Here is a 57671-nt window from a genome sequence, read left to right on the forward strand (position 1 = left end):
AGGCCGTCCACCTCGTCTGGTTCACCCTCGATGGCTCGTACGAGGTCTTGTCCGCCAACGAATGCCCTGGCCCGGAGGCACCTCTACTTGAGGCGGGCCGTCGTGGCCGCGGCCACGAACTGCCGGGCGCCGCGCAGTGCGGTGCGCAGTTGTCGCTGAGTCGCCTGGCTGTCGAGGCGTACGTCGAGGGCTCCGGGAACTGTGCTGTCGGCGCGCAGGCCGGCAGGCAGACGTGAGGCGTCGAGGCCGTCGCGCCTGGCGATGAGGGTGCCGAGTTCGTGGCGGCTCAGGGCGTCGGTGCCTGCGACGTGGTGGATGCCCGCTGCGTCGCTCGACGCGAGTTCCAGCAGCGCGGACGCAAGGTCCGAGACGTGGACCGGGCACCGGATGTCGTCGGTGAACAGGGCACCGTCCCTGGCACCGGTGACGAGTTGGTGCACCAGGCGCTCGTGTACAGAACGCCCGTGGCCGATGATCAGCGACGTGCGGGCGACCACGGCCTTCGGGTGCACCTCGAGGACCCCCGTTTCCGCGGCGGCCTTGGCCGCGCCGTACGGCGTGATGGGGTCCGGCAGGCAGGACTCGTCGTAGTGGACTCGGCCGGTGCCGGAGAACACCGCGTCGGTGGACACGTGGACCATGCGGGTTCCGCGCTTCGCTGCGACTATGGCGAGCTGGACGGGGCCTTCCGCAGTGGCCGCCCAGTCGGCCCGGCCGCTCGATGCGTTGATGACAACACGCGGGTTCACCTCCGCCAAGACGGCGTCCAGGCTCCCCGTATCCCGCAGATCGAGGGGGCACCACGAGCTTGGGGAGGTGTCGCCCGGCTGGGTCGAGTAGGTCGCGACTGTCGTGTGCCCCGCCGTTCTCGCCTGCCGGATCAGCTCGGACCCCAGAAAGCCGCTGCCGCCGACGATCAGAATTGTCATACGCGTCACCGTAGCCTCGTGGGTCCCACGGCTAAGGCGGCCACCCCCGGAGTTCAGGTGACCGCCTTCGCCGTCGCCGTATGGCCGCGGCAGCTACGTCCGGGGTTGCCAGATGTAGCGGATATCCGGTTCGCGCTCGTCGTTGCGCTGGCCGTCGGTGCGCTCGACTTCAACGAAGCCGTGCCGCTGGTAGAAGCGGCGGGCCGGGCCGTTGATCTGGAACGTCCACAGTGACAGGCCGTCCGGCTTCTGCTGCTTGGCCAGGGACATGAAGCGGTCGCCCAGGCCGCGCCCGCGGCAATCCGGTTTGAGGTAAAGCTGCTTCAGCTCCCCGCCGTTGAGCACGAGGAGCCCCAGCACCTTGTTCTCCGTGACGGCCACCCAGGTCTCGTACTGGGGCACAAGCACCCGGGCGAACCAGTCCCGTACGTCGGCGTCGTCGTGAGCGCAGCGCACGGTGGGCAGCGCGGCTGCGTAGGAGCGCAGCCACACATCGGCTGCGGCATGTGCGTCGGCGGCGCGGGCGCGGCGCAGGAGGACGTCGTCGCTGCTCATGGCGCGCCGGTTCTACTTCCCTGGACGGCCGAGCTGGTGGACGGTCCAGCCGGCCGAGCGCCAGGGCTCGGGGTCGAGGGTGGTGCGGCAGTCGACGAGCAGAGGGTTGGCCGGACGGTCCACGAGAAGCTGAGCGTCGGCCTGCCGGTACTCGGACCATTCGGTGGCCAGGACGACGAGCTCGGCGCCGTCCAGGGAGTCGGCCAGGTCGTCGGTGTAGTCCAGCTCCGGGTTGCGGACCATCGCCGTGGGTACGGCCTGCGGGTCGTGGACGGTGACGATGCCGCCGGCCTGCTGGAGGGTCTGGCAGAGGGCAAGAGCCGGGGACTCGCGTACGTCGTTGGTGCCGGGCTTGAAAGCGGCTCCCCACACGGTGATCCGGGTGCCCTTGATGGGGTGCTCGCCCAGGGCGCGGGTGATGAGGCCGAGGGCGACGTTGATGCGGTTCTCGTTGATCTCCTCGGCGGCGCGCAGGAGGGTGGCGGCCTGGTCGGCGCCGAGCTGCTGGGCGGAGGCGGTGAAGGCGCGGACGTCCTTGGGGAGGCAGCCGCCGCCGTAGCCGATGCCGGGCCTCATGCCGCCTGCGCCGATGCGGGGGTCGATGCCCAGGATGTCCACGATCTGGGAGACGTCGCCGCCCGCGGCCTCGCACATGTCGGCGACGGCGTTGATGTACGAGATCTTCAGGCCGAGGAACGTGTTCGCGGCGCCCTTGGCGAGTTCGGCGGTCTGCGGGTCGGTGACGAAGATCGGCACGCCTGCGTCGATGATCCCGGCGTAGACGGCGCGGATCGCCTTCTCGCCCTCGGCGGTGGTGACACCGGCGATGAGACGGTCGGGGTGCAAGGTGTCCTCGACGGCGTGGCCTTCGCGTAGGAACTCCGGGTTCCATACGACGTCGACCTGTTCGCCAGCGGGCGCCAGGCGCTGGGCGAGGGCGGTGACCTGGGTGGTGGTGCCGACGGTGACGGTGGAGTTGCCGACGATCGTGCACGGCCGGTCGAGGTGGGGAGCGAGCTGACGGATCGCGCCGTAGACCTGTGCGGTGTCGTAGGAGCGGCCGTCGCGGTCGATGGGGGTGCCGACGCCGATGAAGTGCAACTCAGCGAATGCGGCCGCCTCGCGGATGTCGGTGGTGAACCGCAGTCGCCCGCTCCCGGTGTGGCGGGTGAGCAGTTCCGGCAGGCCGGTCTCGTAGATGGGGCATTCGCCGGCGTTGAGTCGATCGACCCGATTCTGGTCGACGTCCACGCCGATGACCTCGTGGCCGAGTTCGGCCATCGCCACAGCGTGCGGGATGCCGAGGTGACCGCAGCCGATCACGGAAACACGCATTTTGCAGGTCTTCCTTGTCTGGTCGGGGGCACACCGGACCCGGTGTGCCCCCGACGCTATCGGTTGGCGAGCAGGCCCCAAGTCGGGTCGCTCAGAGGTTCGTTGACGTGTTCGACCGTGTGCCGGCGGTTCAGCCCACGGCGTCCAGCGCGCCGGACAGGGCCGCGATCAGGAACTCGATGTCGTCGTCCGTCGACGTAAGCGGGGGCGCCACGACCAGCCCCTCGCTCTTGGGCTCTCCGGCTCCGGTGAACGGGTAGAAGAACACCCCGCGTTCCTCCGCGGCCGCCATCACGGGCCAGAGCTGCCCCGGGGTTACCTCCACCCCGTAGAGGAAGCCCAGTCCACGTACGTGCCGCACCGGCCCGACACCGGTCGGAGAGTGCATGCCCGCCCCGAGGTGTTCCCCTCGCTCCGCGAAGGCGGAGTGGTCGATCGCGTCCAGCTCGTCGAGGACGCCCAGGCACGCGGCCGCCATGAGGGGGTGGGTGGCCATGGTGCCCAACGCGGGCAGCGTGTCGGCGTCATCGTGCCGGACCCGGTGACCGGGCTCGCCACCGCCCACGCAGCTCGGACAGCGAGTTCGGCAGGCAGGCGCTATCGACCTGCCGGTCCAGCGCGTAGACGACCCACTCCCGGCCCGCACCCTTGCTTCTCTCCGGCACTCGGCCACAGACACGATCCACCAGACCAATCCCTGACCAGCACAAACCTAGCTACCCGGACCACGCAGCCGTGCAGAAATCCCGCGCCGTTCACTACATCCCGAGACGATCAGCCCAGGGCCTCTTCAGATCCCTGCGTGCAGCGTGGTCGCAGGATCGGGTTCCAGGCGAACCAGTTCAGGTTCTCGGCGCCCAGTTCCCACGGCGACTCCAGCAGCAGTTCCCGGGTTACCTCAAGGTCCGCGGTGACGGCAGCTGGCGCCGGGCCGATCCGGGTCATCCAGTCGCCCTCCGCACGCCAGAACTCCTCGTCCTCGCCACGCAGGCGGCACGCCGCCGCTTCCACGCAGACAGGCCATCTCGGCATCCCGTAGTGGTCGTCGCGGGCCCCGAACCAAGGTGCGCTGGCGAAGACAAGGAAGTCGTCCGGCGACAGCCTCTGCTCGAAGTGCGCGAGCAGTTCGATGCGCTGTTTCGCGTGCTTCTTTATGTCTCCGAGGAATCCCCAGCCGAAGTCCGTCAGGGTTCCCGCACATCCCGGCCAGACCTGGTCCCGGTCCAGGACCAGGTCCTCCAGCTCGTAGGGACGGAACTGGTCGTCGGAGCCCAGAACGTCGAAGGCCTGCCGGGTGAGCCAGGTGTTGCGGGCGAACATCGTCCCGTCGTGCAATGCCTTGCGCCGACTGGTCGACCGTGAGGCATGCGCGTTCTCGATCGGGCCGTTGCGCCACACGGACCGGACCAGCCCGTAAGCGGCTGCCCACCGCAGTCCGTCCTGCGTCTTGAAGAAGCCCAACTCCGTCAGACGCAGCCGTGCCCGCCCCAGCGCGTCCTGGATGTCCCCGTCCGTCGGCTGCTGCTCCCCCACGATGCCCCGCTCCCCCGCGTCGGTGTGCCTTCCCATCTGCGCTGCAGCGCCTGCAGGAAGAGTCAGATCGTACGCGGCGCCACTGACACCTCGCTGCCGTCTTCCACGACGTTCACAGCGTCCACCGGACCGCTCCGAGAGAGGCCGGACCGCTGGAAGTCCGCGCTGAGCGCGTGCAGTTCAGCGCGACGGGCGAGCATGAGTTCCTCCGGCTGCCGCAGGGCGGTGTCCAGGAGCCAGACCCCGCGGCGGAACTGCTGGAAGCCGATGCTCTCCCACAGCGCGGCGATCTTCTTCTTCGCCTGGCGGCGGGACGCCTCGGTGACCTGCTCGCGGTCCTCGGGGTATTCGCCCATGGCCGGGTACGCCGCCACCGCACAACAGCCGCCGGACAGGCGGCGGATCGTCTCGGCCACCAGGATTGGTCCCAGCCCGAAGCCCCTCCATGCCCTGTCGAGATGGACACGGTCGAGGATCAGCAGATCACCGACAGGATGGGTGACGGCCTTCTCGAACGCGGCACTGTAGCCCGCGCGTCCAGACCGACCGAGAACGGCTGCGGCAATGACCTCGAGATCACCAGACTCGGCATCCGCCGCCTCCCACCCACTGTCACCGGTGTCATCACGCAGCCGCCACAGGATCACATGCCCGACCTCGGTGCCCGCAGCTGGAGCACGGCTTCCCTCGTCCTCCCACTCCTCGTCACCCGCCATCCCATAGGTGACCTTGACGTACCAGGACTCCAGAGTGTCCTCGAAGTCGTAGGGCACCACGGGATGCCCGTGACCGTAGTGCAGATGCAACCGGGCGGGATCGCCCGGGAGTTCACCGACCAGGCGCTTGTGCCTCGCTGACGTCATGTCCACAGCCTAGGAGCGGGCACTGAACACCCCACCGGGAAACGGCACGACGGGCACCTCGCCAGGGTCCTCCTCCTGATCATGGATACAGAGATCAACCTCCTCGCACGACGAGGTCGCGGCTGATGCCCAGGTCGTCGAGCAGCAGCTGCAACGGCCCGGTGTCCCGCGCGGGCACGGGACGCGACGCGGCCCACTCGCTCAGCTGACCGGTGTCGATCCCGAAGCCGCCCTGGGCCGCCACAGTCACCCAGGGATCCAGGTCCGCGGAGCGGAACGCGGTCAGCCCGCTGACCAGTGCTTCGCGGAACGTCCGCTGCTGTGCGCCGTCCAGGTTCCGGTAGAGCGAGCCGCACAACTCGCGGAACACCACCGCGTGTCCGCTCTCGTCCCGCCGGTGCAGATCGGTGGTGATCCGGTTCATCGGCTGGATCTCCTGGGCGGTGGCCAGTGCGGAGAGGAACCCGCTGATCGTCGTCTCGGCGGCCAGCGAGAACGCGATGCCGACGATGTCGCGGTCGAACCCGGACAACCCGGCGCGGGCCGCGGCCAGTCCCTGGACGACCGACCAGCCGCCCGGCGCGAACCGCACGTCCGCCAGGTCGCGCCGCCTGCGGGTGACGCCGACGGCGTTGTGGCACATCAGGATGTGATAGTGCTCATCGATGATCGTCTGGTGCAGCGCGTCGACGGCGATGTCGTCGCGGCGGACGGGGATCCGTTCCTGGAGCATCAACCGGCAGGCCGGCAGGATGATCTCGTCCTCGATGGCCGCGGTCTTGGCGTTGTAGGCGATCCACGCCGCGGACAGGATGCGCGAGCGAGCGTCCCGGTCGAGCCGGTCGGCACCCGGCAGGCCCAGCACCGGGACGAGGTGTTCGGGGAAGTCCGGCAGCGCCGCGTCGAAGTGACCGTCGAGGTCGAGCTCGTCCTTCTTGACGGCCACTCGCTTCCCCCAGCGGAGCGTCAGCTGCACCAGCAAGTCACGCTCGTACTCGGGCACTTCACGTGCCGCGACCATCAAGAAACCTCCTTCGTGGGTTCACCACAGGAATCAGGGAGACGCCGGCCGGAACGGCGAGCGCGGCCAGGCGCGACTGCCAGAACCCGGCCACTGCGGCGTCCGTGTCCAGGAACCGGCCCAGCCCCTCGATGACCGGCCGGATGCCGTGCAGGGCGTTCAGCGTCCAGACGGGCACGCCGGCGAGATCCGGCACGGTGGCCTGCTCGGTGACGACCCGGTGCCCTGCCGTACCGGCGAGCTCTCCGAGCAGGGCACGGGTGATCCCGGGGAGCAGACCGGGGCCGGGCGGTGGCCCGCACAGCGTGTCGCCCCGCCACCAGACGATGCTCGTGGACGCCCCCTCGACCACGTGCCCTTGCGGCGAGACCAGCAGCGCCTCGTCGGCTCCCGCCGCAGCCGCGGCAGCCCGCAGGGAAGCAAGGTGGTCCAGGTCGGCGCCCTTGACGGCCGGCAGCCGACGGCGGTCGGATCCCGCCGCGGTCCACAACCGCACGGTCGCCGCGCGCGGTGGCGCGGGGCGCAGCCACATCCGCAGCCGCGTTCCCGACCCGGTCCCCACGAGTTCGACGCGAGGAAACCATCGGCCTCGCGCGGGCAACGCCTCGGCGGCCGAGCGAAGGAACCGGTCCGTCACCTCCGCTCCCGGTCCGCAGAACCGGTCGCAGGCCGAAGTGAAGCGTTCGGCGTGCCGGTCGAGTCCCCGCACCCGCCCCTCCTCCACGAGCCAGGAGTCGATGACCAGCACCGTCCCGGCGGCGTCGGCCGTCGACCAGCCGCCATCGGCGTCCCACCACCGGCGGACGCCCTGGCCGGTCGCTGTGCTCATCGCTGGGTTCATCGTCGGAGGCTTCCCGCGTCCGACACCGTCGGCGCACGCCAGGCGCGGAGCGACGCCGCCGCCTTGAGCAGCATCTCCTCGTACTCTTCATGCGGGTCGGAGCCGAGCACGATCGCCCCGCCGGCACCAATGGTCAACCGGTCACCGACGCGGACCGCGGTGCGGATCACGATGCTCAGGTCCGTGCCGCCGCAGAGACCGAAGTAGCCAAGGGCACCCGAGTACACACCCCGGGCCTCCGTCTCCAGGCGGTCGATGATCTCCATGGTGCGCAGCTTCGGCGCCCCGGTCATCGACCCGCCGGGAAAGCACTGCCGGACGCAGTCCACCGCGCCGACCCCGTCATGGAGCCGCCCCCGAACAGTGGAGACCAGTTGGTGCACGGTCTCGTAGCTCTCGACGGCCAGGTACGGGTCGACCTCGACACTGCCCACCTCACACACCCGGCCCAGGTCGTTGCGCAACAGGTCGACAATCATCAGGTTCTCGGCCTGAGTCTTGGCACTGGAGGCGAGCGTGGCAGCCAGTTCGGCGTCGCGCACCGGGTCGGCGTCGCGCGGGGCTGTCCCCTTGATCGGCTTGCTGGTGACCGTACGGTCCCTCTCGATACGCAGGAACCGCTCCGGCGAGGAACTGAAGACCGTGACATCGCCGAGGCGCAGGAGCGCGGCGTACGGCGCCGGGTTCACCCGGCGCAGCCTCAAGTAGAAGGAAGTGCCGTCGTCACGGAACGGCATGTGCAACGTGTTCGTCAGACAGATCTCGTAACTCTCGCCCCGGTACAACTGCCGTCGGCACTCCGCGATGTCCGCCAAGTACTGGCTCCGGCCGCGGCCCAGGTACTCCTCGGCACTCGGGGGCGGGCCGGCGGCAGGCTCGCGCGGCGGCTCGGCGTCGGCCGGGTTCAGACCCATCAGAAGCGCGGACGTCCGTTCCACCCACTCCTGCGCGTCGCGCCGGGTCTTCTCGTCATGGACGGCCACCAGGTAGGTCAGTCCCTCCTGGTGGTCGACCGCGATGACGCGATCAGCGAACATCCACATGGCGTCCGGCGTCTCGGCGGTGTGGCGTGCCGTGGCCCCGCACTCGGCCTTGAGTTCGTAGCCGAAGTAGCCGACATAGCCGCCGGTCAGGTCGAAGGGCAGGTCCGAGTCGGGGACGCGCCGTTCGCGCAGCCGCTGTTGGAGGACGTCGAACACGCTGCCGGTGACGATATGGACGCCGTTCGCATCGCGCACTTCCACTGTCCCGCTGCCGGTGCGGTAGGTCAGAACCTCGCTGAGCGGACCTGACGTGTCGCCGAGGAACGAGAACCGGGACAGGCCTTCCTCCACCCGGCTGCTGTCCAGCCAGAAGCAGTACGGGATGTTGTCGAAGAGCTCGAGAAAAATGCTCTCGGAATCGGCAGCGGTCGACACGACCGTGCTGATGATTCCCAGTCCCTCGACCGCGCCGGGCGTGTCGTCGGACACTGCGGGGTCGGTATCGGTATCGGTATCGGTGTCGGTGTCGGTGTCGGTGTCGGTGTCGGTGTCGGTGTCGGTGTCGGTGTCGGTGTCGGTGTCGGTGTCGGTGTCGGTGACCGTGACGGACGGCCGTTGTCCGTGCTGCGTCCGGCGGGTCAGCTCGGCGAAATTCTGCAGGATCTCACGCCCGTACTGGGAAGCGATCGACTCGGGGTGGAACTGCACACCCCACTGCGGCAGATCACGGTGACGCAACGCCATGAGCACGCCGTCGTCCGCCCACGCGGTGGCGACGAGTTCCTCGGGCAGGGGCTCCGGCACGCACAGCGAGTGGTAACGAACCGCGACGAATTCACGCGGAATTCCGGCGAACAGGGGATCTCCCTCGTGGGAGACCTTGGCGAGGTGCCCGTGTTTCGGTTCAGGCGCGGCGACCACCGACGCTCCGGCCAGCTGCGCGATCATCTGATGGCCGAAGCAGACGCCCAGCACGGGAAGCGTGGTGCGGCGCAGCAGGTCGCCGAGAAGACCGACGTCGCGAGGGTTCTGCGGCCGTCCAGGGCCGGGTGAGACCACGATGTTGTCGAAGTTCTCCAGCCGCAGGCTGGACAACATCGGATCGTCGTTGACCATGACGACGGGCTCCTGGCCGTTGATGTCGGCGATCAACTGGTACAGGTTGAAGGTGTACGAGTCATAATTGTCCAGCAGCAAGGTACGCATCATGGACCGTCCGATATTTTCCAGAGCGTCTGGACGTCGTCCGGTGCCAAGGTGATCCCGAAGATCTCCTCGGGAGCGGAGAGCATCTCCTCCACATCGAGTTCCCGGACGATCGCCGGCTCTGCGGGACGTATTTCCGTGAGAGTGCTGCCGGCGAGGAGGTGCCTCACTTCGGGCCGTGTGCGCTGGAGGACCATCCGGTGGTTGAACGGCGAACGCGGATGCGTCAGGCAGAAGTGGTTGAGGAGCTCGAAGTCCGACGGATAGCGCGCGTCGGTGGTGAAACCGTAGAGCTCTGCCGGCCCCTCGGGCCGCAGGAACCGCAGTACGTGTTCACCATTCGGTTCCCGCACCAGGTCAAAGGGCCAATCACCCTCAAGCCGGGAGTTCTCGGCGAGGCGGATAGGGGCGTGCGGCCCGTATGCGCCGAAACTCACGTCGAAGAGCCAGCGTTCGCCGTCGAGCTCCACGCACAGGGCCACGTGCAGCGCAGGCCCGAACCTGCTCCCGGTGCGGATCCGCGTCCTGCCGGCGAACGCCGTGAACGTGAACCCGATGCGGTCCAGCACGGCCGCCATCAGCACGACCTGTTCCAGGCACCAGCCGCCGCGCCCCCGCCGCACGATCTTCTCCTGGACGCTGTCCAGGTCCAGCGGCACCGCCGTGCGCCCGAGCAGCGCGTCGAGGTTGTCGAAGGCGATCGCGTCGACGTGGGCGGCGTGCAGGCCCCGCAGCGTGGCGAGGTCCGGAGCGACGTCGCCCAGGTAGCCCACGCGGCTCAGGTAGGCGTCCAGGTCGACGCCGCTCCCCTGCCACATCGAATCCGTCAGCTCGTCGTTCATGCGAACTGCCCGGCGAGCAGTGCCGCGAGAACGATCCAGCCGAAGTAGGTGTTGGCGACGAAGGCGTCCCAGCACGACTTCGGATCATCCAGGTCCACACGTACGAGCAGATAGGACAGAAAGACTCCCGCGAGCACGACGATCAGGTAGAACGCCCACTCCATCGACGTCCGGGAACCGGCCCACAGCACACCGCCGACGCCGGCCACCATGAACACCGCCAGCCACGCCTTGGTGGCCGTGCCGAACAGCAGGGCGGAAGACCTGACACCGATGTTGCGGTCGTACTCCTTGTCCTGATGGGAGTAGATCGCGTCGTGGATCAGGGTCCAGAAGGCCCCGCAGGCGTACAGGCCGTACACCGCGAGCGGGTAGTCGAAGCTCCCGGTCGCCGCCGTCCAGCCGATCAGCACGTAGACGCTCATGACCAGCGCCAGGAACGCGGAGGGCCAGGCGAAGATACGCTTCATATAGGGGTACGCGACGATCAGCGGGTACGAGACCGCCGCGACCAGAGCTGTCTCCACGTTCGCCACCGACAGGACCAGCAGTGCGACCACGGCCTGCGCGGCGGCGAACAGCAGTGCGTTCCCGACGCTGATCGTCCCCGACGCGACAGGACGCGACACGGTGCGGGCGACACGGGCGTCGACGTCCTTGTCGATCACGTCGTTCACCGCGCAGGCCGCACCGCGCACCAGCACCGCGGCGACTGCCAGAACCACGACCGCCAGGAGGCCCGGTCGTCGATCGGATGCCAGGACGGCAGCCCATAACCCTGGAAGCAGATAGAGCACGTACCCCGTGGGCCTGTCCAGACGCATCAGCAGGAGATACGCGCGGACCGAGTTCGGGCTCTTCGAGACGACGCCTGTCGATATCTTGTGCAGCATCAGGATCCGATCACCATGTCACCGGAAGTTGGATCAACCCGCCGATCAGCGTGTTGTGGCGCAACCCCAGCTCCTCCACCCCGACGGCCAGACGCAGGGTCGGCAATCGCGCGACGAGCTGGGTGAGCACCACCTGCAGCTGCATCCGGGCCAGCATCGCGCCGACGCACTCGTACGCGCCGTACCCGAACACGAGACTGCCCGCAGTGTCACGCGTGACATCGACCCGGCCAGGGTCGGCGAAGACCCTCTCATCGTGGTTGGCCGCGATGATATTCAGCAGCAGGCGGTCGCCGGCCCGGATGGTGACCCCGTCGACCTCGAAGTCCGTCAGCGCATAGCGGAGCATGCCACCGTTATGCGGGTTCGGCATCGACATCCGCAGGGTCTCCTCGACAGCACCGGGGACGAGACCCGGGTCGTGCAGCAACGCCTGCCACTGCTCGCGGTCGGCCAGCAGCAGCGACACACAGGTGCCGATCCGGGCCACCGTGGTCTCGAAGCCGCCGAACAGCAGCAACGCCGTCAGCCCGAGGACCTCGTCGTCCTCGATCCCCTCGGTCGCGCAGATCCTGGAGATCACGTCATCGCCCGGATTCCGCCGCTTGTCGGCGACGAGTCGCCTGCAATAGCCGAACAGTTCGCCCAGCCCCTGCTTGGACCTGGCCGGATCCCCGACGCCCGCCGCGTCCTGGGTCCAGCCGCCGAACCGGTCCTTGTCCTCCTGGGGCACGCCCAGCCACTCGCACATCACCTGGATCGGCAGCGGCAGCGCCAACGCCTCGCGCAGGTCAACCGGCGGCTTCTGCCCGGCCAGTGCGTCCAGGAGCTGCCCGGTCAGTTTCTCGACGTAGGGCCGCAGGGCCAGCATCCTCTCGGGTGAGAAGTGCGGCTCCAACAGGGCACGCAACCGGGCGTGGTCGGTGGCGAAGCCGCCCAGCAGGCCGGCGAGAAGCGCCGACCCGCTGTCCTTCTGCGCGGCCTTCGGATCGGGATGGGAGCGGCTGAGCCGGTCGTCGTCGAGCAACTGCCTCACCCAGGCATGACCGGTGACCAGCCACGCCTCGTCGCCCTCGGCAGTACGAACCCGATGGACCGCGCCCTGGGCTTGGAGCGTGCGCAGCCCTGGCGCGAGTCGCAGCACGTTCGTCTGCTCGAACGGCAATTGAGCTGGGGTACTCACTGACGGCCTCCGCCGTGATCGAGGTTCAGACATGCGGTGAGCAGAATGTCGCGCAGCCACAGGTTGATCGGGTCCTGAGTCCTGAGTCCTGAGTCCTGAGTCCTGGGTCCTAAGTCCTGGTCACGCGGTGGGCCTGCGATGGACGATGCGGTCGAACAGCGCGGTCAGGTCGGTGGACGCGGCCGAGGACAACTCGGCTCGTCCGAGGTGCTCCAGCGCCGAGTCCAGATGGCTGCGGGCCAGCTGCTCGGCCGTGCGCCGGCCGCCGGATTCCTCGACGAGGTCGGCCATCTCCTGCAGATGCGCCGCCGTGGTGCCGTCGGCGTGCCACAGCCGGCTCAGTCGTTCGCCGGCCGGGCTGTCGGCGGACAGGGCCGCCAGCACCGGAAAGCTCGGGTTGCGCCGCAGGATGTCGCTCCGGGCGGGCTTGCCGGTCACTACGGGGTCGCCCCAGATGTCCTCGATGTCGTTGCAGATCTGAAAAGCGAGACCCAGATGCCTGCCTGCGCCACAGAGGGCTGCCAGGACGTGCTCCGGTCTGCCCGCCCGCACCGCGGGCGTCACCAGCGCGCACTCCAGCAGCGCGGACGTCTTCTCCTCCACGATTCTGTCGTACTCCGCGATGCCGGTGCCCGGCCCCAGTCGGACGGTGAACTCACGGGACTGGCCCGCGAGAACGAGACCGATGGCTTCGGCGAACACGCTGGAGATCTCCGCACGGCCTGGGCCCTGGTCGTCGACGACCATCCGCAGTGCCAGCGCCTGCAAGGCGTCCCCGGCCAGGATGGCCAGACTGGTGCCGAACACCTTCCACGCGGCCGGGCGGCCGCGGCGCAGCTCGTCCGCGTCGATGATGTCGTCGTGGATCAGGGTCGAGTTGTGCAGCAGTTCCAGTGCGGCCGCCTGGCACCGCACATCCTCCGGCCCCAGGCCGACTCCGTCAGCCGCAGCCAGCATGAGGGCGGCGCGGGTCTGCTTGCCGCCCTCCGCACCGCTGGGGGCACCGTGTTCGTCGGTGAAGCCAAGATGGTACGAGCAGATCCGGGCAGGGTCGGCTCCAGAGCGGAGACCTGCTGCCGTATGACGGGTATCACCGTGGACTGCACCGTCCTCGGCGGCAGGACGGCTTGGAGCCCCGTCGACGAGGAGTCGAGTGCGCTCATCCAGATTCTCCTCCGGTCGCACGCCTTCCCCATTCCTCGTCAGAACCTGCGCGTATGGGGTTCGCGAGTTGCACTACTGAAACTCACTGCGCTGAATATGTCGCTCGAGCTGTAGGTCCGGAGCGATGCATCGGAATTTTCCCAAGCGTTCCGACCGCCATCCTGAACGACCTCTCCTGAGCGTGTCAACGACGCAACGTGAGCGTCTTCGTCTTTAGGAAAAACCCCAAAGAACACAGCGTGAGGTCTGGATTAGACTACGCTGCGGAGTGGTTGCCACCGGGCGGTACGAGGCCGAATTCGAGTCCGGCTATTAGCCGCGCTCTCCGGGGGGACTGGAATGAATGCCTGAGAGGCGGAATGGCTATGTCAGTTGGTTCTGGCCAATTACATGAAGGCAGGCCATTCGACCCGTACGACGCACACCGCGACGACCCTTATTCGTTTCTGGCCGACATCACTGAGCCGGTGTTCTATGCCCCATTGCTCAACGCGTGGTGCGTCACTCGGCGCGAGGACATGGTTGCCGTGCTGCGAGACGACCGGAACTTCTCGGCACGCGACCACAACCCCCGCTCCTCGGTCGAGTTGCCCGAGGACGTGAGCCGGATGCTCCGTACCTGGCGCGGTGCCGGTGCTCTGGCCGTCGGCTCGCTCGACCCTCCCGAGCACACCAGGATCAGGGAAGTACTCAACGTCGGGTTCACGCCGGCCAGGGTCCGGGCGTTCGAACCCACGGTCCGTTCGATCGCCGCCGACCTCGCCGAACGGACCGCGGTCGCGGCGGAGTTCGACTTCATCACGGCATTCGCCGTTCCGTACGCCCTTGAGGTGATCTGCCGGCGCCTCGGGATTCCGGACGAGTACCTCGACCGCCTCCGCACGTGGTCCGAGCAGCGCATCGAACTCATGATGTTGCAGAGCTACACCGATCCCGACCCGCTGCGTGAATACGCCCGTGGTCTGATGGAATTCGGAGCGTTCGCCCGCTCGCTCGCGCAGGAGCGGCTTGTCTCACCGCAGGACGACCTGATCAGTGAACTGCTCCACGACGGCAAGGCAGGCCGGACGCTCACCGCCGACGAGGTTTCTGTCCAGATCCCCACGCTCGTCTTCGCGGGACACATGACCTGCGCGGAGGCACTCGGCACGATCTTCTACCAGCAGCTTCAGGCACCCGGCGGCTGGGCCGAGGTGGTCGACGGGACGATCGCCCCACGGGACCTCGTCGAGGAGGGACTGCGGATCGACAGTCCGCTGGCCGGGATGTACCGGACCGCGCTGCATGACGTGGTGGTCGGCGACGTCCACCTGGCCGCGGGGAGCCGACTGCTTCTGCTGTACGGAGCTGCCGGCCGGGACAGTCGCGCCCACGCGTGTCCGGCCGGGTTCAGTCCGGGCAGTGAGTCCGCCTCGCATCTCGCGTTCGGGCATGGCATCCATTTCTGCCTCGGAGCTGGATTCGCCCGCATGGAACTGGAGGTCGCGATACAGGCCCTCGCCGCCAGGATGCCGGATCTGACTCTGGCACCGGGGCCGCCGCCATGTCACCGGCCGGTGTTCCCACTGCGGGCGTTGAGCGAATTGCGGGTGCGGCAGCGGAGACGGGTGGCCGGGCGGTCGTCGGGAGATCTGGGCGACACGTTGGCCCCCGCAGAGCTCACTTGACTCACTCGTCGGACGGCATCGAGTGCGAGGACCCCCGGTTCCGCAGATCTGTATGCCGACCGGCCCCGACAAGCCGAAACGGCCCGCCAGTTCAACTGGCGGGCCGTTTCGGCTTGTCGGAATGATGGGGCCGGGGACGCCGCCGACGTCATGCGCGGACCGCGGTGAGGAAGAGGTAGCCGCTCTCCGGGATGGCCCCGAACCTACGCACGAAGTCGATGAGCGAGGTGGCCTTTTCCTCGCCGACCAGATCGGCCAGCTTGTCGTGGACGGTCTCAAAGGCGTCCGCCATGAGTGTGAGGGTACGGATGACGTTGTCGGTGATGTCACGGATCTCTACGTCGACGAAACCGTTGGCGGCCAACGCCATCCGGTATTCGTCCACAGTGCCCAAGGAGTGCACCGCGTAGTTCTCGCAGATGTGGTCCAGGACCACGCGTCCCTCAGGGCTGACCGGGCCGCGCTGGATGACGTCGGCGATGGCGAGCCGGCCGCCGGGGCGCAGGACGCGGGCGGTCTCGGCGAGCACATGGCTGCGGTCGGGCATGTGCCACATCGACTCCAGCGCCCAGGCCGCGTCGAACGAGCCGTCGGGGAAGGGCATGTCCATCGCGTCCGCGAACTGGAACGTGGCCCGGTCGGCGAGCCCCGCCGCGGCCGCACGTTTCGTGGCCTGCGCCACCTGGTCGTGGCTGACGGAGATGCCCACCACGTTGACATCACAAGCGCTGATGAGCCGCAGCGCGGGATTTCCTATGCCGCAGCCGATGTCCAGGACCCGCTCGTCGGACTGCGCAGCGAGACCTGAGATCATCAGGTCGGTCAGGCGGTGTGTGGCTTCCTCGATGGAACTGTCGTCGGCATCGTTTTCCCAGTAGCCATAGTGGATGTTCGGGCCCCACACGGTGCGGTAGATGCGACCGAACCCGTCGTACACGCCGGCGACGTCGCTGGGAGCGGGAAACTGCGTCATGAGGATCTCCGTACTCGTGGTGAAGAGTGAAGGTGGCGCGACGTCGGCGACGGTGGGCGAAGGCGGGCGGAAAGCCGCTGCGCCCGACTGGGCAAAGCCAGCCGAGCGCCTTACGTGATCTGCTTCTTCGCTCACTTCAGTTCGAAGCGCAGGAAACCCAGCCGCAAGCCTCCCGCTCGCCATTCGGCGCCGAGCGCCTGGTTCGCCATCAGGGATATCCTCAGCTGCCGGCGCTCGACTGCCGAAAGGCTGTTGTCACTGTCCAGCACCGCCTTCGTCCAGGCGGTGCTCTCCTCCCAGAACGGCGCGGTTTCCGACGTGGCGTCGACGTCGTCGACCAGCTCGAAACCCGCGGCCCGCGCGGCTTCCGCGTAGTCGCGCACCGTGGCCGGTTTCGTGTAGAAGTACTCGGACCACACATCGGCCCCGTGAGGACGTGTGATGAACACTTCCTCGATGCAGACACTGCCGCCCGGACGAATCACGCGCGCCAGACGCTCGAACCACTGCGGACGGTTGAAATATCCGCTGCTCTCGATCGCCACCGCCGCGTCGTAGGGGCCGTCCAGGGGGAGATGCATCGCATCACAGACCAGCGTGCGGACCTTCTCGCCCACACCGGATTCCTGCGCGAACCTCTCGACGATCGGCGCGTGTTCCGGCGCGTTGGTGACGGCCGTGACGTCGGCGCCGTATTCCTGTGCCCAGAAGAGCGAGCCGCCGCCCAACCCGCAGCCGACATCCAGGATTCTCCCCGACAGCCGGTGTTCGGCGCCCCAGATCTTGGCCGCGTACCTGAGCAACCCCTCTTGGTGGAGTCGTATGCTGCGCCGAATGTCATCGGGCGTCGCCTCGTGAACGTCCACTGGCGTTCGGGAGGAGGGGTAGTGGCCGACATGATAGTGAATCCGGGGTCCGGGCCCGTATTTGCGAACAAGCCTGGCCGTTTTGTCGTCGTAGTACTGACCGACCAATCGCGTCTCGTCCTGATGCTCCAGCACCTTTTGAGATGAGCTTGAAAGTTCATCCAGATTTGACACAGCCATTCCTCCAGGGCTCGGATGCCGACGAAATTGTGGCGAATCGCCTGCTGGTAGTTGGAAATGGAGAGCCGCCCGCACGATCCGGAATGTCGAGTCACATCGAAAATAGGTGGCAGCTATCGGACTCCATCCTGGGAGGGCGCCCCAGGGCGTGTCAACGACGCAGTGTGAGCATCTTCGACTTTAGGAAAAACCCCAAAGAACACAGCGTAAGGTCTGGATTAGACTACGCCGCGGAGTGGTAGCCGCCGGGTGGTACCGAGGTCGAATTCGAGGCCGGTTATGAGGCCGGCCGGCACCAACGGCGGACGAGGCTGCCCGAGAAGAACTCGGTTTCCAGTGACCGGCGGGGAGGTCCTGTACAGCGACGCGGGCCAGGCGTTCGACGCGGACGTCATGGCACGGAACGGAGTGGGAATGACTGGCGGTAAGCAGGTCCTGCTGGCCGAGCCGCGGAGTCTGTGTGCCGGTGTACGCCGGGCGATAGCCATCATCGAACTGGCTGTGTGTCTACTCGGCGCACGGTGTCTCCCCGCAGGTACGGCAGAACGCGGAGGCTCGCGGGCTGGACGTGATCGACGCGACCTGCCCACTGGTGGCCAAGGTGTACCAGGAGGCCCGCCGGTTCGCCCGCGACGGGCGGACGTTGCTGCTGCTCGGACACGCGTACCACGAGGAGGTCGAGGGCAGGTACGGACACGCTCCCGACCGGACGGTCATCGTCGAGACGGTCGCCGACGCGAAGGCACTGGACCTTCCCCCCGACGCACCGGTCGCCTACCTCACCCAGACCACGCTCTCAGTGGACGAGACCCGGGACATCATCACCGTGCTCCAGCGCAGGTTCACCGGCCTGCGCGGGCCCGCCACAGACGACATCTGTTACGCCAGCCAGAATCGCCAGGACGGCATCAGGGCCATCGTGGACCGGTGCGACCTGGTGCTGGTGGTCGGTTCGACCAACTCCAGCAAGTCGATCCGGATGGTCGAGGTGGCGCGCAGGCTCGGCGGCAGGGCCGAACTGGTGCCGGACGTGACCCACTTCGACCCCACGTGGCTGGCCGGCGTGAACACGGTCGGCGTGAGCGCAGGGGCGAGCGCGCCGGAGATCCTCGTCGACCAACTGCTCGACCGGCTCGCCGAACTGGGTTTCGCGGACCCATCCGTGCAACGGGTGGCGACCGAGGACGTCGTGTTCTCCCCGCCCGCGCGGCTGACCGGAGGGACGGACGTGCTGTGACCTATCGAGACCGGGCTCCCGTGTCGCTGATGGCGACGGCACGGGCTTCGTTGGCAGCGCGTGGGCGGTGAGCCGCGTCGTTCCGACCTGTCCGACCGGTCGCGGCCACGACAAGCCGTGAGGTTCCTTCCAGGCGTCAGCCAGCAGACGAGGCCGTCGACCGAATCGGCATCGCGCCGGGCAGTCGGCCCGAACCTACCGAGAGAGCGGCCCCTACCACACCCAGTGAGGAGCACTGTTCGACATGGCGCTGCTGGAATCCATGCGCGACCCGGCGAGGCTACGTGAGCTGACCACCGGTGCCGGCCCTCCGCGACCTCGCCTGGGAGATCCGCACGTTCCTGATCGAGCGGATCTCCGCGACCGGGAGACACCTCGGGCCCAACCTGGGTGTGGTCGAGCTGACCATGGCGTTCCACACGGTGTTCGAGTCCCCGCGGGACCGGTTGCTGTGGGGCATCGGGCACGAGTCCTACGTGCACAAGATCCTCATGGCCGCGCGACCGTCGCGATCACTGGCGACGGCGCGATGACCGGCGGCATGGCATGGGAGGCGCTCGACAACATCGCGGCCGGGCCGGAGCGACCGCTCGTCGCACAGGGCATCGGGGTGACGGTGGTGGACCCGAGGTGGGGCACCGGGGTCAATCCCGCGCCGGCCGACCTGGCCCGGCGCCACCGGCACGCGATCACGGTTCAGGACAACGGCCGCGCGGGTGGTGCCGGTTCCGCGATCACCCAGGCTCTGCGGACCGCCGACATCGACACCCCGCTGCGCGAGTTCGGCATCCCGAGGCGGTTACTCAGCCACGCCTCCAGGGCCGAGCTACTGACCGTCTGCGGGCTGGTCGCGCAGAACATCACCAGGATCGCGGTGGAGCCTCTGCCCGGCCTCGACGCCGCACCGGCGTGGGCAGGCATCGACATCCCGGCACCTGGCCGGTTCGCTCAGGGGAGGAACATTGACGACCGTCGATTGGGGAATGCCCTTGCCCCGCAAGGACAAGGTCCCGCTCTCGGTGGCCACGGGGCGGACCTCCCCCCAGATCATGGTGGGCACAGTGCCGGTTGGCGGCGTCGCCCCGGTGTCGGTGCTGTCGATGACCATCACGTCCACCGCCGACATCGACGCCACGCTGCAGCCGAGCGTCGAACTCACCGCGACGGGCTGTGAGCTCGTGCATGTCGCCGTCCCGTCGGCGGACGACGCGGCGCCACGCCTGCGATTCGCCCGCAAGTCGGGCATCCCGGTGGTCGCTGACGTCCGCTTCCTGCCGAAGTACGTGTTCACCGCCATCGACGCCGGCTGCGCCGCGGTACGGGTCAAGCCGGGCAACATCCGCCAGCTCGACGACCAGGTCGGCGCGATTCGCCCGTGCGGCCAAGGACACGGGCATCCCGACCCGGATCGGCGTGTACGCCGGGACGCTGGGCAAGTGGTTGCTGCACGGCGGCGTCACCCCGGAAGCGCTGGTGGAGTCGGCGCTGTGGGAGTGCTCTTTGGGCGAAAAGGCCCCCGGTTCCAGGACGTGTCAAGTCCGCGGTCGCGTTCGGCGTGCTGCTCGCGGGGGCATCGACGGCACCATCCGCGTCGCGCTGTCCGTACCACCGGTCGGGGAGGTCCAGGCGGGCAGGCAGATCCTGGAGTCGCTCGGGGTGCGGCCAGAGGAACTGGACATCATGTCGTGCCCGTCCTGCGACCAGGTGAGGCACGCGAGGCCGACATCGGTGCAGCTGCCGGCAATACCTTCATGGAGACCGGCTCGTCACAGGTCACGGTGTGGTCCGCGCACTCATGGCCGGCCGGCGCCTGGCCTCCGGCCTGACCAGAAGGAGCGAGACAAAGCAAACACCTGGGAAACAGCATTCGAAATGCAGTTCACTCATGAGCGTACGGATTACGATCTCGCCAACCACTGAGCGTCAATCCACAGTCTCAGGCGAAATGCGCGGGGGCCACGAGTCCGTTCGCAGAACCTGCAGTACGAACGCTCTCGAAACCAACGCGACACGATTCGTCGCTTGCAACTTGTGGGACATGACGCGGACGTGATAGTCGATGGTCTTCGAACTGAGGTACAGCTCTCTCGAGAGTCGCCCACTGGAGAAGCCGGCCGCGACACCCTCCAGGATCCTGGCCTGGACTGAGCTGAGAACCAAACCATCGACCGGCTGGCAGACTTCGGAGCCGTTCTGATCCTTATCCATGGCACCCATCCATTCCGTACGGCCGACTGAGCCAGGACCGCAACGGAGAAATGCAGAGCGAGAAGTACTGGAATAAAATTCTAAGTGGATCATTCACTCTTGTCACTCTCGCGGCCCTGCAGCCCGTCAATTTTCGCCGACCTCGGAATTCCCTCCAAATTTTGCGGAACTCCGACCTGTATTGACGGCGCCGGGGAATGGTGTTGCCTGCTGAGCTGGGGGCGGCCCGGCTGATGGCACCCACGCTCACCCCGACTCGTGGCGAGCTCGCCGCCAAAGTCCTCGACGACATCCGCGTGGCCATGCGCGCCGCGTCGATCTCGGTGCGCAGCTACCTGTGACGGACGGGAAGAAACGATTCGGCGGACTGGAAGCGAGACACTCAAGTCGCCACAGGAAGTGGCCGCTCGGCTTTCCGCACAGCTGGGTCGCGCGCCGCGAGGTCAGGCGGAAAATCATGTCGATCACCGCGCACGCCACGAAGCCCGCCCGCACCAGCAGATCGGCGCCGAAGCCCACGTCGACGGCCGACACCCCAGCGTGGGCGGAGCGAACGCGGACACACCGCGCCCTATATCTCAGCGGAATCCGGCTTGGGAGCTCGCCGCGGCGCTGTGCTCGCTTGCGAGCGTGCTTCGCGACGTAGTGTTACCCGGCCACGAACATCGCCGGCGGGGGGCCTGACGCCATTGCATCCGCACGCACGCGATCACGTCCAGGTCGTGAGCATCGTCCGACCACTACAGGTCCGCTGGGGGAGCAGCGGCGGGCGGTCGGCCACGCCTCGTCCTGCACGGCGATCAGGGCACACGTGATCATCCTCCCTGCAGGGCCTCGGCGATCATCGCCGCCGTCAGCATCTGCGCGCCCCTGCCACTGTTCGGGTCGCAACCGGTGACGTCCTCGATCCGCTTCAGGCGGTAGTCCAGCGTGCTGCGGTGGATGTACAGGCTGCGGGCTGCCTTGTTCCTGCTGTAGTCGGAGTCGACGAAGGCGGCCAACGTCTCCCACAGGACCTTGTGCGCCCGAAGAGGCCTGATCACCGCAGCCAGGTCGGTTCGCACCTTCTCGTTCAACGTGACCGCGTACTCGACCAACACGTCCGAGATCGTGTAGGCGCCACTCGGGCGCAGTCCGGCCACCACCAGCCTCATCACGTAGGATGCCTCGTTGAACCCATCGACAAGGTGTTCTCTGTCCCGTTCCGCGGTGGCGAGCCAACCTCTGCCGCCAAGACACTGGTTCAGCCTCGTCACCGAGCAAGGGCCGCTGCCTGGACCGGCTGCCGGGATGAAGAGAACGACGTTGCCGTCCCGGTGCGTCAGAAGCGAGTCCTGTCCTGCTACCGCGCGCAACGCATCCATGCCGCAGGCGGGCTCCGCAAGCCTCACCACGGCGATCAGGTATCGATGAGTAAGCCCTTCGAGCACGTCCGCGGGCAGCGGATGACCGTCGGCGAGGTCGCCTGCCAGATCACGTGAAACGTCCGCGGTGGTTTTTTGCTGGCATCCGTCGAGGAAGTCCTTCAGCAGGTTGCTCCCGGCGCGCACGATGGCGGCAAGCCTCGGATCACCTGCTGCCGCCTTGGTCAGTAGCTCAACCAGTTCGTCCGGCTCGTTACCGGTCCACTCCTGCCCTTCGGCCTGCACCCTTGCTCTGAAGTCGGCGACCCTGTCCTCCTCCGGCGTCGGGCGGAGCGCCTCGACCGGAGATAACGACTCGCCTATGATTCCAGTCATTTCTCACCTCATATCACCGCATGGTGCGCTTGTCCTACATACACGCACCTGAAACTTTCTGCAAATGCCGCCCAGATAGTTACTGACGGTCTTTTCGGTATGACATTTGAGGGCCACTTCGTGGCCATCACCCTTTTCGGCAACTCGGACGAATCGCCGCGATTACAGGTGTCAGAACGCAGCAAAATCTCACCGATGGAAACCAGTTGCATCTTGGCCTCCAGCATGTAGCCGACTGCTCCGCTTTCCAACGCCAGCCACACGCCCCCAGTCAAGCCGCTGAACCAAAACCGAGACGGGCGGCAAGTTACCGGCCGACTCGATCGAAAACCAGCTCACCCATACTTCCGGCCAGGAGGGGCAAATGGATCCTGTACCGTGCAGACCGACAAAAGCCATTGACAATTACCCTGGAGAATTTTTCCCGCCGGGACAGTAGAGGTTTCCGGCACGGCACTCCGTTCATGTTCACGAGGCACGGGCACATCGGAGCCTGCCGCGAGTCACTCCGAGCCTGAAGATCGTAACACGGATAGTTGAAAGTTCTAAGAGAATACCCGCCAGTTATGCTCCTTTATGTCTTATGTCCACTTCTTTTTCTTGGAATTTACATAACCCTTGATGAATCGTCAGATATGTTCCCATGGGTTGAGCGAGTACGCCGAAGGTCGGCGGTGTCGTCGCGATGCTCGGGCGGGATCCCGGCTGCTAGAGCAAGTTGCCTAGGTGTCCGGGGTGTTGGTAATGCCCGGATGATGAGTGCTTAGAGGTCGTTTCATCCTGTTGTTTCATCCCGGAATGCGGCTTTGATGTGCTGGTGTCGGGCCGCGCCAGGAGGTGGTGTTCTCGCCGGTCAAACGGCGGGCCATGAGGTCGGTCATGGCGAGGTGGATCATGGCCTCGGAGCGGTGGGGATGGGTTTCGTAGTCGCGCGCCAGGCGCCGGTGCAGCATCAGCCAGCCGTAGGTCCGCTCGACCGCCCACCGCTTCGGGATCGGGGTGAGGCCTCTGGTCCCGGGGGTGCGTTGGACGATTTCAAGGTCGATGCCGAGGGCGGCGGCGTGCTCGACGAAGTGCTTGCGGCAGCCGCCGTCGACCCAGACCTTGCGCAGGGTGGGGTGGTCGATGGCGGCCTGCTCCAGGAGAGTTCGGGCGGCGGTGGAGTCCTGGACGGCGGCCGCGGTGACCAGTACCGCCAGCAGCAGGCCGAGGGTGTCGGTGATGATGCTGCGCTTGCGGCCCACGATCTTCTTGCCCGCGTCGATGCCCTGCGTCCTGGCGGGGACGGAGGTGGAGGTCTTGACGCTCTGGGCCTCGATCACGCAGGCCGAAGGGTGTCGGTGCTTGCCTTCCTGCTGGCGCACCAACTCCCGTAACAGGCCGTTGAGCTGGATGAAGATGCCGTCGGTCTGCCATTTGGCGAAGTAGCCGTAGACCGTCTGGTGGGGCGGGAAGTCGTGCGGGAGGTAGGCCCGCTGGCAGCCGGTGCGGTCCACGTAGAGGATCGCGTTCATGATCTCTCGCAGGTCATGCTGGGGCGGCCGGCCGAAGTCCAGCGCCGGGCCCCGGCGTTCGAAGCGCCAGGCGGACAGTACCGGCTCGATCAACTCCCAGCGGGCATCGGACAGATCACTCGGATACGCACGACGGTCGGTCATGACCTGGGCATACCGCCGATCGGGGGGCGTGCGCCCAGGCGTGTGTTCTGGCTCGCGGGAGCACGGGACAGATCCGTGTGTCCTGGAATGAGACAGGCGTAGGTCGGCCCCCTTCTCAGACGTCACACCCTCCGCCCCGCCAGCCGCGACCCGCACTGCAGACTCACCAGCACCAAATCATCAGAGGTCACAAAACGATAGATAGCACCGCACTGAAGATTAAAACGACCTCTAAGGTGCGGTGCCCCCTGGACCAGGCGACCGCTCCATGCAGGGGAGGCCGGAGGGAAGGGTCGTGGCCACGTGGGCGACTCCCGTCGGGACCAGGCCGTCGGGGACCACGCGCGAGACGAGGCCCGCCCGTTCGGCCTCACGAGCGCACATCGGGCGGGCAGCGAGAACCATGCCCATCGCCCTGACCCGCCCGACCAGGCAGGCCAGACGCTGGGTACCGCCGACGCCAGGGATCACCCCCAGCATGATCGAAAGGGAGGGCGGACAGGCGAGCACCGCGCGGTTCAACAGGAGGTCACCTCACGGTACGAAGGCACCCAACCTGCCCCTACGCCGCTTCCCTAACGGACGTACCGCACGGGCCGTCGCCCTGCATGACCGTAACCTTGTTGAGACATAAAATAATCTCGAACTTTACTGAATCCCCTTCAATTTCACCCTAACATCCAAGCGCTACCTGCAGCGGAACACATGCAGCCGCTGGTCATGATCACCCCATGCATCCAAGGACGCGCGATGCCGTCACGGACTCCTGCCATGCAGCGCCTCCGGTCCATTCGGACCTCGCTGCTGCTGCTCGCCCTCCTCCCCAGCCTGACCCTCGGTGCTCTCTGGGCCACCACGAGCGCCCGCGTGCTGTCACAGGGCTTCACTCTGCGCGCCGAAATGGCCACCAACCTGGCCGTCGCCAAGCCGTTCGGTGACATGATCGACGCCGCGGCCAAGGAACGGACGCTGAGCGCGGTCTGGCTCGCCGCCCCCGACACCTCGCGGGGTGCCCTGGAGGCGCAGCGCCGCAAGACGGACATCGCCGTGGCCGAGATGGCAGGGCTTCCCAGCACGCTTGAGGACGCCCCGCAAGGGTCCAAGGCGGCGTTCCAGCCGGTCGCGGACGCCATGCGGGCACTGGACCTGCCCAACCTGCGGGCCCGGATCGATCGCCGGTCCATCGATGTCCGGACGGCCACCGCAGCGTTCACCCGCGTCATCGATGCCGAGATCGTCGGCACCGCCCAAGCTTTCCAGGTGAGCGACGCGTCCCTGGTGACGGCGTCCATCCCGAACGCACTCCTGATCGACGCCCGTGAGCAGCTGCAGTTGGAGGACGCCACGCTGGCACCCGCCGTCGCGAGCGGACGGCTGAGCTCCGCGGACCGGGCCGCCTTCGCCCACGCGGTGGGGGCGCGGCGCTACATAATGGCGAGCCTGCCCGGTCAGCTGGACGCCCGGCACCTGGCGGAGGTGAAGAAGCTCACCGGCAGCCGGGCGTGGAAGACCATGGAGAAGATCGAGGACGCTGTCATCGCCCAGCGGGATGGTGACAGCACCGCCTTGCCAGCGGTTGCCCGGCAGTGGACCCGCGTCCAGGCCGAAATCCACCCGCGGATGCAGAAGGTCACGGTCGCCCCCATCATCGCCTTCATCGCCCAGAGCCAGGACCGGGCCGACTCTCTGCTGTGGCAGGGTCTCCTCACCAGCGGGGCCGAGCTCGTCGCCGTCATCGTGGTGGCCCTGCTGTCCTGGCGGGTCACCCGCTCCCTGATGCGGCGCCTGGCCGGCCTACGCCAGGCCACCCTGGAGCTGGCCGACACCCGGTTGCCGAGCCTGATCGACCGTCTCAACCGCGGGGAGAACGTCGACGTCGAGTACGAAGCCGCGGATCTCGACTACGGCGACGACGAACTCGGCAAGGTCGCCCACGCCTTCAACTCCGCCCAACGCACCGCGCTGCACAGTGCCGTGAGTCTGGCCGACGCCCGCCGCGGCTTCCAGAAGGCCATCCTCGGCGTCGCCCGGCACACCCAGAACCTGGTGAACCGCCAGCTGAGCCTGCTGGACACCATGGAGCACAAGCACCAGGAGCCCGAGGTGTTGGAGGGGCTCTACGAGTTGGACTCCCAGGCAAGCCAGATGCGCCGCTACGAGGAGAACCTCGTGATCATCAGCGGGGGGCAGCCCGGACGTCGCTGGACCCAGCCGGTCGCCCTCGTCGACGTGATACGCAGCGCCGTCGGAGAGGTCGCCGAGTACCAGCGCATCACGGTGCACGCTGACGAACAGCTGAAGCTGGCCGCGCACGCCGTGGCGGACGTGATCCACGTGCTGGCGGAACTCATGGAGAACGCCACCAACTACTCGTCGCCCGTCTGCCCGGTGTGGGTCCGGACGGAGCACGTCGGCAAGGGAGTCGCCGTCGAGATCGAGGACCGCGGGCTCGGCATGAGGAAGGATGAGTACGCCGAGGTCAACCGGAGACTCTCGCAGCCGCCGCAGTTCGATGTCCTGGCTCTCGCCGACGACGCCCGCCTCGGCCTCTTCGTGGTCGCCCGGCTGGCGGCGCAGTACGACATCCGGGTCACGCTGCGCTCCTCGCCGTTCGGCGGCACCTCGGCGGTGGTCCTGATCCCCTCGGGACTCTTGATCGAGGACTCCCCCGTGGTCCCGAGTGCTCCGGTTCCTCCGGTCACACTCGTGGCGGATACCCGGCAGACCGGGACCGTCGCCGGCACGGCCTGGCAGCCGGACACCCACCAGGCTCCCCGCCCCGCTTTTCAGCACGCCGAGCATCCCGCGTCGGAGCGCCCGTCCGTGTTCACCCCCCTGCCTCGCCCGGTCACCCCACAGCTTTCGAGCACCGCTCGCGCGGACGGGCCTGCGGCGATCACACCCCCGTCCGCCTCCTTGTTCGTCGACGGCGCTCCGCGCCTCCCGCAGCGCGTCCCCCAGGCGAGCCTTGCCGAAGAGCTGCGCCGTGACCCGCCCGTTCAGTCCTCCCCGGCAGACCCGGATCCGCTACCGCAGGCGGAGCAGGTCGCCAGGACGATGTCCGCCTTCCAGCGCGGCACCGAGCACGCCCGTGGCTTCGGCACACGCCCCGCCCTCGACCCCGATTCCTCCGCGACGACAAAGGCCCCGAGATGACCGTTCACCCGCACCGTGCCCCGACTTCCTCCGACCACCTGGGCTTCCTGCTGACCGGCCTCGTACAGCAGGTGACCGGTGTGCGATTCGCCGTCGTGGTCTCCGAGGACGGGCTGGTGGTCAGCAAGTCCGCGGCCTTCCCCAGGCCCGAGGCCGAGCGGCTGGCCGCGACCGTGTCGGGGCTGATGAGCCTGGGTCGGGGCGTCTGCGCCGACTTCGACGGCGGGTCGGTCGTCCAGTCTCTGCTGGAGATGCGTAACGGCTTCCTCATCCTCACCTCAGCCGGTGCGGGCGCGCACCTCGCCGTACTGACCGACCTCCAAGCCGATGTCGGGGTGGTGGCGTTCGAGATGAACATGCTGGTGAAGAGGGTCGGGGAACACCTCGGTGCCGCCCCCCGCGCCGAGATCTCCGCCCCGCTGGGCACAGGCGGTTTCGAGCGGTGAACGGTGGCCCCCAAGAGTCCTGGGCACAGCCCGAGGGGGGCGCTTGGCGGACGGTACGGACGTTCACCCTCACCGGCGGCCGTACTCGGCCCAGCCGGGACGTCTTCACGCTCATCACCCTGGTGACGACGCTCGACCTGCCCCTGCCGTCCGTCGGCCACGGCCTGCAGCCGGAGCACCTGCGCATCCTGCGCATGTGTACGCAGCCACTGGCTGTCGCCGAGATCTCCGCCCATCTGCACCTGCCCGTCTCCGTGACGACCATCCTGCTCTCGGATCTGCTGGACCAGGACAGGATCTTCGCCCGCCCACCCATCCACGTGGCCGAAAGCCCACAGATCGCCCTGCTGAAGAGAGTGAGGAACGGTCTTGCCCGGCTCTGACAACGGCCCCGAGGCTGTCAAGATCCTGATCTCCGGCGGATTCGGCGTCGGCAAGACCACCATGGTCACGGCCGTCAGCGAAATCACCCCGCTGCGTACGGAGGAACGGCTGACCGTCGCGGGAGTCGGGGTGGACGACGTGATCGGCGTGGAAGCCAAGACGACCACGACGGTCGCCCTGGATTTCGGCCGCATCACGCTCAGCCCCGACCTGGTGCTCTACCTGTTCGGTACACCCGGCCAGCAGCGCTTCTGGTTCATGTGGAACGACCTGGCGGTCGGAGCCCTCGGCGGAGTGGTGCTGGTGGACACGTGGCGCCTGGAGTCGAGCTTCGCCGCCATCGACTTCTTCGAGAGACGTGGCATCCCCTTCGTGGTGGCCGTCAATGGCTTCGAGGGCCGGACGCACCACAGCACCGAACAGATCCGCAGTGCTCTCGCTCTCCCACCGACGTTTCCTGTGCACATGTTCGACGCCCGGGAGCGCGGTGCCTGTCGGGACGTCCTGCTGAGCCTGGTCGACCATGTGCTCGCCCAGGTGCCCGTTCCCCCGCCGACGGCCCGCTGACCGACTGCCGTCGTCGTGGAGCCTTACCCGCCCTCTGCGAGACGTGAGGCCCTGAGACCGTGTCCTACGTGGTGAGGCGGACGAGGCGCTTGTAGCAACCCAGGGCGGCGGCGAGTCCGAGAAAGGCCAGGTAGTTACGGGGATGGCGCTCGTATCCGGGGCTGAGTCGGCGGTAGCCGGACAGCCAGGACATGGTCCGCTCGATGACCCAACGGCGTCGCCCTAATCGTTCGCCGGACTCGATCCCCTTGCGGGCGATGCGTACTCCGATCCGCTTCCACCGGAGCCATCTGCGCTGGTCGGCCAGGTCGTAGGCTTTGTCCGCGTGCAGGCGCTGAGGCTTGGAGCACCTGCCGTTGTGAGGGTCGTGTCTCGTTGGTGACCCTCGATCATGGGCTTCAGCCCTTCGCTGTCGTGAGTGTTGGCTGCCGAGACGCCGACGAGGAGGGGCAGCCCGTTCGCGTCCGACAAGATGTGCATCTCGGAACCCGGCTTGCCGCGGTCCACGGGGCTCGGGCCTGTGTGTTCGCCCCCTTTCAGCCCTCACGTGCGCGGTGTCGAGTACTACGCGAGTGACGTCGATGAGGCCGGCGTCGTCGAGCTGGTGCAGCACGGCTTCGTGCAGGCGGCCCCAGACACCGGCCCTCGACCAGATCAGGAAGCGGCGGTGGGCGGTCGACTTCGATATGCCGAAGCACGGCGGAAGTTGGCGCCATGCGCAGCCTCTGACCAGGACGTAGATGATGGCCGCGAAAAGCGTCTCATCAGGCGTGTCCTGCGTTCCGCCGCCCTGCGGCCGCACCTTCGACGGAGGGATCAGCGGCTTCGCGATCTCCCACAGCCCGTCCGGAACGATCCAACTCCACGTACCCCGCCCCCTGCCGGGGCAACGTCCACCTCACCACGTAGGACACCGTCTAATACTGCCACGGTGTTTGTTCTGAGTGCTGGGCAGTTTTTCAGGGGCTGTGTCCGCGTCGTTCGTAGTGACTGAGGCAGGCCTGTTCCTGACGTCGTCGGCGCCCGGTCGACCAGTGCAGGATGTGGTCGACCGGGGTGGGGGCGGCGGTCGGTGAGGCGGGTGATCAGGCGTCGGATTTCGGCGAGGCTGAGGTGGATGAGCTGGGAGGATCCGTTTCTGCTTTGTCCGTGTCCAGCTGTCGGTCCCGCAGGACGGTCAGGCAGGCGTGGGCGGCCATGGCCAGGGTCATGTGGCGGTGCCGGCCGGGGTAGCGGCGGACCTGGTAGTCGTCCAGGCCGCAATCCTGCTCGGCGGTCTGGAAGCATTCCTCGACGGCCCAGCGGCTGCCCGCGATGCGGATCAGCTCGTCCAGTGTGGTGCCGGCGGGACAGTAGGCGATGTAGGAGGAGATCTCCTCGGGCCTGCTGACGTTGCTGCGGGCGAGGACCCGGTGCCGGCGGTCCTCGCGGTGCCAGGGCCGCACCGCGACGCGGGCCCCGTCGAAGATCCGTCGGCCATGGGCTCCTTCGCCGCAGGAACGGCGTTTCCATTTCTGCCGCGGCAGGCCTGGAAACAGGTCGTAGACGGGGTGGTCGATGGACCAGCGGGTGACGACGGTGTCGTGGCGGTTTTGGCCATGACGTGGAAGACGTCCGCCTGCTCCAGCTCGAACCGCCGGCCCTTGCTGTAGCCGTAGGCGGCGTCCGCGGTGACCCAGCTGAACGGGATCTTGTCGGCGATGGCCCGGCGGACCATCGCCTTGGCCATGGCAACCTTCGTGGCGAAGTCGACCGTGTCGTCGATGCCCGCGCGGCGGCAGCGGTCCCGGTCGTCCGTCCAGGAGGTGGGCAGATACAGACGGCGGTCGATCAGTGTGCGTCCGCGGCTGGTGGCGTAGGCGAGGAACACACCGATCTGGCAGTTCTCGGAGCGGCCGGCGGTGCCGGAGTACTGCCTTCGCACCCCGGCCGATCGGATGCCCTTCTTCAGAAACCCGGTGTCGTCGACGATCGGACGGCCTCGCGGTCTGCGAGGTGTTCCACGACGTAGTCGCGTACGTCGTTCAGGACCTCGTCGGCGTCCCACTCGATCCGGTTCAGCAGCCGGTGGATGCGTCGGGACCCGCGTGCCCGGCCTCCTCCGCCAGCGTCCAGCCGTTCTTCCGCTGCAACGGAGCGATCAGTCCCCGCATGTAAGCCAGCGCCGACTGACGCGGCTCCTCCCGGTTGAACCGGTGCACGAACCGCTCATGCAGAGCACCCAGTTCACCCGCCCACAACCTGGCCACAGCGGGGTCCCCACCCATAACCACAGCAACGACCGAGCTGGCCAGCAGTCATGGCAAAGACCGTTGCAGCACTAAGGCTGCGGGCAGTGATGTTGCCGTAGTCGTTCGTTGTGTGGGCGGAGACTCCGCGGGGCCGCCAGACGGCCGACCAAGACCTCACGGGCGGAGGCAGTGAGGCGGACGCTCGCGGCCGAGCCGAGCTTGACCGCGCCCGGTGCACGCTCGAGTCGACGTCGCAGAGCCGTCCGACGCCCTGCAATTCGGCGACCTCCATGGATCCGGAAGCGCGAGGAGCCGGCTCTTCGCCGCCGAGCCCTCGATCCGCAGGACACCGTCGCCGTATGCGACATCGGTCCTGTTCCGCCGCCTTCACCTCGCGACTCCGGGAGTCGTCTTCGGGCAGGACCTCGACAGTGATGCCGACCCGGTCGGCGGCGAAGAATCGGGTGCGCCCCGCGGCGATGTCGAGGATGGCCGAGATCGGGGAGGGGGCGTGGCGGCGACAGGGTCGACGACAAGGCGCGACGGCCCGGCAGCCCAGGAGCGGAGATGCCGGGCCTGGAGAGCTACATGAACGGTACGTTCACACAGGCAAGCCGCGGGCCGGCCGTTCCAGCGTGACCTTCATGCGTGGAGGTCACCATCTCGTGCAGCACCACGGAACGAGCTCCTCCCTCACGGAAGCGCCAGTCCACGGTGGCTATCGAGCGGGCGGAGCCGTCCTTGTTGGTGGTCAGGTCCAGCCACACCTCGTTGTTCGGGTTGGCGAAAGCGGGGTCCACCGAGGGCTGCGTCGGATCGGGCTGGTCCTGATAGTGCGGGCCTGCGTCAGTGGGCAGCTTGCCGCACGGCTTGGTGTGGACATGGGCCCCGTAGACGCGGTCGGCCCCGAGGTCCCGCACGCGCAGCTCGATGCGCGTCCCGCCGCTGCGGCGCAGTTCCTCCTTGACCTGGACCCTGCTGCCCACCGACACCAGCTCGTCGTTGTAGGTCACCGCCTGAGCCCAAGGCGCCGCGCTCACCGGGGCGAACACCGTCCCTACGACCAGCTTCGGCACCGGAGCCTTCGCGTCCTGCGGCTCGGCGGCATTGGCGGACGCCATCAGACCGGCGCCGGCGGTGGCGCGTCATGCGCAGGTGCCCGACGGCGGCTTCGTCGGCGTTGCGTGCGGCGCGGCGCGCCAGCATCAGCTTGGTCTTCAGGTTCGCCTGACCGACCTTCGGCTCACCGGTGGTGGAGTAGATCGAGACCAGCGACACGACACGGCCGGGAGCATGTGCGGCGACGGTTTGGGCGATCATGCCACCCATTGACTGGCCGACCAGGTGGACCCGGACCAGGTCCAGGTGGTCGAGCAGTTCGACGACGTCGCCGGCCATGTGTCCCAGTGTGTAGGCGTCGGGCCGAGGCCGTCCCAGGAGCAGACGCACCTTGCCCGGCGCGGGCTGGACGAGCTTGGACGACCGACCGGCGTCTCTGTTGTCCAGGCGGACCACGTAGTAGCCCTCGGCGGCAAGACCGTCGACGAACCGTTTCGGCCAGACGGTGAGCTGCTGGTTGAGCCCGGCGACGAGGACCAGCGGCTCACCGGCCGGGTCGCCGTCGGAGCGGTAGCAGATCCGGATGCCGCCCCGCAGATCGGCGAACCGGTCGGCACTGTGGTGTGCGATGCTCACGCGAGGCTCTCCCGGACGGAAACAGCCTCATCAGAGGTCGCGTCGGCGAAGTGCAGGTGCTCGTCCACGAGGGCGCCGTTGCGGATGAGCTTGCGGTCGTCCAGGTAGTCACGCGACATCAGCCACGGGGCCGCCGGGCCCTGCCTGGGCAGGCGGGCCATCGCGCGCTGGACGTAGCCGGCCTCGAAGTCCAGGACCGGACGGGTCGGCATGTCGGGATCGGCAACGGCCCAGACGGCGTCGTGACCGTGCTCATCCATGTGCGAGAGCAGCTTGACGAAGTACTCGCACAGGAGCCCGACCTTGAGCGTCCATGACGCGTTGGTGTAGCCGATGGCCATCGCGAAGTTCGGGACGCCGCTGAGCATCATGCCCCGGTAGACGACGGTGTCGGGGTAGTTGACCGGGCGCCCGTCGACTTTGAGGTCGATGCCGCCGAGGACCTGGATGTTCAGACCGGTCGCGGTGACGATGACGTCGGCCTCGAGGAGGCGACCGGACTCCAGCCGGATGCCGGTCTCGGTGAAGGTCTCGATGCGGTCGGTGACCATCTCGGCGGAGCCGTCGGAGATGGCCTTGAACAGGTCCCCCTCGGGCACGGCGCACAGACGCTGGTCCCACGGGTTGTACGGCGGGTTGAAGTGCTCGTCGACCGGATAGCCCGCGGGCAGCATCCTCGTGTTCACCCGGCGGATGAGTCGGCGCGCGGCATTGGGGAACCGCTGACAGAACTTCCAGACGAACCGCTGTTCGCGGACGAACTTGGCGCGGATCAGCTGATGGGCGCGCTCGGGGCTGAACAGCTTCTTGAACAGCTTGGCGAGCGGGTCCTGCTGCGGCACCGGCATGACGTACGTCGGGGTGCGCTGCAGGAGCGTGACGTGCCGGGCGGTGCCCGCCATCGCCGGCACGATGGTCACGGCTGTGGCGCCGCTGCCGATGACGACGACCCTCTTACCGGCGTAGTCGAGGTCTTCGGGCCAGTGCTGGGGGTGGACGATGGTGCCCCCGAACCGATCGGCGCCCTCGAATACCGGGGTGTAGCCCTGGTCGTAGCGGTAGTAGCCGCCGGCGCAGAAGATCCAGCGGGCCTTGATCTGCTGGGTAAAGGTGCCCTCGGGAGTGGTCTGCTCGACCTCCACGAGCCAGCGCGCGGTGGGCGTGTGCCAGTCGGCGCGGACGACCTTGTGCCCGAAGCGGATGTACTGGTCGAGCTGGTTCTCCTTGGCGGTCTCTTCGAGGTAGGCCAGGATGCGGGGAGCCGTCGCGATGGTCTCCTTGTCGCGCCACGGTTTGAACTCGTACCCGAAGGTGTAGAGGTCGGAGTCGGACCGGATGCCGGGGTACTTGAACAGATCCCAGGTGCCGCCGATGGCGTCGCGGGCCTCGAGGATGGTGAACGTCTTGCGCGGATGCTCAGTCTTCAGGTAGCGGCCCGCGCCGATGCCGGAGATGCCGGCTCCGACGATCAGGACGTCGACCGTCTCGATGGAGTGCGTGTCCATGGTCCTCCCTGCTCCGGTTGATGCCCCCAAGCCTGGTCGCCCCTCCACTCCCCCGCCATGTACAAGGTGACCCACATCTGACCCCTGCGTGGTGTGAAATAGACACCATGAGCGACGATTGGGAGATGCCCTCCGCGGCAGCTCAGGAGATCATCCGGCGCGGGGCCGAGCAGGCGCTGGACCCACGGCCGGAGTGGCTGCCAGAACTCAACGAGGCGGTCCTGACCAACGAGCGCCTCGCCGAGACGCTGTCCGACCCCGTGTTGGCCGAGAGGATGCGCAGCTCGAATCTCTCGAACCTGCTGCACTGGGCTGCCGCCAACGTCCAACGCCCCGGCGCCCGCGTTGCCGCGAACCTCAATCCGGTGGTCCTCAAGGCCAGCCGCGACGTGGTCCGCCGCGACCTGGACGCGACGGCGCTCGACGCGTGGCGGCTCGGACAGAACGTCGCCTGGCAACGGTGGATGCAGATCTGCTTCGAGCTGACCCGCGACGCTCATCTATTGCAAGAGGTCCTGGCGATCACGTCGAGGTCGATCTCGACGTTCATCGACGACACCATCGCGGCGGTCGCCGAAGTGATGCGCCAGGAGCGCCACGAGCTCACCCAGGGGACCCACGCCGAGCGCCTGACCACGGTATCGCTGCTGCTGGAGGGCGCCCCGGTCGCACGGACGGCGGCCGAGGCCAGTCTCGGGTATGCGCTGACCGGAAGCCACATGGCCGCCATCGTGTGGGGCGGCACCGACGTCACAGGCGAGCACCTCGAACTGGCCGCCGAAATGGTCCTCCGTGCTGCTGGTGCCGCCAGGCGGCTCACCGTGCTGGCGACCAGCGCGTCGCTGTGGCTGTGGCTTCCGGTCGAACGAACACCCGGCGTCCCGGACCTGGACACCGACCTCGCGACGATCCCGGGGGTCCGAGTCGCGCTCGGCCGGCCACGCCGCGACCTGGACGGCTTCCGTCAGAGCCACCTCGAGGCCGCCGCGGTGCAACGCATGATGGCCCGTCTCGGCACCGTCCGGCGCGCTGGCAGCTATATGGACGCCCAACTCGTCGCGCTGCTGAGCAACGACGTCGGCCGGGCGGACGAGTTCGTCGCCGACACCCTCGGCGACCTCGCCCGAGCCGAGCCCGAGCTACATCTCACCTTGCGCACCTACCTCGAGGAACAATGCAACGCCGCACGAGCAGCCGAATCCCTCTACGCACACCGCAACACGATCGTCCGACGCCTGGCACGGTGCGACGAACTGCTTCCCAGGCCACTGTCGGAGAACCCCATCGCCGTCGGCGCAGCACTGCAGTTGATGTGGTGGCGCGGCCAGCACCTCGAAAAGTGAGTGACGGGCGGGCACGATCCCAAATCCGCTGAATTACCAGTCTTCTTCCGGGAAAGCCGTGCCGTTGTGCGGCGATTCCAGCAACCGCTCCAGATGGTCGAGGTTCTGCCGTAGCAACCCGATGGCTTGTGCGGGCCCCTCGGGCACTTTGGCGGCGCCGTCCGTCTGCGCGAGGGACTGCACCGCCATTCTGGCGAGTTCGGTGGCGATGGCCTTGTCTTCCCCGGGGTCTCCGGGACGGTGCCACCAGGCGATCCAGTTGAGCATGCCGATGATGCCCAGAGCCGCGGTGCGCGGATCGACCGTGCGTATTTCGCCGGCCCGTATGCCCGCCTCGATGAGTCGGATGAACTCCTTGAGTACCTGGCGGCGGTTCTGCCGGTACTTCGCCCCGATGTCGTCGGACAGTTCCGCCTCGGAGCGGACGAGGAGAAGGAACCGGTCCGGGCTCTCGGCCTGGTGCAACGCGAGGGAAGTCGCCATCGCGTGCAGCTTCCCGAGGGGGCTCAGGTCGGTTCGCTCGTTGATCTCGTGCAGCAGCACCGCAGGCGCTTCGGTGATCTCGCTGACCAGGCGGGAAAGGAGTTCGTCCTTGTTGGCGACGTAATGGTAAAGGGCCGGGCGGGTGAGTCCCGTGGCTGCCGCGATGTCCTGGAGCGTGGTGCTGGCGAACCCTCGCTCGGCAAAGAGGCGGGTGGCCTGCTCCATGATCTCTTTTTCGACCAGTTCCCGACGGGCGCTGCTGCGGCTCTGGGCACCGTTGGACACCGACTGCCGCGTGGGGCGAGGCTTCGACTGCCTGCGCGGCTTGCTCGACTGCTCGGGGGCGCTGGATGTCACGTCGGTGTCCTTGGAAGCCATGTCCGCAGAATAGCCCGCGGTGTCTTTGTGGATCACGCAGATGCATCGGTGGCCGGGTCGGGTGGTGTACCCGCCGCCTCGTCGCCGTCCGGTGCGGTCTCGTGTGTGAGGTGCACGAGGTGGGTGCGCGCGCTCGCCAGCCCGGCGACGAGGTCCGCGTGACGGGAACGGGGGGCTTCGACGACGACGACCGCGTCGGTGCGACGGGTGAGCCGCTCGGCGACGTCGAGCCGGTTCAAGACAGCTGAGCGGTCACTGGGGCCGGTGAGCCAGAGGGTGCGTGCGCCGGGGGCGTGGTGAACCGTGTGGTCGGCCTCGGCGTTCCATGCGGAGGGGTGGTCGATGGAGACGACCGCGGTCGTGGGGTCATCTCGCAGATCGGCGGGCGCGAGGCGGCTGCCGAACCGCCCTCCGTGGATCGTCAGGGGCTGCTTGGTGATCCACTCGGCGATGTCCTGCGCGGGCACCGACTCCGACGCCACGTCGGCGTAGGCCGCGAGGCCCCTCCTTGCGACGTCGGGCGCGGATGCCGCGAAGCGGTCCACGCTGACCTTCCCCGCGCGCGTCATGTAGGCGATCATCAGTTGGTCCACCGGCAGGTCGGTCCGTTCGGAAAAGGATTCCCACCACAACTCGCTGCGCCGGGCGATGCGCTGGAGGTAGTCGACCTCCGGCCGTCGGATCCGCTCGTACTCGGTGAGGGCCTCCTCGACAGTGGTGGCGGACAGCAGCGCGCGGTCGAGTGCGATCGCGTCCTCCATGGCGAGCTTGGTCCCCGACCCGATCGAGTAGTGCGCGGTGTGAGCTGCGTCGCCGAGGAGTACGGTCCTGCCGGTGTGCCAGCTCTCGCACGAGACGGTACGGAAGTGAAGCCATCGAGTCCGGTTGCCGATGAGCACGTGGCCCTGAAGTGTCTCGGCGAATGCCTCCTGGAGGTACTTCAACGACACCTCGTCGCTGTCCTGCGGTCCCGTCTGCTCGGTGGCGAGGTCGAAACCCGCTCGCCGCCAGGTCTGCTCGTCGGTTTCGATGAGGAAGGTGCTGCGGTCCGCGGCATAGGGATAGGCGTGAGCGACGAAGGTCCCGTGCGTCGTCGTGACGGGGGTGAACACCGCGCTGGGAAGGGCGAAATCGGTGCCGCACCACAGATACAGCCCCTTTCCGGTGGTGATCCGAGGCCGGAACCGCTCCGCCAGGCCGGTCCGGGTCGCGCTGTTGATCCCGTCAGCCGCGACGACGAGATCCGCATCGAGCCCCGCGGCATCGTGTCGCTCGCCGAAGTGCAGGCGGACGCCGGCATCCGAGGCGTGGCCCTGCAGCAGGGCCAGCAGCCGGGTGCGGGCGATGGCCAGCAGGCGGCCGTGGGAGAGACGAGCTGTCTGCCGGCCGACCTGCATCGACATCTCATGCGGGTGGGCCGCCTCGACGATGGACTCCAGCGATTCCGGATCGGCATCGCGCAGATTCTGCTGCGTTCGCGAGGCGATGCCGACCCCGAATCCGAAGGTTCTGTCCGGCGGGCTCTGTTCGTACACCACCACATCGGCCTGCGGGTGGCTGCGCTTGAGCAGTCGCGCGGCGTACAGGCCTCCGGGGCCGCCGCCGAGTACTGCAACTCTCCTGAGATTCACGAACACTCCTGACAAACAGGGCAATTATTGAACGTAGAGTTGGATGGTCAATGTCGGGTCATGCTCCCGAGCGCGCTGGCGGATGCGTGCAGCAGGGCTCATCCCCGACGTGGCTGAACGCCCGCAGGAGACGAGCCCTGCGTGTGATGAGCGTCGAGGGCGGGTTATACGCCCAGACGTCTCCGTGCCGCTGGTGGAGCTTCTTCCGTCAGTTTGTCGGCGATCTCGCCGCGCAGCCTTTTCTTGTCGATCTTTCCGACGTTGGTCTGCGGCAGCTCCTCGACCCATTCCAGTCGTTCCGGCCACTTGAACTTGGCGACCCCGAGGGACTCCAGGTGGTGTTGTACGTCTCGCAGAGACAGCGGCGTACCGGATGCCGAAACGGCGTAGGCGCATGTCCTCTCGCCGAGACGAGGGTCGGGCATGGCCACCACGGCTGCCTGCCGGATGTCCGGATGGGCGAGGAGGAGCGCTTCGACTTCCTCTGCGTTGATCTTCTCTCCACCTCGGTTGATGAGGTCCTTGATGCGCCCCTCGATGGACAGGTAACGGCGTCCGTCGATGACGGTGACTTTGGCGAGATCACCAGTGCGGTAGAAGCCGTCCCGGGTGAACGAAACGCTGTTGTGCTCGGGCGCCTCGAAGTAGCCGGCGATGGTGTAGGGGCCGCGGCAGCACAGCTCCCCCACCTGCTCGTCGGGGAGTTCTCGCTCGGTCCCGGGTTCCAGGATGCGGACCTCGTCGCTTTCGGCGATCGGTACTCCCACCGTCGTCAGGCGGGCCTCGGCCGGAGAATCGAGCGGGCTGACCGCGAACAGCCCCTCGGACATGCCGAACATCTGTCCCGCCCAGCATCCCTGCCCGTCGACGCGCTCGAACAGTTCGGTGCCCACCTTGGCGCCGGACAGGACCACACGCTTCAGGTGCGCCCGTGCCGGCCCGAACTCCGGGGCGAGAATCGACTGATAGAGGCCGTGACCGATGAGGACGTCGGTCGTCCGGGTACGGGCCATCAGATCGAAGGCGGCCGGGGCGTCGGCGGTGGCCAGCACGAGGCACGCCCCGACCGAGTGGGCGGCGTGCAGCGCGCAGGAGATGCCGGCGTTGTGGATGACGGGGATCAGGTGCGCGCTCCGGGTGTTCTCGTCCCAGCCCAGGTGGCGTGCGTAGAACAGGCCGTTGTTCCAGTACTCGGCATGGGTGCGCGGAATCACCTTGGGCACGCCGGTCGTGCCGCCCGACAGCTGGAACACCGCCACGTCCAGCGGGTCCGTGTCCTGTTCGGCCGCCTCCACCAGGGCGCGGGCACGGCTGGGCTCGATGTCGGTTCCCAGGGTTTCCAGCTGGGTCGCGGCAGGCGCGTCGGCCGACTGCTCGCCGACGGCGATGACGTGTCTGACGGTGGGGTGGCCGTCGGCGTGCGAGCGGGCGAAGCGTACGAGGTCGAAGGGGAGTCCGGCTTCGACGATGTGCCCGACGGCGCCGACCTTGCGGCTGATGTGGCCGATCTCGTGCATGCGGTGGGCCGCGAGGGTGGCCACGGGCACCAGTCCGGCTTTGAGGCATCCGTACCAGGCGAGAACGGTGCCCATGCGGTTGGTGAGCTGGAAGAGGACGGGGTCGAGCCGCCGGAAGCCGAGGCCGATCAGGGCGGCGGCGATCTGGTCCGTGCGGGTGTCCAGCTCGGCGTAGGTGATCGACTCGTCCCGGGTGATCACCGCCTTTCTCCCGGGAAATCGGAGGGCTACCTGGTGCAGGCGTCTGCCGGTCGGTTCGGTGCTCCATTCGCCGCTGGCCCGGTAGCGGCGGGCGCGGTCGTCAGGAACGGAGACGAGGCGTCCGTTCCAGTCTGAGTGGGTCACGTGATCTCCAGTGGCTTGTCGTGGCTCGGCCTGTCACCGCTGGGCACTCGTCGGCAGCAGCCGACCGATGTCGAGCGCGTGGTCCGGGTGGTCGGCCGGGACCAGCCCGGAGTAGAGGGCGGTCCAGCAGGCGGGGCAGCACAGCTGCCGGAATACGACCGGCTCGTCGACATACGCGGAGGGATCCGAGGTGACGTGGGGTCCGGCGACGGAGGCGGGTCCCTCGAAGCGGGCGAGGTCCAGTTCCGTGTCGGTGCGGGCGTCACCGAGCAGGCGGCCGCAGTGGGCGCAGCCCACCACGAGGGCGTCTTCGGTCTGCACTTCGACGAGGTTGTCGTCGAGGCGCTTGGCCCGGGACAGGTCCAGAGTCGGAGCGTCGGTGCGCGAGGGTGCAGTCGAGCGGGTGCTGCGCCCGCGGCGGACCTGCTCGCGGCGCGTCCTGGTGGCGGCCTCGTCGACGCCGTCCTCGTCGAAGACCACGCCGTAGAGGTCGGCGGCACCGGCCGTGGTGATCTTGCCTTCCCGGAGGTCGCCGGCGACGGCCTCGGGGTCGCGCAGCAGCGGGTCGCCATATCCGCCGCCGCCCTGCCAGTGCAGGTAGAGCACGTCGTCGGGGGCGAGGAAGGTCTGGTCGTAGCAGGCCCGCAGCTCCTGTGTGCCGCCGACCGTGTCCAGCGAGGTCGGCAGGGCGCCGGCCGTGAAGGCGGCCTTGACGTCGGTGCCGCGGGCGACGATGCCCACCGCGGTGTTGCCTGGGTAACCGCCGGAGAGTCCGTTGTTCTGGGCGACCGCCTTGCCGGAGGAAGCGACGACCAGACCGATGGGGGTGTCGGTGCCGTAGGGGATCACCGCGCTGGAGCCGCTGACGCCGCCGCGGTGGCGGCCGGGGCCCCCGGAGTCGGGCTCTTCCCGGCGCCACAGGGTCATGAGCGGGTACAGGTACTCGGTCATCTCCACGTCCGGGATGCGGCCCATGGGGATGCAGTTCAGTCCGCCGGTGTCCATGCCGTCGGCCTTCGGGCGGGCTCCGTAGCCAGCCGCCATCACGTCCATCACGATGTTGATGAACGGCACCGGCTGTTCGCCGCGCGCGTCGAGGCCGGCGAGCACCGCCGTGTCGTGGGTGCCGCAGCAGCTGGCCTGCACCCGGTCACCGAGTTCGGCCGACCGGTCGAGCATCTGGGACAGGCATTCGGCGATGAGTGATCCGGTCTGCCAGGCGGGCCCGATGGGGCCGCGGCTGACGGCCGCTGGGAACCGGGCGTTGTTGAGGGTGCCCTCCTCCGAGATCAGGTCGAAGCACCGCATCAGTCCGCCGGCCGACCAGGGGATGTCGGAGGCCAGGGTGGGCAGCAGGGCGAGCATCACGCCGCCGCGCATTCCGGCGTAGGTGCAGTTGATGACGCCGGCTTGGGGATCGGTGCCGGTGAAGTCGAAGGTGAGGTGGCCGCCGGTCTTGGTCATCGCCACCGTGATCTTGTGGAGTCCGCGGTCGCCCTCATGGGACTGGTCCTGGTAGCCGGTCGCTTTCCAGGTGCCGTCCGGCAGCGACGCGAGCTTGCCGCGCAGGCGCTGCTCGGCGTCGTTCATCATCCGCTTCATCACGGCCTTGACGGTATCGGCGCCGTACTGTTCGATCACCTCCTGCAGCCGGTTGCGGCCGACCGTGTTCGAGCCGACCTTGGCCCGCAGGTCGAGGCCGACCAGGAGGGGGACGCGGGAGCGGCGGATCCACAGGTCCGCGATGTCCTCCTGGAGTTCGAAGTCGCGCACCACCTTCACCGGCGGGGTGGGGACCGCTTCGGAGAACACGTCCTGTGCCGCCGGGGAGAAGGAGCCGAGTCCGACGCCGCCGAGGTCGGGCTCGTGGCAGACCGCACTGGTCCAGCCGAAGAGTTTGCCTTCCGCGAAGATCGGCTGGAAGACGATGACGTCGTTCTGGTGCAGACCGCCGCCGACCCAGGGGTCGTTGCACAGGAACATGTCGCCCTCGCGGACGGTGCGGTGTTTGAGCGTCCAGTAGATCGCCAGGTCGACGGCCCCGACAAGCATGGTGTTGTACAGGCCGACCTGAACTTCCTGGCCGAGTTCGTCACTGATGGCGAAGTCGAAGTCGTTGGCGTCGGTGACGATGGGCGAGCCGGACATCCGCTTGAGGGCTTCGCCCATCTCGTCGGTCACCGACCACAGACGGTGGCGCACGACCTCGTAGGTGAGAGGGTCGAGCTCGTCGATCTGTTCTTGGGTCACGGTGTGCAGCGGAAGTGAGGCGGGCAGTCGCCGGGCGAAGTCGTCCGGGTCCACGGGGCGGCTCGCGAAAACCTCGGAACCGGGGATGTGCATGGTCATCGCGGATGCTCCTAGTGGGCGAGGATCGTCAGGTTGCCGAGGTGGTCGATCGTGCCTGTGGTGCCGTGCGGGATGACCACGGTGGTCGTGGGCACCTCGATGACGGCGGGACCGGGGATCACATGGCCGCAGGCGAGTTTGCTGTAGTCGTAGACGGCCGTGTCGACGTAGCCGATCGTCCCGTCGAGGCACACGGGGCGGGATCCGATCTGGGCGACGGAGGGGTCCGGTGACATGGCGGTCTCGACCTCGGGCAGCGTCGGTGAGAAGGGCAGCACACCGGTCGCGCGGACCCGGTAGGTGATGGCCTGGATGCCGGCCTCGCGGAAGCCGGTGCCCTCGCCGTACAGCTCGGCGTAGCGGCGCTCGAACCAGGCCGCGGCGGAGTCCAGTTCGGTCTGTGTCACGGGGCCGGTGGAGATGGGAGCGGCGATCTCGGCGAGCTGAGCGGTGAAGCGCATGTCGATCTCGCGCTCGATCCCGACGGAGGTGAAGGTGAGGCCCTGGCGGTCCAGTGCCTCACGGACCTGCTGTTCGAGACGGGCGAAGTTCTCCTCGGCGCGTGCCGGGTCGAGCGGGACCGCGGCGGGATCCGACAGCTCCGCGGCCAGCACCACGTTCGATGAGGCCAGCCCGTAGGCGGAGAACGCGGAGGCCACCTGGCCGAGCGGCACGACGACCTCGCGCACGCCGACCTCGGCCGCGTATCTGGCGCAGTGCGCGGGTCCCGCGCCGCCGAACGCGTAGAGAATGAACTCCCGCGGATCGTGGCCCGCCTCGACGACGGTCTTGCGCAGCAGGTCGCCGGTCTGCGAGTTCTGCACCGCGTAGATGGCGGCGGCGGCCTCCTCGACCGTCAGCCCCAGCGGCTCGGCGATCCTGGTGCGGATGGCCTCGCGGGCCAGCTCCTTGGAGAGACTCTTGCGTCCGCCGAGCAGGCCACGCTCGGGAAGGATGCCCAGCACCAGGTTGGCGTCGGCGTTCGTCGGTTCGGTACCGCCCTGCCCGTAGCAGGCCGGGCCGGGCACGGCCTGCGCGCTGTGCGGGCCGATCTGCAGGTTTCCGCCGGCGTCGAGCCAGGCGATGGCCCCGCCGCCGGAACCGATGGCGTGGACCTCGAGGGTGGGTACGTTGATCGGGTGGTGGTTGATGATGGTGGTGCTGGAGCGCACCGGTTCGCCGTCGACCACGAGACCCACGAGGAAGGTCGTCCCGCCCACGTCCGTGGCGATGATGTTGCGGTGACCGAGCTGCCGGCCGAGGGAGACGGCACCGACCACGCCGCCGGTGAGGATCGAGCCGACGGTGCTGATCGCCTGGCGGGGAGCCTCGGCCGCGGCGACCGCCCCGCCGTTGCTCTGCATCACCAGCAGCGGGCCGGCCAGGTTGTGAGCGCGCAGCTTGCTCTCGAGCTCACCGAGATAGTTGCGCAGTCCGGGGCCGATCTGCGAGCTCATGATGGTGGTGGCGTTGCGTGAGAACTCCCGGATGCGGGGGCTGACCTCGCTGGAGAGCGAGACGAACATCGTCGGATCGATCTCGTGGACGAGTTCGCGGACGCGTTGTTCGTGCGCGGGGTTGCGGAAGGACCACAGCAGGGACACGGCGATGGCCGAGACGCCGTCGTGGATCAGGGCGCGGATGGCCTCGCGGGCGGCGTCCTCGTCCAAGGGGACGACAATCCTGCCGTCGCGGTCGACGCGCTCGACGACCTCCAGGGCGTGCTTCTTCGGGATCAGACTGTGCGCCTTGGTCTGCCCCATGACGTTCTGCAGCTGGTCCGGGGAGCGGCCGAGATAGCGGCCCTCGACGTTCATGATGTAGATCGAGTCGCGGTGGCCCGCTGTGGTCAGGAAGCCCGCCGGGGGGACGTTACCCATCACCAGCGCGTTGAGTGACGAGGTCGTCCCGTGCGCGATGTGGTGGGTGTCGGCCAGCATCTCGTCGAGGGGGCGACCCAGTTGCTCGGCGAGAACCTCCAGGACGTCGAGGACGCCTACTGAGTAGTCCGGGGGAGTCGACGGTGCCTTGGCCGCGAGGACCGTTCCGTCGTTGTCGTCCAGTACGGCGTCGGTGAATGTCCCACCGACGTCGACGCCGATTACATATGCCATTGCGCTGATGCTCCCTCGGATTCGGGAAGTGAGAGGTGGCTGCGTGCGCCTGCGGCTCAGGCTGCGTTCACGGGAGGCGGGCGGCCACAGGAGCCTGCCGCTCAGACCTTTCTTACGCGTGTGTCGAGTATTTGACGCGCCCGATGAGCTGTCAAGGGTTGTGCGGCAGGAGGTCGCGAGGGCATCCGGAGCCGGCGTGTTTGCAATGCGAGCATGCGCAACGCCGCCGACCCGGAGGTGGGACTCCGTCGCCGCCGACACCCGGAAACGACGGATCGGTCCGCACAACACAGTGTTCCGTTGCCTGTCGCCGACCGACTGTTCGTGAGTGGGGCTCCTATGCGCACTCGACGTTGCGGGTTCTCGGTCATCGCCGGAGTGGGGCGACCGGAGACTGGCCTCGGCCGCGCGACCGGAGGAGTGAAGGGGCTGCCCGTCCTGCGGGGCGCATCAGGGGCAGCACCCCTCTCCGGGTCCATTGTGACGCCGGCCGAGGTGGGCCCGCAGCAGCGTCGATCTCGGCGCACGAGACCCGAATGGCCTGGTCGGCGCATGCCATCGGCCTCCCGACGCTCGCTCGGCCTCGCGCGCCCGTGTATTCGCCGCCCGACGCCCGTCATGGCCGCGGGGTTCGACGCGTCCAAGCCTTGACGAGGCTGTCATAAGCGTCGAATAATCGTCGTCAGCGTAAAAGTATGGGCTGAGTGAGGGATGACCTCGTGCCACCCTCCTCGCAGAAGGGCAACCTCATGGGCATCCACAGGATCGGGCTGGTCGTACCCAGCTCCAACGTGACCGTCGAAACCGAGATGCCGGCGTTGCTGGCCCGACATCCGGCGTCGACGTTCTCATTCCACTCCACCCGTATGCGGATGCACACGGTCTCGCCCGAGCAGCTGGCCGCGATGAACGCGCAGCGGGAACGATGCGTCATGGAGATCGCCGACGCCTCCCCCGACGTGATCCTGTACGCGTGTCTGGTTGCCCTGATGGTCGGCGGGCCCGGGGAGCACCGACGAGTGGAGGGCGCCGCAGCCGAGCAGCTCGCCACCGGTGGTTCGTCCGCGCGGATCCGCTCCAGTGCCGGCGCTCTCGTCGAGGGGCTCAAGGCCCTGGGTGCCAGGCGCATCGCAATCGTCACCCCCTACCTGCGGCCACTGGCGGAGAAGGTCGTGCACTACCTCGAAGCGGAGGGATTCACGGTCGCCGACTGGCGCGCACTGGAGGTCGCCGACAACGCGGAAGTCGGATGCATCCCCGGGGAACGTGTCATGGGTGCGGCACGCTCGCTCGACCTCACCGGCGTCGACGCACTGGTGATCTCCGCATGCGTGCAGATGCCCTCACTGCCCCTGGTCGAGGCCGCCGAGCAGGAGCTCGGCGTCCCCGTCCTGTCCGCCGCCACCGCGGGCGCCTACAGCATTCTGCGCAGCCTGCGGCTGCCCGTCGAGATTCCGGACGCGGGCAGCCTGCTGCGCACCGACTCGCAGCCCGTGCCGGCCTGAGCCGACCCAGGGACCGGCCCGAGAGACTAGGGAATCATCATGGACCAGCTCGCACACACGGTGCGCGGCGTCGACCACATCGCGTATCCGACGTTCGACCCGGCCGCCACCGTCACGTTCTACCGTGACGTGCTCGGCTTCCCCGTCGTGCACTCGATCTGCGCGGCCGGATGGGGCCCGGAAAAGCACCCCGACTTCATCCACTTCTTCTTCGACATCGGCAACGACGACCGCCTCGCCTTCTTCTACTACTTCGGACTCCAGCCGTTCGAGGGCGGACCGCAGGGAGACTCCTACTCCCGCTTCACCGAGGACGTGCCCGTCTTCTTCATCCGCTCCCGGCATCTGGCCATCCATGTCGACAGTGAAGAAGACCTGTTGGAGTACCGGCGCCGCCTCGACGGCAGTCAGTGGCCGGTGGAGATGCAGATCCAGCACGAGACCATCGAGTCGATCTACACCCACGACCCCAACGGCTACATGATCGAGATCACCCGTGCGCTGCGCCCGGTCACCCCGCAGGAGGACCTCGACGCCAATCTGACCATCGACGCGCTCGTCGACGTGGTCTCGGGGCCCGACCCCAGCATGGCCGCGCTGCTGGCGCGCAAGGCCGAACTGATCGTCGAGCGGGCCGCCGCATGGCAGCAGGAGCAGGAGCAGGATGTGACGGAGGTGGCCGCACGATGACCACCCTGTTCGTCCTCGACGTACCGGAGAACCGCCCGATCGCCGCGGTGGCCGCCCAGGATCCGGCGGTGACCGTCGGCCGGGTCGGCCCGTACTACCGGATCGATTCCGATGCGCCGATCGTCATCGACCGCCGCGCCACCGGCTGCCGTCACGCCGTGTGGTACAGCAGTGTGGCCGGGCTGGTCGGGTCCCGCATCACGCAATGGGACAAGGACGCCATGCGAGTTGAGTCCCGATGAGCGACAGCACGCGGCGGCTCGGCGCCGGCCGCTACATCGACGCCGCCCGGGTCCCCGACACCACGGTTACCTCGGTTCACGAGCTGGCGACCGCCGACGGATCGAAGGTCAGCGGCGTGTTGCGGACCGTACCGGGTGCCCGGACCGTGGTCACCTTGATGCACCCACGCCAGGATCTGACCCATCACGTGCTGGTGCCCGAACTCCTGGCACGCGGGTACGCGGTGTGGACCCAGGGAACTCGGTCCGTCAACAACGACACCGCGCTGGTGCACGAACAGGCGCTGCTCGACGCCGCGGCCGGGCAGGTGTTCCTGCGCGAGCGGGACTTCGACCATGTCGTCTCACTCGGCCACTCCGGCGGAGGCACCCTGTTCGCCTTCTACCACCAGCAGGCCGGGCTGCCACCGGCTCAGCGGCTGACCGCCACCCCGGCGGGCCGTCCGATCGACCTGGCGGCAGCGGAGATGCCGGTGCCCGACGCGGCCGTCTTCATGGCACCGCATCCGGGCCAGGGGGCGCTCCTGTTGAGGCTGATCGACCCCTCGGTGGTCGACGAGGCGGACCCGCTGGCGGCCGACCCGGCACTCGATCCGTTCGCCCCGGCCAACGGCTTCGCCGAACCGCCGCAGAGCTCCGGCTACGCGCCGGAGTTCGTGAGCCGGTACCGGGCGGCGCAGCGCGAGCGTGTTGCCCGCATCGACGAGATCGCCCGCCACCGTGTGGGTGAGGCCGCGGCGGCGCGCCGACGGTACAAAAGCGGCGGGCAGTCGGCCGACCGGCGTGCCGCGCTCGCCCCCAGGATCCTCACCGTGTACCGCACCGATGCCGACCTGCGGTTCACCGATCTGTCCCTGAGCCCCAATCAACGCCCTTACGGCTCGCTGTTCGGCAGACGCCCCGACCTGACCAATTACGGCCTCGTCGGCTTCGGCCGCTTCTCCACTCCGGACGCCTGGCTGTCGACCTGGTCCGGGCTCAGCACCAACGCCGACTTCCTGCGCTGCGCGCCCGGGGTGACCTCGCCGGCCCTGTTCATCGAACTCACCGGTGACCAGGCGTGCTTTCCCGAGGACGCCGAAGCGATGTACACGGCCCTCGGCGCCACGGACAAGAAGCACGTCCAGGTCGCCGGCACCCACTTCGGCGGGCCTGTCCAGGAAGGTGCTCCCACCGGGGCCTCTCTGGCCGCCGCCGAGATCGTCGCCTGGCTGACCGCCCGGTTCACCTGACACACGGGCCGACACCCGGGCATCACACGTCCCGGAGTGGTCAGTGACGGCCGCGGTACACGGTTCGGGCCGCACATCCCTCGGCTCGTCCGCCCTCCTCTTCCACACGACGTTCCAGGGGCCGCGACGGCGCCCATGGTCCCGGCCTGCCGAGACCGCCGCGGCCGATCAACCGCACCACACGACCCCGAACCCACTTGACAGGGAAGTTGCCTCATGACCATCGATTTCAGCGGCCAGGTGGCGATCGTCACTGGTGCCGGAGGTGGCCTGGGACGCGCCCACGCCTTGGCACTGGCCGCCCGCGGTGTCCACGTCGTCGTCAACGACCCGGGCGAAACCGTCCACGGCACAGCAGCCGACGACGCGCCGGCCGTCCGGGTGGTCGCCGACATCATCGCGAGCGGCGGATCGGCCATCGCCGACCACGCCGACGTCACCGACCCCCCGCAGGTCGACGCCATGGTCGAGAAGGCGGTGGACCGGTGGGGCAGGGTGGACATCCTGATCAACAACGCGGGGATCCTGCGCGACGCCAGCTTCCGCAAGGCCACCGTGGAGGACTTCCGCAAGGTCCTCGACGTACACCTGATGGGAACCGTGCACTGCACCAAAGCGGTGTGGGAGCACATGATCGACCGAGGCTACGGCCGGATACTGATGACCACTTCGGGATCAGGGATCTACGGCAACTTCGGGCAGGCCAACTACGGCGCCGCCAAGTCGGCGCTGATCGGTCTGATGAACGTGCTGGCCATTGAGGGCGAGCCCAAGGGCATCCGGGTCAACGCGCTCGCACCGCTGGCGGCGACCAGGATGACGGAGGCCGTTTTCGCTCCTGAGGCGCTGGAGGAGATGCGGCCCGAGGCGATCACACCCGGCGCGCTGTTCCTTGTGTCGCCGGACGCGCCCAACAAGACGATCATCGGGGCGGGGGGCGGAGTGTTCGCCGTCAGCACGATGCGCGAGTCGCGCGGCCACTTCCTTCCGCCGGACCTGCGAACCCCCGAGGGCATCGCCGAGCACTGGGAGAAGATCAGCGATCCCCACACGGCGTCGGAGACCGACAGCATGACGGCACAGCTGCACCACTATCTCGGCCTCGCCGCCGAAACAGAGTGCTGAACCGAGTCCTCCTTCTCCAGCTCACCGATCCACCGCAGAGGAAAACGAGCAGCCCATGAGAGAAGCAGTCATCGTCTCCACGGCACGGACACCGATCGGCAAGGCCTACCGGGGTGCCTACAACGACACGCAGGGGCAGGAACTGGCCGCCCACGCCATCATGCACGCCGTACGCCGAGCCGGTCTGCATCGCGCCGACGTGGAGGACGTGATCCTCGGTTGCGCGATGCAACAGGGCTCCACGGGAATGAACGTGGCCCGACAGGCGACGCTCCGTGCCGGACTTCCCGACTCCGTGCCGGGCATGACGATGGACCGCCAGTGCGCGTCCGGCCTCATGGCGGTCGCGACGGCGGCCAAGCAGATCGTCCACGACGGCATGCAGATCACGGTCGGCGGCGGAGTGGAGTCCATATCACTGGTGCAGAACGACCACGCCAACGACCACCGGACGAACGATCCCTGGCTGGCCGAGCACAAACCGGGCATCTACTACCCCATGCTGCACACGGCCGAGATCGTGGCCGAACGGTACGACGTCAGCCGTGAGCGCCAGGACGAGTTCGCGCTGCTGTCCCAGCAGCGCACCACGGCAGCGCAGAAGGCCGGACGCTTCGACGAGGAGATCGTGCCACTGACGACCCGGAGAAAGGTCGTCGACCGCGACAGCGGCGAGACACACGTCGAAGAGGTCACCCTCACCCGCGACGAGGGCAACCGGCCCTCGACCACCCTCGACGGACTGGCCTCACTGCGCCCTGTCCTGCCCGACGGCCAGGTCACCCGACGCTCGACCGTCACCGCCGGCAACGCCTCGCAACTGTCCGACGGTGCGTCGGCGTCAGTGCTGATGGAGGCGAAGGAGGCCGAGCGCCGAGGGCTGCGACCCCTGGGTGTCTACCGGGGCATGGCCGTCGCGGGCTGTGGGCCCGAGGAGATGGGCATCGGCCCGGTCTTCGCCATCCCGAAGCTGCTCAAGCGGCACGACCTGACCATCGACGACATCGACCTGTGGGAACTCAACGAGGCCTTCGCGTCGCAAGCGGTGCACTGTCGCGATGAACTCGACATCGACCCACAGCGATGCAATGTCAACGGGGGCGGCATCTCCGTCGGACATCCCTACGGCATGACCGGCGCACGGCTGGTGGGTCACGCGCTGCTCGAAGGCCGCCGCCGCGGGGCCCGTTACGTGGTGGTCACCATGTGCGTCGGCGGAGGCATGGGAGCCGCCGGCCTGTTCGAAGTCACATGAGCCGACGTCACATGAGCTGAGATCACGTGGCAGTCCCGCGGTTGATGGGCTGTTCGGTCCAGATGGTCTTTCCGTACCGTCCGTAGCGGCTGCCCCAACGGGTGGTGAGCTGGGCTACGAGGAACAGCCCACGGCCCCCTTCATCGGTCCAGCGGGCTCTGCGCAGGCGGGGCTGGGTGGTGCTGGGGTCGGTGACCTCGCAGATCAGCCTGTCCTCACGGATCAGCCGCAACCCCACCGGGCCGCCCGCGTAGCGGATGGCGTTGGTCACCAGTTCACTGACGATGAGTTCGGTGGTGAAGGCGAGGTCGTCGAGGCCCCAGGCCGACAGCCGGTCGGCGATGGCGCCCCTGGCCTTGGCCACGACGGCAGGGTCGGCGGGGAACTCCCAGTGCGCGGTGTCGTCCGTGGAGAGCACGCGCGTGCGGGCGAGCAACAACGTCACGTCGTCGCGGGGTGGGGCGTCACCGAGGAGGGAGAACACGTCGCGACCGGCGTCGTTCAGAGAGTGTCCCGAGCGACAGTGAGCGGCGAGGCTGCTCACCAGACGCCGTGTGCCGGTATCGATGTCGATGTCGACGCCCTGGACCAGGCCGTCGGTGTACAGGGCGAGGACGCTGCCGGGCTCAAGAGTGATCGTGGCGCTCTCGAAAGGCATGCCGCCGACCCCCAGAGGTGGGCCGGGCGAGAGCCCGAGGAGCCGTGCGGTGCCCCCTGGCTGGACGCACACGGGGGGCGGGTGTCCGGCGCTGGCCATGGTGCAGCGGCCGCTGGTCGGGTCGTAGACGGCGTACAGGCACGTGCCGCCGATGCTGTCCTGGGCATCGGTTGTCTCGGTCGCGAGTCGTTGGACGAGGCCGTCGAGGTGCGTCAGGAGTTCTGTGGGGTCGAGGTCCAGATCGGCGAGGGTCTGGACGGCGGTGCGCAAGCGGCCCATGGTGGCGGTCGCGTGCAGGCCGTGACCGATGACGTCCCCGACGACCAGGGCCACGCGCAGCGATGGCAGGTGGATGACATCGAACCAGTCGCCGCCGATCTCCGCCCCGCCGCCGGCGGGCTGGTAGAGACCCACCGTATCGGCAGCTGTGGTGCTGGTGGTGGCCTGCGGAAGCAGGTGCCGCTGGAGGGCGATGGCGGCGCGGCGCTCGTGGGTGTACCGGCGGGCGTTGTCCACGCTCAGGGCCGCCCGGGAGGCGATCTCTGTCAGCACACCCGAGTCCACGTCGTCGAAGGCGTCCGGCTTCTCGGTGCGCCAGACGACGACGAGACCGAGCACCAGTCCTCGGGCGTACAGCGGTGACGACATGAACGAGTGCCCGTGCTCAGGGATGAAGAGCGGTTCCAGTTCCGGTATGTGGAACATGGGGTGTTCCGTTCGATGGCCAGTGACGGCTTTGCCGCGTTGCAGGTGCTGCATGATGGGGCCGTCCGGCAGTGGGGGATATTCCGCGAGAGGTGGCAGGAGCCGGGAGGGCCAGGTACCGGAGGCCGATGCCACTGCGGCACGACGCATGTGCCACCGGCCGCCGCCGACCAGTTTGGGTGGCTCGTCCCCTTCGAACACAGCGTCGGCGAGCACCACCCATGCCAGATCACCGAGGGAGGTGACCAGGATCTCCGCCAGGTCCTGTGCGGTGCGGTTGACGTCGAGGGACGCGCCGATCCTTTCCGCCGCCGCGTGCCGCAGGGCCAGGTGGCGGCGGATGCGCTCCTGCTCGCTGATGTCGGTGAAGACCGTGGCGACACCGGTCGGGTGCCCGGACGCGTTCTCCAGCTGGAAGGCGGACAGGGACATGGTCCGCCGCCGTCCAGGAGGCAGCGGCCACCGCAGACGGCCAGGTCGCCCGACGAGTGGCACGCCCGTGTCCAGTACCTGGCGAAGCGCCGCCTCGGTGGCTTCGACTTCCTCGGGAGAGAGAATGTCCCGCAAAGCGCCGACAGGCCAGGGCGTTCCGGTGAACGTCCGCAAGGTGGCGTCAGCCCGCGCGATGTTCAGGTCGGTGTCGTGGACGCAGACAACGATGCGGCCCTGGCGGAACAGACCTCCCAGAGACCAGGCATCTCCTTCGTCCGCCACGAGGTGGCTGGGGGCCGCCAGGACGACGTACTCGCCACCCTCCAGCGCCAGCGCGTGAAAGACCACCTCCACCGTGCTGCCCGACCGGTGCCGGAGCCGCGCCTGACCTGTCCCCGGGAACAACGACCGACGCCGAACGTTCCCCCAGGGGTAGGCGAGGGCATCGGCGAACAGCTCCCAGACCAGGTGGCCGCAGACCTCCTCGCTGGTGCGGCCCAGTAGTTCCGTCGCGGCACGAGACCAGCGGAGGATGGTGCCCTCGCTGCCGAGGACGGCGGTCGCCAGAGCAGTGTGGCTGGCAGCCCGGCGGCTGGAGCGACTGGCCGAGGCGTTCATGTCCATCCCATGTCCCATTATGTGCGCCATACATACCATATTGGCTCTATCAGAGCTCGAGGGCGTCGTGCCGATGCGTCTTCTGGGTGGCTGGTGCCATCGGCAATGTCAGGGCGGCCCACTCTGGGACACTCTCCGGCGGCCGGGGAGTCACTCGCAGTGACGTTGGCGAGGGAGGAGCCTGTATCGGTCGGGCGTCGTCACGCCTGTGCGATCTCGATGACGGTGCCGGCACAAGGCGCTGGCCTGGGGTTTCTTTGTTTCGTGCTGGGTGATGTGTCGGTGGATCCGCAGCCAAATGAGAATTTCGGCACGTACGGCTTCCCACTTGGATGCCATGGGGGTTTGCCGCGCCGTCATGGCGCTGAAAGGCGGGCCGGATGCGATGGGCGGACTGTCGTCGAGCAAGGCCGGTATCCGACATGACCGAAGTAGTCATGTTGCGTGGCGCCGGCTGCGCGGACCGGATGGCCGGCCCGCACTCGCGGTCACGATGACCGCGGTGATGCTGGCGTCCGTCATCGTCCCTGGCTCCGGTGTTCGCTACGTCGGAGCAGCCGTCCTGACCGTGCTCGCCGGTGCCGTCTTCATAGCCCGGCTCGCCAGTCACGAAGGCGTGGTGGAAGTTCATCGCGCGATCGGTGCCGTGATCATGGGGGCAGCCCTCGCATTCGGGCAAGCGATGCCCTCGCACAGGGGAGCGCCACCGTCGATGCCCGACATGCCCAACATGAGCATGTCGGGCATGCCCACGTCGGCATCCGGCGCCACCACCGCGCCCCATCTGGTCGTGGTAGCGGCGGTCCTGGTCTACCTCGCGTGGACGGCCGTCGCTGTCGTTCGGCTCTGTGCGCGTTCCCGCAGGCGACTCCTGAGCGCCGAGTACCTTGCCATGGCGACGAGCCTGACGATCATGGTGTTCGGCATGGACTGACCCCGCTGGTCGAGGGGAGATCTCACCACGAAGGCCCTGGCGTGTACGCCCGGTCCGCCGGTCACCCGGCTTTCAGCCTGCGTACCGATTGGCGGATCACCAGTTGGGTGCTCAGGACCACGTGATCGTCGCTGGTGATGCGCTCACCGCGTTCCAGCGCCAGCCTCACCGCCGTACGGCCGAGATCCTCGTACGGAACCCTGACCGAAGTGAGCCACGGGCTGAGGTCCGCAGCGAAGGGGACGTCGTCGAAGCCCACCAACGAGACGTCCCCGGGGACATCGAGGCCTTGGTCTCGGAGCGCGGCCAGTGCCCCGAGCGCCACCATGTCGGTGCCCGCGACGATGCCGGTGAAGTCGCCTCTCTTCAGTGCGTCCCGTGTGCGCTGGTAGCCGGAGACACGGGTGTACGGGCCGGGGATGTCCAGCTCCTCCGCGTACTCCACCCCGTGCGCGCGCAGAGCGTGCAGAAACCCCTCCCGCCGCCGGCTCGCAGTGCTCAGCTGGGGATCGCCGCCCAGGAAGAGGATGCGGCGGTGGCCCTGGACGAGCAGGTGATCGGCAGCCTGGAAGGCACCTCCTCGGTTGTCGTAGTCCACGACAGTCACCGGGAGATCCCCGGGCAGCGACGGGCGGCCCACGAGCACGAGACGGGACCCGGCGGCGTCCAACGCCCGCACGTACTCGGCCATGCGCTGGAAATATGCCTCGTCCTGCACCGCTCCGCCGACAGGCAGGACCGCGGCCACGTGCTGCTCGCGCATGAGCTGCACCAGGTCGTCCTCGCGTTCCGTGTCCCCGTGGGTGGCGCACACCAGGCTCAACCGGCCCCGCAGGGCTGCCTCCTGCTCGACCCCCGCGGCGACATGGGCGAGCGAGGGACCCGTGATGTCCCTCAGCACCAGGGCGATGGGGCCGGCGACCCGCCCGGAGCGCCTTGGCGTGCACGTTCACCACATAGCGAAGCGACTCCACCGCTGCCATGACACGTTCGCGCGTAGCGGCGGAGACGGGATAGTTGCCGGCCAGCGTTCTGGAAACGGTTGCTACGGAGACACCTGCCTGCGCCGCGACATCACGGATCGTGCTCGGGCCATCCTCACCTGCAGAGCTGCTTCGCCGACGCTTGGCAGCTCAGGGGCCAGTACTCGCAGCCGATTCATTCCCATTCACGGTCACGCTCCGACGTTACTGCATCCGGCACCCTCACGGACCCTCTGAAGCGACTGCTCGCACGGCGAGAGGAGTAATCGTTTACCATCCTGTTTCCTGCCCCACCAGTCGAATGACTGCGGAGAGACAGGGACTCTTCGCATCCTGGCTGCCGCTATCCGCGGCCGGCCAGCGGAAGCCAGACCCGCATGGCACCCGCCTCGCGGTTGGCCCAGGCGTAGTACGGCACCGCCGTCAGCTCGACGCTCTCCCGGACCTGGCCCGAAGCCGCCGAGGTGTACTGCGGGTAGGGCCAGTCGGCGGACGTTTCGTCGGCGGGGAGCTGACAACCCGAGACGGTCACCGTGCTCACCCCGCCGAGCAGTTCGGGGCGACTGCGAACGGTCAGTGGTGCGTTCGGAACCACGGCAACCGTGTCCGGGTCCAGGCGCTCGGGTTGGTCGGTCTGCTCCAGGCAGTAGACGAGCGGACCGCGTTCGATGGCGGCACAGCCTCGGACGGCGTCGACGCGCGCGGGAGGGACGGTGAGCCGGGCCGGCATGGCGAGGTCGAGGCGGACTGTGTCGCCGGGGGTGAACTCGCGGGTGATCCGCAGCCAGCCTTCCTCCGCCCCGCCTTCGATGACGGTGCCGTTCATGGTCAGGGTGTGGCCCGCGCACCACGCCGGCAGGCGCAGGGAGAGGGTGCGGGGCAGGGCGGTGGGAGCGTCGTCGACGGTGACCGTCACCGTGCCGTCCCACGGGTACTCCGTCGTCACCCGCACGGTCAGCCCGTCACCGCCGTAGAGGCCGGTGGCGTACTGATGCAGCCGCAGACCGCTGTCGTCAGTCGTTGCCATGTAGTGCGGGAGGCCCGCGAGCAGGCGCATCACGTTGGGCGGGCAGCACGCGCAGCGGAACCAGGGCGTGCGGTGGGCGCTCTGGTCCCCGGGGCGTTCATGCGAACGGGCCCGCCGGTGGAGTGGGTTGACGTACAGCCAGGTGCGGCCGTCGAGGCCGGCGCCGGCGAGGAAGCCGTTGAACAGGGTGCGCTCGACGAGGTCCGAGTAGCGGGCCTCGCCGGTGAGCAGGGCCATGCGCCAGGAGAAGTGGACGGAGGCGATGGCGGCGCAGGCCTCGGCGTAGGCGCGGTCGGCGGGCAGTTCGTGGGCGTCGCCGAATGCCTCCCAGTCGTGCCGGGAACCGACGGCGCCGGTGAGGTAGGTCTTGGTCGTGACCATGTCCCGCCACAGCCGCTCCAGAGCCGTACGGAGCTCGGTGTCCCCGGTCTCCGCGGCCAGATCGGCGGCTCCGGCGAGGAGGTAGAGCTGGCGTACGGCGTGGCCGGTGACCTCGTCCGCCGCGCGGATCGGCGTGTGGTCCTGCCAGTACTCGGGTCCCGGGTCGCGGTCGTGGCCCCGGTCGGCGCCGGAGGAGAGGGTGCCGTGTCCGCGGCGTTCCAGGAAGTAGCGGGCGAGGTCCAAGTACCGCTTCTCGTCGGTCGTCCGGTGGAGTTCGACGAGGGCGGTCTCCACCTCGGGGTGGCCGCAGACCGTGTCCACTTGCTTGCCGGGACCGAAGACGGAGTCGATGTGGTCGGCGAGTCGGCGGGCCACGTCGAGCAGCCGGTGGGAGCCGGTGGCCCGGTGGTGGGCCACGGCGGCCTGGATCAGATGTCCCGCGCAGTACAGCTCGTGCCCCCAGCCCGGCTCGGTCCAGGGGATGCCGCCGCCGAGCTGGTAGTACGTCTGGAGGTAGCCGTCTTCGCGCTGAGCGGCGGCGATCAGCTCGACGATGGCTTCGACCTCGGCGGCGAGTGTCTCCTCGGGGGTGTCCGCGAGCTGCCAGCAGGCGGCTTCCAGCCACTTGTAGACGTCGGAGTCCTGGAATCGGCGAGGGAGACCTGGGCGTTGACCCGGCGGCGTTCGGCCCAGAAACCACCCTCGATGCGGGCGACGGAAGCGGGACGCAGGGAGGAGACGGCGCGCGCGGAGGGATGGACCGGTCCGGTGTGGGTGGTGCTCAAGGGGGCCTCCGGAGGAAGGGGGTACGGGCTGAGGTGAGGCGACGGGGTGGCGACGGGACGGGCGTCGCGTGGGCCCGGCGGGCGGACGTCGTCCCCGGCCCCGCCGCGCAGGCATCGGAGCCCTCAGGCGCTGATCTCCAGTTCAGCCCGATGGACCGGGTGGGCCGGGGACAGCCCCGTCGTCATGCGCTCCAGTTCCGTCACGACCGTGCCGCCGAGGCGGGCCAGTTCGTTGCCGAGGGAGCCGGCGATGTGCGGCGTGAGGAACACGTTCGGAAGGCGGTAGAGCGGGGAGTCCGGGGGCAGCGGCTCGGGGTCGGTGACGTCGAGGATCGCGCTGAGCCGGCCGCTCACCAGTTCCTCGGTGAGCGCGGTGTGGTCGATGAGGGCGCCCCGTGAGGTGTTGATCAGGACGCCGCCGTCGGGGATGAGCGCCAGCCGCTCGCGGTTGAGCATGCGGTGGGTCTGCGGGATGTCGGGGGCGTGCACGCTGACGATGTCACTGGTGCGCAGCAACTCGTCGAGGTCCAGCGGGACCGCGCCCAGCTCCGCGGCCTCGGCGGCGTCGACGTAGGGGTCGTAGAGGCTCACCGACAGGTCGAAGGGCCGCAGCAGTTCCAGGAGCCGGCGGCCCACCCGGGAGGCGCCGATCAGGCCGACCCGGCGGCCGAGGTTGCCGACCGTCGCGTATTCCGTCGGAGCGGGATAGACGTGCTCGGCCCGGAAGCGTTCGCGCAGTCCGAAGGCGTCCTTGCCGGCCAGCAGGATCATGGCGAGCGTGTACTCGGCCACCGGCAGGGCGTTGGCCTGCACCGCGCTGGAGAGGGTGAGGCCACGCTCCCAGAACGGCTCACCCACGAGGTGGCGGACGCTGCCTCCGGCATGCAGGACGGCGCGCAGCCGCGGCGCCGCCGCCAGTGTCTGCGCGCCGAGGTGCGGGCAGCCCCAGCCGGTGACCAGCACTTCGGCGCGGGCCAGGGCCTCGGCCACGGCGGGATCGGAGAAGTCCTGGACGACGAGCATGGGATCGACCCGCGCCAGTTGCTGGAGGCGGGTCATCAGCGGAGGCGGGAAGAGCT

The 57671-nt window shown here is 68.2% G+C and carries 44 protein-coding genes and 8 pseudogenes (1 of these 52 running past the window's edge); 18 read left to right on the plus strand and 34 right to left on the minus strand.

Going from position 1 to position 57671, the window contains the following annotated elements; genetic code table 11:
* Positions 1-83 precede the first annotated feature (83 nt).
* The 13 genes from AQJ67_RS40145 to AQJ67_RS40205 all read right to left on the minus strand — a co-directional run bounded on the left by AQJ67_RS40145 (position 84) and on the right by AQJ67_RS40205 (position 13141).
* A complete protein-coding gene (locus tag AQJ67_RS40145) occupies positions 84-929 on the minus strand; it encodes an SDR family oxidoreductase (RefSeq protein ID WP_062724457.1) in 846 nt (281 codons plus the stop codon).
* 93 nt (positions 930-1022) lie between these two features.
* Positions 1023-1484, minus strand: coding sequence for a GNAT family N-acetyltransferase (locus AQJ67_RS40150; protein WP_062724458.1), 462 nt, complete (start codon positions 1482-1484; stop codon positions 1023-1025).
* A 12-nt stretch (positions 1485-1496) separates the two neighbouring features.
* On the minus strand, positions 1497-2819 hold the full coding sequence (locus AQJ67_RS40155) for a UDP-glucose dehydrogenase family protein (RefSeq protein ID WP_062724459.1): 1323 nt from the start codon (positions 2817-2819) through the stop codon (positions 1497-1499).
* A 130-nt stretch (positions 2820-2949) separates the two neighbouring features.
* A complete protein-coding gene (locus AQJ67_RS40160; protein WP_159058916.1) occupies positions 2950-3315 on the minus strand; it encodes a hypothetical protein in 366 nt (121 codons plus the stop codon).
* Between the two features lie 278 nt (positions 3316-3593).
* Positions 3594-4388 (minus strand): hypothetical protein, encoded by a 795-nt coding sequence (locus AQJ67_RS40165; protein ID WP_062724461.1) that lies wholly within the window; start codon positions 4386-4388, stop codon positions 3594-3596.
* 26 nt (positions 4389-4414) lie between these two features.
* Positions 4415-5215: a hypothetical protein gene (locus AQJ67_RS40170; protein ID WP_062724462.1), complete on the minus strand. Its 801-nt coding sequence runs from the start codon at positions 5213-5215 to the stop codon at positions 4415-4417.
* 94 nt (positions 5216-5309) lie between these two features.
* The gene (locus AQJ67_RS40175; protein ID WP_062724463.1) at positions 5310-6236 is read right to left on the minus strand and encodes an AurF N-oxygenase family protein; all 927 of its coding nucleotides are present in this window, start codon (positions 6234-6236) and stop codon (positions 5310-5312) included.
* Positions 6220-7065, minus strand: coding sequence for an aminotransferase class IV (locus AQJ67_RS40180; RefSeq protein ID WP_062724464.1), 846 nt, complete (start codon positions 7063-7065; stop codon positions 6220-6222). The genes AQJ67_RS40175 and AQJ67_RS40180 overlap by 17 nt, the downstream gene beginning before the upstream one ends.
* An 8-nt stretch (positions 7066-7073) precedes the next feature.
* Positions 7074-9266 carry an aminodeoxychorismate synthase component I gene (gene pabB, locus AQJ67_RS40185; protein ID WP_063807417.1) on the minus strand — a complete coding sequence of 731 codons (2193 nt, stop codon included), beginning with the start codon at positions 9264-9266 and terminating at the stop codon, positions 7074-7076.
* Positions 9266-10108, minus strand: a complete 843-nt coding sequence (locus AQJ67_RS40190) for an arylamine N-acetyltransferase family protein (RefSeq protein WP_244190756.1) — start codon at positions 10106-10108, stop codon at positions 9266-9268. The genes pabB and AQJ67_RS40190 overlap by 1 nt, the downstream gene beginning before the upstream one ends.
* Positions 10105-11001: a 4-hydroxybenzoate octaprenyltransferase gene (locus AQJ67_RS40195; protein WP_062724466.1), complete on the minus strand. Its 897-nt coding sequence runs from the start codon at positions 10999-11001 to the stop codon at positions 10105-10107. Before AQJ67_RS40195 ends, AQJ67_RS40190 begins: the two co-directional genes overlap by 4 nt.
* 10 nt (positions 11002-11011) lie before the next feature.
* Positions 11012-12166, minus strand: coding sequence for a cytochrome P450 (locus AQJ67_RS40200; RefSeq protein WP_244190757.1), 1155 nt, complete (start codon positions 12164-12166; stop codon positions 11012-11014).
* Between the two features lie 138 nt (positions 12167-12304).
* The gene (locus AQJ67_RS40205) at positions 12305-13141 is read right to left on the minus strand and encodes a polyprenyl synthetase family protein (RefSeq protein WP_208615130.1); all 837 of its coding nucleotides are present in this window, start codon (positions 13139-13141) and stop codon (positions 12305-12307) included.
* 572 nt (positions 13142-13713) lie between these two features.
* Here AQJ67_RS40205 and AQJ67_RS40210 point away from each other — a divergent pair.
* A complete protein-coding gene (locus tag AQJ67_RS40210; RefSeq protein WP_244190758.1) occupies positions 13714-15015 on the plus strand; it encodes a cytochrome P450 in 1302 nt (433 codons plus the stop codon).
* Between the two features lie 148 nt (positions 15016-15163).
* Here AQJ67_RS40210 and AQJ67_RS40215 read toward each other — a convergent pair whose 3' ends face one another.
* Positions 15164-15988: a methyltransferase domain-containing protein gene (locus tag AQJ67_RS40215; protein WP_167366251.1), complete on the minus strand. Its 825-nt coding sequence runs from the start codon at positions 15986-15988 to the stop codon at positions 15164-15166.
* 131 nt (positions 15989-16119) lie between these two features.
* Positions 16120-17028: a methyltransferase domain-containing protein gene (locus AQJ67_RS40220; protein ID WP_244190759.1), complete on the minus strand. Its 909-nt coding sequence runs from the start codon at positions 17026-17028 to the stop codon at positions 16120-16122.
* A 568-nt stretch (positions 17029-17596) separates the two neighbouring features.
* On the opposite strand from AQJ67_RS40220, the gene AQJ67_RS40225 reads away from it, so the two are divergent.
* The 4 genes and pseudogenes from AQJ67_RS40225 to AQJ67_RS46290 form a co-directional block, all read left to right on the plus strand.
* Positions 17597-18271, plus strand: a complete 675-nt coding sequence (locus AQJ67_RS40225) for a 4-hydroxy-3-methylbut-2-enyl diphosphate reductase (protein WP_244190767.1) — start codon at positions 17597-17599, stop codon at positions 18269-18271.
* Between the two features lie 299 nt (positions 18272-18570).
* A pseudogene (locus AQJ67_RS50875) lies at positions 18571-18866 on the plus strand (1-deoxy-D-xylulose-5-phosphate synthase N-terminal domain-containing protein); the annotation flags it as partial.
* A gap of 24 nt (positions 18867-18890) precedes the next feature.
* A pseudogene (locus AQJ67_RS49905) lies at positions 18891-19073 on the plus strand (hypothetical protein); the annotation flags it as partial.
* A 160-nt stretch (positions 19074-19233) separates the two neighbouring features.
* Positions 19234-19981: pseudogene (locus AQJ67_RS46290) on the plus strand (flavodoxin-dependent (E)-4-hydroxy-3-methylbut-2-enyl-diphosphate synthase); the annotation flags it as partial.
* A gap of 213 nt (positions 19982-20194) precedes the next feature.
* On the opposite strand, the gene AQJ67_RS50880 reads toward AQJ67_RS46290, so the two are convergent.
* Positions 20195-20572, minus strand: a complete 378-nt coding sequence (locus AQJ67_RS50880) for a LuxR C-terminal-related transcriptional regulator (RefSeq protein WP_425264222.1) — start codon at positions 20570-20572, stop codon at positions 20195-20197.
* A gap of 104 nt (positions 20573-20676) precedes the next feature.
* Between AQJ67_RS50880 and AQJ67_RS48020 the strand changes: the two genes are divergently transcribed.
* Entirely contained in the window at positions 20677-20820 is a 144-nt protein-coding gene (locus AQJ67_RS48020) for a hypothetical protein (protein WP_159058917.1), read from the plus strand.
* A 474-nt stretch (positions 20821-21294) separates the two neighbouring features.
* On the opposite strand, the gene AQJ67_RS40245 is transcribed toward AQJ67_RS48020, so the two are convergent.
* The 3 genes from AQJ67_RS40245 to AQJ67_RS50885 form a co-directional block, all read right to left on the minus strand.
* A complete protein-coding gene (locus AQJ67_RS40245) occupies positions 21295-22218 on the minus strand; it encodes a PucR family transcriptional regulator (protein ID WP_062724473.1) in 924 nt (307 codons plus the stop codon).
* Positions 22219-23006: 788 nt separating this feature from the next.
* Positions 23007-23876 carry an IS5 family transposase gene (locus AQJ67_RS40250; protein WP_062724474.1) on the minus strand — a complete coding sequence of 290 codons (870 nt, stop codon included), beginning with the start codon at positions 23874-23876 and terminating at the stop codon, positions 23007-23009.
* Between the two features lie 231 nt (positions 23877-24107).
* Positions 24108-24356: an enoyl-CoA hydratase-related protein gene (locus tag AQJ67_RS50885; RefSeq protein ID WP_079056492.1), complete on the minus strand. Its 249-nt coding sequence runs from the start codon at positions 24354-24356 to the stop codon at positions 24108-24110.
* Positions 24357-24647: 291 nt separating this feature from the next.
* Between AQJ67_RS50885 and AQJ67_RS40260 the strand changes: the two genes are divergently transcribed.
* Genes AQJ67_RS40260 through AQJ67_RS40275 form a run of 4 tightly spaced genes read left to right on the plus strand, consistent with a single transcriptional unit; the run spans position 24648 to position 28429 of the window.
* Positions 24648-27032 (plus strand): sensor histidine kinase, encoded by a 2385-nt coding sequence (locus AQJ67_RS40260; protein ID WP_062724476.1) that lies wholly within the window; start codon positions 24648-24650, stop codon positions 27030-27032.
* On the plus strand, positions 27029-27478 hold the full coding sequence (locus tag AQJ67_RS40265; protein ID WP_062724477.1) for a roadblock/LC7 domain-containing protein: 450 nt from the start codon (positions 27029-27031) through the stop codon (positions 27476-27478). Before AQJ67_RS40260 ends, AQJ67_RS40265 begins: the two co-directional genes overlap by 4 nt.
* Positions 27475-27861, plus strand: coding sequence for a DUF742 domain-containing protein (locus tag AQJ67_RS40270; RefSeq protein ID WP_062724478.1), 387 nt, complete (start codon positions 27475-27477; stop codon positions 27859-27861). The genes AQJ67_RS40265 and AQJ67_RS40270 overlap by 4 nt, the downstream gene beginning before the upstream one ends.
* Positions 27848-28429, plus strand: coding sequence for a GTP-binding protein (locus AQJ67_RS40275; RefSeq protein ID WP_062724479.1), 582 nt, complete (start codon positions 27848-27850; stop codon positions 28427-28429). Before AQJ67_RS40270 ends, AQJ67_RS40275 begins: the two co-directional genes overlap by 14 nt.
* A gap of 64 nt (positions 28430-28493) precedes the next feature.
* Here the strand turns inward: AQJ67_RS40275 and AQJ67_RS47335 are convergent.
* From AQJ67_RS47335 to AQJ67_RS50985, 5 genes and pseudogenes are all read right to left on the minus strand, one after another.
* Positions 28494-29285: pseudogene (locus tag AQJ67_RS47335) on the minus strand (IS5 family transposase).
* 229 nt (positions 29286-29514) lie between these two features.
* Positions 29515-30696: pseudogene (locus AQJ67_RS40285) on the minus strand (IS701 family transposase).
* A 548-nt stretch (positions 30697-31244) separates the two neighbouring features.
* The gene (locus tag AQJ67_RS40290; RefSeq protein WP_107123111.1) at positions 31245-31781 is read right to left on the minus strand and encodes a superoxide dismutase family protein; all 537 of its coding nucleotides are present in this window, start codon (positions 31779-31781) and stop codon (positions 31245-31247) included.
* Between the two features lie 43 nt (positions 31782-31824).
* Positions 31825-32355 (minus strand): annotated as a pseudogene (locus AQJ67_RS50890) (alpha/beta fold hydrolase); the annotation flags it as partial.
* Positions 32352-33860 (minus strand): flavin-containing monooxygenase, encoded by a 1509-nt coding sequence (locus AQJ67_RS50985; protein WP_062724480.1) that lies wholly within the window; start codon positions 33858-33860, stop codon positions 32352-32354. The gene AQJ67_RS50985 and the pseudogene AQJ67_RS50890, both read right to left, overlap by 4 nt.
* Before the next feature lie 107 nt (positions 33861-33967).
* Between AQJ67_RS50985 and AQJ67_RS40300 the strand changes: the two genes are divergently transcribed.
* Entirely contained in the window at positions 33968-35203 is a 1236-nt protein-coding gene (locus AQJ67_RS40300) for a PucR family transcriptional regulator (RefSeq protein ID WP_062724481.1), read from the plus strand.
* Between the two features lie 33 nt (positions 35204-35236).
* Here AQJ67_RS40300 and AQJ67_RS40305 read toward each other — a convergent pair whose 3' ends face one another.
* From AQJ67_RS40305 to AQJ67_RS40325, 5 genes are all read right to left on the minus strand, one after another.
* Positions 35237-36064, minus strand: coding sequence for a TetR/AcrR family transcriptional regulator (locus tag AQJ67_RS40305; protein ID WP_062724482.1), 828 nt, complete (start codon positions 36062-36064; stop codon positions 35237-35239).
* Between the two features lie 32 nt (positions 36065-36096).
* A complete protein-coding gene (locus tag AQJ67_RS40310; RefSeq protein ID WP_062724483.1) occupies positions 36097-37695 on the minus strand; it encodes an FAD-dependent monooxygenase in 1599 nt (532 codons plus the stop codon).
* A gap of 164 nt (positions 37696-37859) precedes the next feature.
* The gene (locus tag AQJ67_RS40315) at positions 37860-39557 is read right to left on the minus strand and encodes a (2,3-dihydroxybenzoyl)adenylate synthase (RefSeq protein WP_062724484.1); all 1698 of its coding nucleotides are present in this window, start codon (positions 39555-39557) and stop codon (positions 37860-37862) included.
* A 33-nt stretch (positions 39558-39590) separates the two neighbouring features.
* Positions 39591-41906 (minus strand): hydantoinase B/oxoprolinase family protein, encoded by a 2316-nt coding sequence (locus AQJ67_RS40320; RefSeq protein WP_062724485.1) that lies wholly within the window; start codon positions 41904-41906, stop codon positions 39591-39593.
* Positions 41907-41917: 11 nt separating this feature from the next.
* Positions 41918-44020, minus strand: coding sequence for a hydantoinase/oxoprolinase family protein (locus AQJ67_RS40325; RefSeq protein WP_062724486.1), 2103 nt, complete (start codon positions 44018-44020; stop codon positions 41918-41920).
* 719 nt (positions 44021-44739) lie between these two features.
* Here AQJ67_RS40325 and AQJ67_RS40330 point away from each other — a divergent pair.
* From AQJ67_RS40330 to AQJ67_RS40355, 6 genes are all read left to right on the plus strand, one after another.
* Entirely contained in the window at positions 44740-45525 is a 786-nt protein-coding gene (locus AQJ67_RS40330) for a maleate cis-trans isomerase family protein (protein ID WP_279616923.1), read from the plus strand.
* A 39-nt stretch (positions 45526-45564) separates the two neighbouring features.
* Entirely contained in the window at positions 45565-46215 is a 651-nt protein-coding gene (locus tag AQJ67_RS40335; protein WP_062724487.1) for a VOC family protein, read from the plus strand.
* Positions 46212-46457, plus strand: coding sequence for a hypothetical protein (locus AQJ67_RS40340; protein ID WP_062724488.1), 246 nt, complete (start codon positions 46212-46214; stop codon positions 46455-46457). The genes AQJ67_RS40335 and AQJ67_RS40340 overlap by 4 nt, the downstream gene beginning before the upstream one ends.
* On the plus strand, positions 46454-47689 hold the full coding sequence (locus AQJ67_RS40345) for a hypothetical protein (protein ID WP_062724489.1): 1236 nt from the start codon (positions 46454-46456) through the stop codon (positions 47687-47689). Before AQJ67_RS40340 ends, AQJ67_RS40345 begins: the two co-directional genes overlap by 4 nt.
* Positions 47690-47905: 216 nt before the next feature.
* Positions 47906-48814 (plus strand): SDR family NAD(P)-dependent oxidoreductase, encoded by a 909-nt coding sequence (locus tag AQJ67_RS40350; protein WP_062724490.1) that lies wholly within the window; start codon positions 47906-47908, stop codon positions 48812-48814.
* A gap of 55 nt (positions 48815-48869) precedes the next feature.
* Positions 48870-50069 carry an acetyl-CoA C-acyltransferase gene (locus AQJ67_RS40355; RefSeq protein ID WP_062724491.1) on the plus strand — a complete coding sequence of 400 codons (1200 nt, stop codon included), beginning with the start codon at positions 48870-48872 and terminating at the stop codon, positions 50067-50069.
* 22 nt (positions 50070-50091) lie between these two features.
* Here the strand turns inward: AQJ67_RS40355 and AQJ67_RS40360 are convergent, their stop codons facing one another.
* Complete coding sequence (locus tag AQJ67_RS40360; protein WP_341846195.1) at positions 50092-52488, minus strand: ATP-binding SpoIIE family protein phosphatase; 2397 nt, start codon at positions 52486-52488, stop codon at positions 50092-50094.
* A gap of 352 nt (positions 52489-52840) precedes the next feature.
* Here AQJ67_RS40360 and AQJ67_RS40365 point away from each other — a divergent pair, with 352 nt between their 5' ends.
* On the plus strand, positions 52841-53416 hold the full coding sequence (locus AQJ67_RS40365; protein ID WP_159058918.1) for a hypothetical protein: 576 nt from the start codon (positions 52841-52843) through the stop codon (positions 53414-53416).
* 61 nt (positions 53417-53477) lie between these two features.
* On the opposite strand, the gene AQJ67_RS40370 is transcribed toward AQJ67_RS40365, so the two are convergent.
* The 4 genes and pseudogenes from AQJ67_RS40370 to AQJ67_RS40380 all read right to left on the minus strand — a co-directional run.
* On the minus strand, positions 53478-54317 hold the full coding sequence (locus AQJ67_RS40370) for a substrate-binding domain-containing protein (RefSeq protein WP_425264223.1): 840 nt from the start codon (positions 54315-54317) through the stop codon (positions 53478-53480).
* Positions 54318-54423: 106 nt separating this feature from the next.
* A pseudogene (locus AQJ67_RS50900) lies at positions 54424-54498 on the minus strand (LacI family DNA-binding transcriptional regulator); the annotation flags it as partial.
* 244 nt (positions 54499-54742) lie between these two features.
* Positions 54743-56592: pseudogene (locus AQJ67_RS40375) on the minus strand (glycoside hydrolase family 127 protein).
* Positions 56593-56715: 123 nt separating this feature from the next.
* A protein-coding gene (locus tag AQJ67_RS40380; protein WP_208615131.1) for a hydroxyacid dehydrogenase crosses the window boundary here: on the minus strand, positions 56716-57671 show its 3' portion. Its footprint extends 58 nt past the window's final position; only the last 956 of its 1014 coding nucleotides appear in the window; its start codon lies beyond the right edge, outside the window; its stop codon occupies positions 56716-56718.

It is taken from the genome of Streptomyces caeruleatus (assembly GCF_001514235.1).
GTDB lineage: Bacteria > Actinomycetota > Actinomycetes > Streptomycetales > Streptomycetaceae > Streptomyces > Streptomyces caeruleatus.

Excerpts from the sequence above, each read along its gene's own strand:
- AQJ67_RS40325 (WP_062724486.1), bottom strand. The coding sequence starts at position 44,020 with ATGGCATATGTAATCGGCGTCGACGTCGGTGGGACATTCACCGACGCC.
- AQJ67_RS40165 (WP_062724461.1), bottom strand. The coding sequence starts at position 4,388 with ATGGGAAGGCACACCGACGCGGGGGAGCGGGGCATCGTGGGGGAGCAG.
- AQJ67_RS40290 (WP_107123111.1), bottom strand. The coding sequence starts at position 31,781 with ATGGCGTCCGCCAATGCCGCCGAGCCGCAGGACGCGAAGGCTCCGGTG.
- AQJ67_RS40160 (WP_159058916.1), bottom strand. The coding sequence starts at position 3,315 with ATGGCCACCCACCCCCTCATGGCGGCCGCGTGCCTGGGCGTCCTCGAC.
- AQJ67_RS40170 (WP_062724462.1), bottom strand. The coding sequence starts at position 5,215 with ATGACGTCAGCGAGGCACAAGCGCCTGGTCGGTGAACTCCCGGGCGAT.
- AQJ67_RS40335 (WP_062724487.1), top strand. The coding sequence starts at position 45,565 with ATGGACCAGCTCGCACACACGGTGCGCGGCGTCGACCACATCGCGTAT.
- AQJ67_RS40245 (WP_062724473.1), bottom strand. The coding sequence starts at position 22,218 with ATGACTGGAATCATAGGCGAGTCGTTATCTCCGGTCGAGGCGCTCCGC.
- AQJ67_RS50985 (WP_062724480.1), bottom strand. The coding sequence starts at position 33,860 with ATGGACACGCACTCCATCGAGACGGTCGACGTCCTGATCGTCGGAGCC.
- AQJ67_RS40265 (WP_062724477.1), top strand. The coding sequence starts at position 27,029 with ATGACCGTTCACCCGCACCGTGCCCCGACTTCCTCCGACCACCTGGGC.
- AQJ67_RS40320 (WP_062724485.1), bottom strand. The coding sequence starts at position 41,906 with ATGACCATGCACATCCCCGGTTCCGAGGTTTTCGCGAGCCGCCCCGTG.
- AQJ67_RS40175 (WP_062724463.1), bottom strand. The coding sequence starts at position 6,236 with ATGGTCGCGGCACGTGAAGTGCCCGAGTACGAGCGTGACTTGCTGGTG.
- AQJ67_RS40260 (WP_062724476.1), top strand. The coding sequence starts at position 24,648 with ATGCAGCGCCTCCGGTCCATTCGGACCTCGCTGCTGCTGCTCGCCCTC.
- AQJ67_RS50880 (WP_425264222.1), bottom strand. The coding sequence starts at position 20,572 with ATGATCCACTTAGAATTTTATTCCAGTACTTCTCGCTCTGCATTTCTC.
- pabB (WP_063807417.1), bottom strand. The coding sequence starts at position 9,266 with ATGCGTACCTTGCTGCTGGACAATTATGACTCGTACACCTTCAACCTG.
- AQJ67_RS40150 (WP_062724458.1), bottom strand. The coding sequence starts at position 1,484 with ATGAGCAGCGACGACGTCCTCCTGCGCCGCGCCCGCGCCGCCGACGCA.
- AQJ67_RS40355 (WP_062724491.1), top strand. The coding sequence starts at position 48,870 with ATGAGAGAAGCAGTCATCGTCTCCACGGCACGGACACCGATCGGCAAG.
- AQJ67_RS40360 (WP_341846195.1), bottom strand. The coding sequence starts at position 52,488 with ATGGACATGAACGCCTCGGCCAGTCGCTCCAGCCGCCGGGCTGCCAGC.
- AQJ67_RS40190 (WP_244190756.1), bottom strand. The coding sequence starts at position 10,108 with ATGAACGACGAGCTGACGGATTCGATGTGGCAGGGGAGCGGCGTCGAC.
- AQJ67_RS40350 (WP_062724490.1), top strand. The coding sequence starts at position 47,906 with ATGACCATCGATTTCAGCGGCCAGGTGGCGATCGTCACTGGTGCCGGA.
- AQJ67_RS40195 (WP_062724466.1), bottom strand. The coding sequence starts at position 11,001 with ATGCTGCACAAGATATCGACAGGCGTCGTCTCGAAGAGCCCGAACTCG.
- AQJ67_RS40305 (WP_062724482.1), bottom strand. The coding sequence starts at position 36,064 with ATGGCTTCCAAGGACACCGACGTGACATCCAGCGCCCCCGAGCAGTCG.
- AQJ67_RS40145 (WP_062724457.1), bottom strand. The coding sequence starts at position 929 with ATGACAATTCTGATCGTCGGCGGCAGCGGCTTTCTGGGGTCCGAGCTG.
- AQJ67_RS40365 (WP_159058918.1), top strand. The coding sequence starts at position 52,841 with ATGGCGCTGAAAGGCGGGCCGGATGCGATGGGCGGACTGTCGTCGAGC.
- AQJ67_RS40340 (WP_062724488.1), top strand. The coding sequence starts at position 46,212 with ATGACCACCCTGTTCGTCCTCGACGTACCGGAGAACCGCCCGATCGCC.
- AQJ67_RS40205 (WP_208615130.1), bottom strand. The coding sequence starts at position 13,141 with ATGCTGGCTGCGGCTGACGGAGTCGGCCTGGGGCCGGAGGATGTGCGG.
- AQJ67_RS40215 (WP_167366251.1), bottom strand. The coding sequence starts at position 15,988 with ATGACGCAGTTTCCCGCTCCCAGCGACGTCGCCGGCGTGTACGACGGG.
- AQJ67_RS40345 (WP_062724489.1), top strand. The coding sequence starts at position 46,454 with ATGAGCGACAGCACGCGGCGGCTCGGCGCCGGCCGCTACATCGACGCC.
- AQJ67_RS50885 (WP_079056492.1), bottom strand. The coding sequence starts at position 24,356 with ATGCTGGGGGTGATCCCTGGCGTCGGCGGTACCCAGCGTCTGGCCTGC.
- AQJ67_RS40210 (WP_244190758.1), top strand. The coding sequence starts at position 13,714 with ATGTCAGTTGGTTCTGGCCAATTACATGAAGGCAGGCCATTCGACCCG.
- AQJ67_RS40250 (WP_062724474.1), bottom strand. The coding sequence starts at position 23,876 with ATGACCGACCGTCGTGCGTATCCGAGTGATCTGTCCGATGCCCGCTGG.
- AQJ67_RS40300 (WP_062724481.1), top strand. The coding sequence starts at position 33,968 with ATGAGCGACGATTGGGAGATGCCCTCCGCGGCAGCTCAGGAGATCATC.
- AQJ67_RS48020 (WP_159058917.1), top strand. The coding sequence starts at position 20,677 with ATGGTGTTGCCTGCTGAGCTGGGGGCGGCCCGGCTGATGGCACCCACG.
- AQJ67_RS40155 (WP_062724459.1), bottom strand. The coding sequence starts at position 2,819 with ATGCGTGTTTCCGTGATCGGCTGCGGTCACCTCGGCATCCCGCACGCT.
- AQJ67_RS40180 (WP_062724464.1), bottom strand. The coding sequence starts at position 7,065 with ATGAGCACAGCGACCGGCCAGGGCGTCCGCCGGTGGTGGGACGCCGAT.